The following is a 54910-nucleotide window of genomic DNA, read 5'->3' as shown; positions in this document are numbered from 1 at the left end:
TACCTGCTCGCCGGACGACCTTCGCGTTTTGCGGCCGCTGCCACACGCCGCCGATCTGCTCACCTCTTTTGGTCTTGATTGTGCCGACGAACACATCGGGCCTCGCCTCCAAACGCTGAAGGGTCGATTTGTTGAAGTTGCCGTACTGGTTGAGGAGTGCCCTGTCTTTCGGGTTGAGCCACGTCTTACCACGCCCGATGAGCTTGTGATTGCCGCCGAACTCGTACGGTTCAAGATACGCTGCAGCGATGTCCTTGATAAATACGCGGGCTTCTAGGTCACTCTTTCGCGCGCCCTTGACTGCAACAGAATTGACAGTGAATGGCGTCGGTCGATCGAAAACCTCAGGCATTGCTGCCTTCTCTTCGACTTGAGCGATCTTTGCGACCGCTGTCAATGTCTGAGCTATTGCGAACGGCAGTTGCTGCTTTTCGAGCTGTGACAGCGACTTCGTAAGCGCCTTCAGATCCTGCGATACGCTAATCGCGAAGTCCATGCTCGAACAAAATAAGAAAGCCTGGCACGCTGCCAGGCGAATCCATCGACAGACGGTCGCTGGAGGAGACAAGTTGATGGCTACTGCGATCGATCCGCACCACTCAATATGCGACCGGTTACTTCGCCCTCATCAAACCCGCCAACCCGTTCGTCGCTTGGGCGCGCTTAGCCAGCCTCGCCGGCAGTCTGCGGGTTTGATGAGAACGCACAAAAGAAAAAACCCGCAGGCTTTTACCTGGCGGGTTTTGTTGGACGCACTGTCCCGGAGCAAATGTCTCACATCCTGTCGCGCTTTTCAAAGACTGCGTGTCGCACTTTTATCTTCGCCACTTGTATAGAGCGCCAGCGCCGCGATCACAATGAGGCGCGCGAATCGATATAGACCCACATTCATGGAGAGCATGCAGCACCCTCAAAACGCCGCGATGCACGGCAGAGCGCTGCGATCCAGGCGCTCTACTTCGAACGTAATTAACCAGCTCATTCATTGGAAACCAACGGCCCGGGTGATGTGCCATGCACTCCATGACTTCGCGCGAGTATTTCAAGAGAATGCCCTCCTCACTTTTTTTCGCCCAATCTCCAGCACGCTCTCGTAGCCGGAAACAGACACTCCAATCTTTCGCGCGGCCCCGGCCACCCCCTTGTGGATCCGGTCATACCTCCACGGCGAGAGATATTCGGCCTGCATCACCTTGCGCTCGATATAGGGCATTGCGTCATATACACGCTGTACGACCTGAGCACGCTCTTCGAAAATCGGTTCGAGCCTATCTTCTTGCTCGCAAAACGCTTCCGCTCCCACATAGCGACACTCGATCGACTGACAGTGATCCGGAGGCATCGGGTGTGGGAGAGTACCCGCCTGGCACCACCGTACCCAGTTCCTGATCTCACTTTCTACCCATTTGGGAACGCTCATTCCTTGGATCTCCCATCGTTGTAGAACGCGCACCGGCGCATATACCTCGCCCCCGGCTTTGTTTGGTCTTTCGCGCAATACTCCAAGCCCCATAGTTTTAGCTTGTGAATGCACCCCTTGCACGTCCTGTTTTCCTCTTGTTCCAATACGATCGCCGGATCTTGGTACATCCTCGATGGAAGCGCCGCCATCACACCACCTCGATTGAAAGCTTTACTGCACGCACCGGCTGCCATTCTCGGTAGCCTGCGCGCCAGACACTGAATTTCTGTTCGCGGGGCGCAGATCCATGATCGAGCCACGCGTGGCACGCGAAACATCCCGGTACGGTAAATTCATCACGTGCCTTGATCCCCATGCCTTTCCCGTGTTGCTGCTCGTTCGAATGACACGGCACAACTGTCTCGGGCGTCAGCAGGCAGACGCCGGGCACTCGCAGGTAACAGCGCTCGCCGCGGCACGCGGTCAGCATCCGCTTGTCATGCCCTGCGCGCTTCTTCTGGGCTTTTCTCTTGAACGTCGTGCCGTGAAGCGCCGCCTTGCCGCTGAATGGGCTCAGCGCCGCCGGCGTGCTGCGCTTGAAGCCGGTGCGCTTCATGGGCTTGCTGCGCTTCATCGCTGGATCTCTAGGAAATCACCAGCAGCCATCCGGCGATGCATTTCGTTGATCGCCACCCGAACCTGCGCCTTGGGCGCCGTTTTCATCTGAGAGTCATGCACTGTGAGCGCCATCTGCAAATCGCGGATCCCGTCGCCGTCCAATCCCCAAGTGCCGAACCGCTCGCTGCGGGCTTTCGCTCTCATGAGCGCGTCCTGTGCTCGCTTGATGTCTTCAATGCGAGCCTCTTCCGTGCCTTGCTCGGCGAGGATCAGGGCGATATTCACCGAGCACGCGAGATTGCTCCATATCTCCTCAGTCGCGTATCCGCCCTTGATAGCGTCAAGCGACAGGTGATATGTGAGCCCAATGTCAGTCGTCTGGGACTGATCCAGCGGGAGCGCGGCGGACTTACGGTCCAAGCTTTCAGCCGCGCGTCTGATCAAGCGATTGGGGTCATACCGCCGACGAGGATGCTTAGTGCGGCTCATCGAAGCTCCTCACACAGCGCCTGGTGGGCCAGCACGTCGCGGTCATACGTCTGCATCGGCGTCCAGCGCGGCTGGTACGGGACGGTTGCCACTGAGGGAACGCTCGGATACGAACTCACTTTCAGCGCCGGCCGATTCATCAGAAGCCTCACGCGCGACTTCTTGCCGATAATCTCGATTTCCACGACCTTCTCGGCCGCAAGGGCACGACATGCTCGATTGATCGACGCGGTGTCAAACCCAGTGACCGACGCCAGCGTCTGGTAGCTGTACCAAAAGCCCTTGTCCATGCTTTCCAGAATTTCGCGCTTCATTTGACCTCCGTAATCGTCAAGCCTTTGGCGGCCATCAGGTGCCGCTTGAGCCGGTATTCCGCCGTCAGGTGCCCTTTCACGTCCTCGATGACCTCCTCACTGCTCCGCTGGTAGACAAAGTCGGCCACGTAGTAGCGTGCCGGCCGCTTCCGGCCTTGGATCACGACCGGCGGGGCGATCTCGAACCTCACCTGCCGCCGAACTGCTGCGAGGTAGGCGCGAGGCACACTGCCAAGCCCAGCCAGCGCCGCCCTTGCCGCTTCTTCGAAGTGCCGCCAGCATTCATTCGGGTCCATCACGGCGCGGCGCGCTTCTTCAGTTCCTCGAACTTGGTGGCCGACACCCCATGGAAGAACGCGAATGCGCGCTCGTACTCGTTCGGGTTCGCCTTCTGCGCCTTCGCCAGCTCCGACTCAATCCACGCACCGGGGCCTGCTGCGCGGAAGACATGCATCTTGTAGGTGAGTCCGTTCCATTCCGGTCGGCGCTCAACCTTCAGCTCTGCTCCCTTCGCTTCGATACCGGAGGCCGAATCCCACCAAATCGCGCCGGCACCGGCCGTTGTGCCGCCCTGCTCCGCTGGGCTCCCAGCGTCCTTGACCGGAAACAATCCAGTCCAGCCACGCAGAATGCTTTGGTTGATCACAGCGACTGGCTCATAGCCAGCAGCCCGCAATGTGCCGAGCGCCTCGATCGAGAGTGTCACGGCGTGATCCGTGAACGGTGCCTTGCCTTTGCGGCGGTAGGCCACCCAATTCGCCCAGGCTTCCTCAGGCAACCAGTCGGGAAGATTGATCGTCGATTCGACGCGCCGCGAAGCGCGCGCCCCCTTGACGGTTCCTTTACGGTTAACTGATGGTTCTTTACGGTTAGACGGCACATGGTGCGGGGGTGTGGCGCATTTGCTGCGGGGGTCCCCCGCATCTCCTGCGGGGGTGTGGTGCATTTGCTGCGCCGGTGCATTTCCTTCGCCGGTGCATTTGGTGCGGGGGTGAATTTCCTGCGGGGGTGAATATGCTGCGGGGGTTAGCGTGTAGCTGGTATGGCGGCCGTTCGAACGATTCGCTGAGACGATACCGGCCGACTCCAGCCACTTGATGGCGTTCTGTACAGCGCGCTCGGATGCGCAGACACGGGCGGCGATCGTCGGGATCGACGGCCAGCAGACGCCCTGGTCGTTGGCGTTGTCCGCCAGCGAGATCAGTACTGCCTTCTGCGCGATCGTCATACCGGCAAGCGGCCAACACTGGGACATGATGACCGTGCTCACTGCTCACCCCCGACATTCACGCGGAACTGCGTCACGCCGCGGCGGATCGGCATTGTCACGATGTGCCCCGCAGCTTCCAACGACTTGATCGAATCGCGCACGGCGGACTCGGACATGCCGCAATCACGCGCCAGGCGACTGATCTTGGGCGACGACTCACCGGTCGACATAACTGCGTGGTGGCTCAGTGCAAGTAGCACGATCTTCTCTGTGTGGCGCAGCTCGACGCCCCACGCTTGATTAACTCGATGGAAACTCATCGCTCGCTCCTCAGTAATCGCACTGATTGGGGGCATTTCGAAACGGATACACATCGCTCACCAACTGGCCGCGCCGAGCGTCGGCAAATCGGCCACGAATGCGGCGAAGAGCTGACTCGAGTTCCGTCGACCACAATTCATGCGGCGCAGACCCGTAGGGATAGGGATTTTGCGGATCCGGACCACGTCCGGATTGCTTTTGGCATGCGGCCGAAAACGCCTGCCGCGCGATCAGGTCGCGAGATACGAAGATGTCCATTCTGGCCCGTATTTCTTGCCCGGAACCCTCACGGCGCCGAAGCGTTTTTTGATGTACTGCGACTGCCAACTGTTGACTGCCGTTGAATCAGGCAGCCCGCGGCATAACTTTCATTCGCCGCTCAAATCCACACTCGCCGCCGCCCTCACGCGCGCAGCGACAGCCGACGCCGGTTTCGGCCATCGACGCCAGCCCTTCCAGATAGCGCGGCGTTACCATCACGAAGCCCGTCAGGCTGATCACCTGGTCGATCTTGTCGATGGGAATGCCGTTTTGCCCCGAAAGAAAGCGCGAAACCTGCGATGCGTCCCAGTTCAGAACCTCCATCGCAGCTTTCCGCTCATCACCCGCAAGAAGAAGACGCAAGGCCTTCTCGATATTCGGCCGTTCAGCCATGTTCAACCTCCCTCAATCTAAGTTGCGTGCTGTTGCACGCCGAATTCCCTACGATGCAAGGCATGTTCAACACGCCCTGCGAGATAAAGATGAGCACTCACCGTCATGCGAGAATGGTGTTTCCACACAACCAGTTCACTCAATCTAGGAGTGCTCATGACCATCAACTTCGACAACGAGACCATCGAGATTCCTTGCAGCGGATGCGGCAAGAAATTTCAGGAGACGATCAGACGGATCAAAGGCGATCCGCGCCTCACCTGCAGCGCCTGCGGGACTGTCAATGCTGTGGATGCGGACCAGTTCAGAAAAGTCGAGCAAGCCATCAAGAAATCCATGGACGACCTCGGGAAAGCTTTGGGAAAGCTCGACAAGTGATTGAAGTGCGCTATCGAGTCGCTCCGACTCGACTCGCAAGCGAATCGTGTATTCGCCGTTCATCCGACACCCCCGGTCATCAGCGCCGCCCCGCAACTACTTGCTTCCGCCCCGACGCCCTCTTCCGTGGCGTCGAGGCTTCGTCGGGAACGTCGGAGAGTGAATGTGTGCCTCAACACCGCCCAGTTGACGCGAGGTCGCAACTGTTCGCATGTCACTTGCCCTTTAGTCAGGCGCTCGATGTCAGGGCAATAGTCCGCAGGGCAGCCGTTCGGGCTCTTCAGCCATTTCGCAACATGCGGTTGCTGAATGGTCGGATGCCATTCGCGGAGTGCCAGAGCAAGTGCAGACTGCCCTCCGACGATTTCGACGGCTTTGGCGAGAGCGAGTTGTTCGGGCGTTTTGGTTTCCATAACCCGATTATATAACTCAAGTTATGATTGTCAATAACCAAAGTTCTTTGACTGGGTATAAACGCGGTTATACCCTTCGTGGCATGGAAACGATGGCTACACGTGTGCGCGCGCGGCGCAAATATCTGGGTATCTCGCAAGGCTCGCTTGCTGAGATGGTGGGATGCTCTCAGCCAATGATCGCGAAGATAGAAAAAGGCGCTGAGACGGCACTCATAATTGAGCTCGCGCGCGCCCTACAGACAAGTCCAGAATATTTGCGGGGAGAGACTGACGATGAAGGACTCAGCGTCCCCGGCGCGCAAGTCTCAAATCCACTTCTTCCGGCGGATAAAGGAAATGTTCTGGTCTGGGAGACTCGAGACGAACTTCCAGATGATCCCGATAGAGTCTGGATAGATCGCTACGACTACCGGTTCTCGGCCGGTGACGGCACGGTTCAGTGGGAGGTCCGTGAGAAGCGCGCGCTGCCGTTCGACAAGGGGTTTTTCGTCAAGATTGGTTCGCGACCACAAGACTGCAAGCTATGTATCGTTCGGGGCGACAGCATGGAGCCCTATCTCTTCAATCGCGACATGATGATGGTCGACAGCGCTAAGACAAACATCCGAGATGGGCGCGTCTACGCCGTGATTTTCGAGGACGAATCGCTTGTCAAACAGGTGTTTAAGCAGGTCGGCGGCAGCCTGGTGCTGCATTCATACAACTCGTCAAAGTATCCAGACAAGGAGATCCCAGCAGACAAGCTGGAGTATCTTAAGATAGCTGGCGAAGTCATTTATCGTTCAGGCTCGGGGCCTGCGGGCGGAAACTAGCGCACATGGAAGGTCGTCGTTTCTGTGACGTTGCGCCTCTGAAGTTGGAGACGGCCATTTTTCACGAGTGAAACCGATGATTGGACGGATATGGCCGCACGTACTGATAGTACGCGAGATGAGCCACCCAAATAAACAGGGAAAACACAATGTCGCAACGGTTCAGGAATCCAGCCAACGGCTATACCGAAGAAGTCGACTATAACGCGTGCTTCGAGGTGTTTTTTCTGGGCCCGCTGTATTTGGCCGCCAAGGGGCTGTGGGGGCACGTATTCATCTGGCTCGCAGTCGTTATGCCCCTTGGAATCGTCTCAGGAGGCTTTCTTTTTCTCGCTACCATTCCTGTTGCGTCCATCTGTTACGCCTTTTCCATCCAGGGTATCTTGCAAAAAAAATATCTCAGCAAAGGATGGGTTATTGAGGAAGATGAAAAGCGCCGGCGAGACCCATGGGCCTCAAAAAGCGCCGCAGAGCCAACCCTTTCAGCCCTGACAAAGCTGTGTCCGTTCTGCGCCGAGGAAATCAAGGTCGAAGCCATTCGCTGCAAGCATTGTCAGGCTGATCTGAGCGCAAAACCTACCGCATAAAGCAAAGCTGCGCCGCGCAATCAATTGCCACTGGTATATTGCACCGCCCGAACGCTAAAAAGGCGCACGCTGAACATGTAAGGGCCACCATCTAGCGAGGGGAAATCGATTGACTCCGAAGGAGCTTGTTGCGCACAAAGCCGCACCAAAGGTGTTGGACGAAATTCCCACGTTCAAGCCGATGAAGCGAGGTAAGTGGCCAAAGCCATTTCACAAAATGGGCTCAGCACGGACGCATGCCACCGATTTCGTTGCCGTGTCGGATACGCACGCCGTAGTCTTCCTTTGGAGAGACGGAGAGGCTCTTACCGATACCTCGTTTTATGGATATCTCATGTGCGCAATGGCAAACGGCGCGCACAGCCCGGTTTTTGAGTTTCATTGGCACCCTAGCCACAAGGGTTTCCATTGCAAAGTGCCCTGCGAAACGACGCTAGACTACCGAAACAGGCTCCTTGTGGGCGCTCCTGAGCTTGCTTTGAATACAAATCCGAAGCTTGACCCACGCAGTGACTCGGATAGACTAGTATTGATCGTGGAGTTTTGTGACGCCTGTGGCATTTCTCTCTCAAGCAAGAACAATCATCAGCAGCCTGACATATGGAACTCGTGACCGACCTGAAGCGGGCTATCTGCGCGCTTTTTGAGGTGCACGCCGACGAAAGCGGCATGCAGCGGGTCGTTACACCCCTAGAGTACTCTGGCTCCGGAGACCGTATTGTTGTCCGCGTACGACCACGCGATAACGGTTTCTTGATTGATGAGAACGGCGAGGCTGCATTTTTCGCGACGATGGCGGGCGGCGATACTGACTCTGGTGCTTTATCGCGATGGGCCGAAGATCTAGCTGCCTTTGGTCCAGCCAAGCTCGGCGACGACGAGGTGATTTCTGCTTTTGCGTCCGATGTCCGGCTGGTAGCCCCGTATGTCTTCCGTGTAGCTGAGGCGGCTCAGCAACTACACGCGATCGCGACCTCTCGCGCTGAGCGCCAAGTTAGTGATTTTAAGCAGCGCGTTGCCGATGTTGTAAATGGCGTCGCGCGCGGCCTCGGCCTTCGTTATCAATCTGACGTCGAGTTACCAATATCCGGTGGCCTGATAGCCGATCATCTTATTGAGCACGATGCACCGCTTATTGTCATCGCCGCAACCTCGGCCACGCGACTATTAGAGGCGGAAGTGATTCACATGCAGTACCGCATGGAGAAAAAGCCTGGATTTGTGCTTGCTGTTGTTGAAAACCAAATGATTGTCGGTAAGAAGCAATTCGAGCGTGCAAACTACTACACGGGCAAAACAGTGACATATAGCGCTCATGATCTAGGGTCTTTGATCTCTACACAACTGCAGTAGGTCCCGCCCCGCTGTAACGCTACCTGCAGAAACCCGCTTCGGCGGGTTTTGTCATTCTGGGACGCCTGTAATCCCCTGCGGCGTACTCCTCCCGCCACCTCCTCCTGACCGACCTCGTTTGGCTCAGAATGCCGCCCTGATTTTTGCTCATTCGCCGCTGCGGAGGCGTCTACTCAATGACAACATAGGCAATTTTTGCTATCGCCACCACAGCACAATAGACAAAATATAACCAAAATAATAACTTTGGTATTGACCTTAAAATAACCGTAGTTATAATTCATTCCAACGCAGCACACATCGCTGCCCGCCCGACCTCTCGGGTGCTCTCTAAAAACTCAGTTACCGATAGAACACGCCAATGGCGTTCGCATTCTCTGCGAGCGCGGCTAGGCGCAGGGCGGAACCCTCTACCCCTGACCAAAGACCTGAGGCTATCCAAGCGCCGCCTGGCTGCTCACGTGGCTATAGAACGTCGCTTGGATTGAAGAGATGCAGCGCCGCCGTGAGCCGGCTCAGCCGGGAGTAGCACGGGGCTCTGCATCCGCACGATGTATCTGAGGCGGCTTTCTTCCGAGAGCCGCGCCATATACACGAGGAGAGAAACCATGAATGACATGCAGCAGGCCGTGAACGCCGCTTTCGCAAACGTGATCGCCTCCGGCGCGATTGAAAAGGCAATTCAGGAACGCGTCACCAAGACGGTCAATGACTTGATCAACGACCAGATTTCGGCGCACTCGGACTTCGGGCGGCAACTTCGCGACCATGTGAAAGCTGCGCTTCAGGTCGATTTCAGTCACCTCGGCATCCCCGGCTACAACGATTTCTTGCTCAAGATCATTCGCGGCCAGGTTGAGGCCCAATTGAATTCGTCCGTTGGCAAGCACGTTGAGACGCAGATGACCCAGTTGCTCGCGCCGGCGCCTGCACAGATCAAGCTCTCGGAACTGGTCGCACAGTTCATCAAGGACAATGACGAGAGTCACTACGGATGCTCTTGCGACGGGCCGGAACAGATCACCTTGGTGGTCGAGGGAAGTGAAATCCCCCGCGGATACCACCGGGTCTACCTCGACAAGGAAGAGGGAAAGTCGAAGTATCAATGCAAAGTGCAACTTGCCCTCACCGACGAAGGCGAGGTGTACAGCATCACGATAGACGAGGAAGAGGTGAAGAAGTCACTTTTCGTCGGCCCTCTGTACGGATTCGATCTGCGGATTTTCCAGATGCATGCGGCCGGAACCAAGATCATTGTCGACGGCAACGAGCACACGATTGACACGCACTACCCCAACCGAGAGTACTGAACTCCCCGGCGAGGGAACGCCCCCGATGATGCAGGCGTGACGGCCGCCAGAGTGCGGCACTACGCTGCGTCGTCGGCGTATCCAGCGCCCGAGGAAATCTGAACTAATTCCGCCCCATACGTTTCCACAACAGCCCTAGCGTGCGCGATGAACGATTCGGCATCGGTGTTGGGCCTGAATCTCGACATGAGGCTGATTCTGATACGCCGCCCCTTCGCGCCTGGGTACACCGAGTAGATTTCACCCGACTCAATAAAGCCGAGATAGGCGTTTAGCTTTTCTTCCAGCAGTTTCAGGTGTGCTTGATCCCACGGCAGCGCATCTAGGATTGTGAGAATGACGGAGCCCGTGTCCTTGCATAGACCAATTGCATCGATCGTTGTGCTGTCCGCAACCGCCATAAGCGTGCCCCGTCGTCATTGTGATTTTTCGCGAGCATAGCACCTTCAAGTGAGCAGATCCGCGTCGGCGCGGCGACGTTAAATAGCCCGTATCCCATTTTTCCAGATCTGATCAGGATCTAGGGTCTGCTCTCTTGAGGGTGTAGCTCAGCGGTTAGAGCGTTCGAGCGAGGCACTGATTGCCTCGTAGCAGCTTGATGCGCGCCGGTTCGAATCCGGCCACCCTCTTCATCTCCCTCAGCTAGCGCGCACCTTTCGACTCGCGCGCCCTTCCATAGGATAGACACATGGCAGCGACCAAAAAGGCGCTGGAGATCCAGCTCGCCAAAACGAAAGTGATAGAGGAAATTCAAGGCGTCCGCGCGCAAATCTACTCAGCCTGTGGACGCGTTCCCGGATGGATTGCAACGGCCGATGCTACGAAGTCCGCCGAATGGCGAGACCGAGCCGAATCGGAGTTGGCGCGCGTTTCAAACTTCCCGGGCGTGAGTGGGGGGGGGCAACAGCTTGAACAAGCTGCACGACATCCTAGCTCGCGATCGTAACGCGCTCGGACTTCTGCTCTAACGATGCCAATTCTCCTGATTTTGCTGCCGCTCCTCTGGGCGCGAGCGGCGGCTTATCCGCGCCCAGGGCAAGCGCTGCCCCGGCGTATCCGACGAACCCGTAACCACGCCGTGCCGATTGACTACGGCTAGGTGATCGGGCGCCCAATTTGATCCTCGCAGTGCCGAGGCGTTAGAGCCGGACGAAACGCGGCACGGGACCAAAGTTGCCCGATGGTTGGAGGAGCGCCCGCCCTCCCAGTACCAGATGACGGCGCACACGACTGACTGCTAGTAGAGCGAGCCTGACCGCTCACAGGCCCATGGCGGACATGGTTAAAGCCGTAGCCCCGGTGTTCTGTCGGGGCTTTCCCACCTCTCTGGAGGATTCCCGTGAAGCACTTCATAGTGACGGTCTATACGGCCGGTGGCCGCTATCGCGGCAGTGGTATCGCGCGCTCATCCTTTGAACTCGAGCAGGCCGCCGCCGAACAGTTTGGGGCCGAGGCGCGGCGCATCGTTGTGAGGCCAGCGCATGCTTGATCGATTCCTTGTTTCGACCATCAACGGCGCCGACCGGTGGATTCGTCGGCACAAGGTGGCAGCTTGGGCTATCTGGGGCGTGCTGTTCCTCTCCTGCCTCTATGTGAGGTGGAAGTCCGGCGTATGAGCAATGCCCCAAACAGGGCAGCAGCGAAACGAGCGTGGGAGGCACTGCGGCCACTTGTGAATAGGCGGCGAACTCACAGTACGCGTCCCGCCCTGCCTGGCTCATCTCGGCACCACGAAGAGATTGAAGCAAAGCATGAGCTGCTCGAAGCGCTCGCCACGCACTCGCCTACCCTGCTCGCCGCTCTCGCCTTCTACATCAAGACCGATGCTCAGCGCCGAAGCGACGTTGAAGAGAACGCCGCTCGCTGGGAGCACATGGAAACCCACTACCCATACGGCGGGCACCCTTCTAAGGGATTCCGAGAACACATCCGTACCGCCGTCGACCGCGAACGAGGAAACAAATGACCGCTGCCCCATCCTTCAAGCAGAAGATCAACGAAAAGGAAATCCGGCGCGCGGATGCAATGAAGATCCGATACGAGGATATCCACGTCGAACTCGGCTTCAATCTTCGCGCGTCGCTCGACCTTCTCGAAGGCGAAGCGCTCGAAGCTGCAAACGAGGATGACGAAAGCCTGTTTCGCCACATCATGGCGGGCGGCCAGTATCCCGCGCTCGAAGTACGGCCGCGCGCCGACGGCGGCGTCTGGCTTGTTGATGGTCATCGCCGCTACGCCGCCATCGGCCGTGCCGACGCAGAGGGAGCGCCGCTGCGCGACAAATATGGCGAGTTGATGATCCGTATCGATGCCTTTGATGGCAATGACTCGGATCGCACCCTGCGGATTCTGTCGAGTAACAAGAATCGGCAGCTACACCCGCTCGAAAAGGCATTCGGCTACCAGCGCCTTGCTCGCTTTGGATGGGACAACCCACGAATCGCGGAAGCCGACCACGTCTCTCCGCAATGGGTCGGCAAGATGCTCATGCTCGCCGGAGCAAACTCGGACGTCCATCGCCTAGTGTTCGCCGGCAAGGCGTCGGCTTCGGTCGCGGCCGATGCGGTACGACAGCACGGCGAGCAGGCTGGCGCATTCCTTTCGGGTGAGCTTGAAAAAGCCTCTGCGGGCGGAAAGAAGAAAGTCACCGCCGGCTCGATCAAAGGCAAGTTCTACCCCCGCAAGGCTGTGACGACTTACGTCGAGCGCATTGGCACTTTCGTCTCCGCTCTGCCCGACGCTGATCGACAGGCAATCGCCAGCAGCGAAACTGACTTTCCCGTGACTGTCAGCGCAAGAGCACTGCGCGAGTTGCTGGCCGCCCATTCCGATATCAGCGCCGCCAGCGCACCAACCACGCCTACCGCCGGAGCCTGATATGCGAATCTGGATGCCCAGGATTGTCGCGCGGGCGATCATCGCCTACGCCCAGCGCACGCCCTACTTCGACCTTCACGGCTACATGCGTCGCTGGTGGGTCAAGAAGCCGCGTGGGCACGACGCCAGCGCCGCCGAAGACGGCCGACGCGACACGTCGTGGGGTGCGCGAGTACATAACACCCTTCGGAGCGATGCCGGTCGCGATCTGCACGATCACCCTTGGTGGAACGTCTCGATTGTCCTGCGCGGCGGCTACTGGGAAATCATGCCCACTGAGCAGGAGCAGCCCGCCAAGTGGGACTCTCGCCCTGAAACCATGCTCCTGCGGGGATATCGCCGCGTCTGGCGTGGGCCCGGTTCAATTGTCTTCCGGCGTGCGACCGACCGACACCGCCTCGAAATCCCCGACGGCGGCGAAGCCTGGTCCCTTTTCATCATGGGGCCGTGGCAGCGCAACTGGGGATTTCATACGCCTCGGCGGTGGGTTCCGTGGCGCGAGTATGTCAGGCAAGAGGCCTAAGAGGCGAACGTCCTCAACTCAGCGCCTTCAGTCCTTCGGCGGCGTGACTTTGATTTCGTCTTCTTGGCTGATACCCGCGAATTGCGAACGTTCAGCGAAATCGAACGCGGCTCGCTTAGACGGGAAACCCGCGCTCGGCCCAAAGATTCGAAAACGACGCTCAATTTCAGAATTGTTTAGAACCCTTTCCAGCATGAAGGCGGGGTAATACGCAGCCCCGAATTCGGCGACCTGGCGAAAGACTTCCCACTCCTGCTTGAGGTCGTTCTCGCCGAGAGTTTCTCCGCATGTAACCGCAATCTTCGACGGATCAACGCCGAAAAACTGCGCAAGCGAATGGGCCTCCGCCTCTCGGCGCGAGCCACAGTCAATTACTTGCTGCCACGGATCTTCCTGACTCCGACGGATGCTCCCGACAAACCCGCCATTTACGGGCCGCACGTGGACGTAACCATCAAATTTGCTTGCCATCGATCTAGTCTCCTTTGCATTTTAGGAATCCTACCATGTCGCCCTACGAACCCCGCCCCGAAGGGCTGAATACCGATCCTGCGCCGCCTTCTGTGGTGGAGACGCTTAAGCCACGCACCTACACCACGAAACCGGCTGAATCCGTAATGGGCATCGCGTTGCGACAGTGTGGGAACGAGGACGCGTGGCGCCAGATTCTGGCGTGGAATCCGCGCTTTGAATTTCTTGCCTCGTCCGATTACTTCCCCGTTGGAACAGTCCTTGTTATGCCGCCACACGTGCGTGCCGCAGAGCCGCCGAAGATGGGCGGGGATGAGCAGGAAGCGTATCGCGCTGACATGATTGCGGCTGGGGCGAAAGACCTAGGCAACGGTACGTGGGAGTTGGATGGCGGCGACTTCCTATTCCAACTCTGGAGGCACGCCCGCGCCGCGCTGTCGGCGGATGGCGGGGAGGCGGCGAAATGAGCACCCCGAAGATCACTCCCGAGAGTGCCCACGCGTATCTCGCAGACGCATCCAACTTCTGGCCGAACGACGAGTTGTGCTACGTGTGCGGCGACGAGTTCGACTCTCTGGCAGTAGAGGCCGATGGGAAGATTTTCTGTCGGAACAAATGTTGCCGGGGCTATCTGCGCATCGCCGCCATTGCCGCCAAGGCGAAGGGGGATGCGTCGTGAAAAAAGAAATGCGCACGCCCTGCTCGGCCTTCCAACTCGGCGAGGGGCTTTGCAAGTTCGGTTTCCCTCAAACGGGGAAAGGGTCATCAATCTGCCGAGGAGAGCCGCGTATGACTTGCGGCAAGTGGACAGACGAAGCTCCCATGTGTCAGCGCGACGACAATCTGCCACCCCATCTGTTCGACGAGAACGGCCTCGCGAAGCATACGGAGTATCAACTGGCTCAGATACGCGCCGCCTCGCAGGCAGCGGAGGAACGGAAATCGTGAGAATGGCTATTTGGACATCAAGCTGGGCTATGCCCTTGGACGCCAGCCGACGCGATGTTGAGGACATAGTCCAATGCTTCTTCCTCAGACATGCCGCCCTTAAGCAAGGCTTCGATGCTGACATGCTTAGGCGGATGTAGTCCGCCAGCCATACTTGGGGGCGGCTGGATAGCGATCGATGCCTCAGGCTTCCCTGTTACCAGCGTTACGGCAATCTGATGGCCATGCACAACACTTCGTCTGTTGGGGGCAGTCATGATCGTTTCCTTGGGAGATATCGAGGAATCCTAGCATGGCCCGCCAACGATGCCAGGGGCATGATGCTGCGGTGTTTTCAAAGCTCCAAGCGTCAATTTCGCGCGGCAGAGGCGGTGCTTGCCGCTGAAGGCATTTTTTGCCCCGGGATGCTCGTGGGAATCGACGAAGCAATCGCCTTAACTTGCGTGTTCGATAGCACAACGGGTTTGACCTCTCGTTTTAGCCCGTCGAGCCAACCGAGACTGAGTGCCGTGTTAAGTAGTACGCCGACGGCCGCCGCTATGCCTGCGACCATTGTCCAAAAAGCCGAACGTTTAGCTGCCTTCGCTGCATTGGCGGATTCCCTGGCCGAAGCTGCGGCCGCCTCCTCCGTTGCGCTTGCAATGCGCTCAAGCTGTGCGTCCCCTGGTGTCATACCGAAGTATTCAGGCATAGCCGTCTCCATAAACTCACAGAATCCTAGCATGAGCCATGCACGAGGATGGGCTATGAAGGGTGGGCGATAGATTCAAGCGCGCAGAGCGAGATTCGGCGGTAAGAAGCTATCTCATTCGCGTATCAGTCGCATCTCTGAACACGACTTCGATGTTACGCAGTGCTTGCTCTATTTTTGAAATAGCCATCGTTCTGACGACGTAGACATCGTGTTCGCCAAGCGTATCGACGTAGCTCTCAAGAAGCCGCCTAATTGACGGAAATAGACCTACAACGCCCGCAATGTATCCCCCTCTTCCGCCCGGCAAGCTTGCGAGTTTGATGAGCATTTCATGTGGGATCGTCAGCGCCAAATCTGAAGAAACACGCTTTGCAACTTGATAGGACTCACGGGAGCGCTTTGCGCGATCCGTATCACGTACGAAAGCCGAAAGTACTTCTCGGAGATCGTCGCCCTTTACGCGCAGCTCATCGCTGACAAGACCCCAGGCAATTATCGCCTCAGACTCTTTGGCCTCATGTCGCCACCGAGCGTCTCGCAACGCGATTCCGACTGCTGCCACCACCGCGCCAACAGTTCCGATTGCAGTTGCCATATCGACCCAGTCTTTTGTTTGACCAACGATCAATGTCTTCCACGGCCAGATGTAAGCGACAACTACCCCGAGCAGCATGCCCAACGCGACAAGCAACACCGCACGTCCATCGACGATGACCGATTTACTAACCTTGTTCATTTAGCGCCCCGGATTTTTTTGAGGAATCCTAGCATGACCGCAAAACAAATCCTCGACCCGTGCTGCGGCAGTCGCATGTTCTGGTTCGATCCACGCAACCAAGGCGTGCTATTCGGCGACATCCGCGACGAGGAACATATGCTGTGCGACGGGCGCGCGTTGAATATCAAGCCCGACGTGCAGATGGATTTCCGCGATATACCGTTTGACGACGGCAGCTTCCGGCTCGTCGTGTTCGATCCGCCACACCTACGCCGAGCGGGTCACGTGAGTTGGCTTCGCGCCAAGTACGGGATTCTGTCTGACGACTGGCAGGAAGACCTGCGGCGCGGTTTCGCCGAGTGCTTCCGTGTCCTCGACCACGAGGGAATCCTGATCTTCAAATGGAACGAAGTGCAGATCAAGGTCAGCGAGATTCTCGCGCTGACTCCGCACGAACCGCTCTTTGGCCATAAATCAGGAAAGCGCGCCGACACACACTGGATCTGCTTTATGAAGCGCGTCGACGGCGCTAAGGGGGCGTGACGTTTCAAAATTCGTCGCGCCGCATCAAGTGCCGAGGAAGTCGAAAGGTCGATGCGTGCATGAGTCCAGGCAAGACGCCGTAAAGCTCATTCGCGAGATCGTATAGCTCGGCAGAGTTTGCCACAGCATCAGGCATGTTCCGTCGCCCCGAACGGCGCACCAATGTCCCAGCGGGCCCATTGGCGTACAACCGGCCATGTAGGAACACGTTACGTCGCTCAAGCAAATCAACGACTGCATCTAACAATGCAGGAAGGTAATCCAATTCCGCGCTGAATGGCGTCGCATTGAGGAGTCGACGAAGTGTTCGGGCCTTCTCTCTGGCTGTGAGCCGCCGCAGACGTTCTTCCGCTCCCCCACGCTGAATGAATTGCTCCAGGCAGGCGTCAATAGCTTCTTCGACATATGCCGCCTGCAAAGCGACTTGGCCCAACCCTCGCACCACATCACCGTCATCCTCAAATGGCATATCTCCCCCGTATTTTCGAGGAATCCTAGCATGAGCCCACACGCAATTTCACTTATCTAGTACGGACTTATGTTTACTGAAAATCGAAGGTCATTGGCATCGACACCGCGAATCGCTGCACCGGAGACGCGTCGCCTTTGACCTCGCATCGAACGGTTTTAGCCGACGCAAGCGCCACAGCGTCCAGCCGAGAAAATCCTGAAGATTTCTCGACTTTCGCATCGACCACACCTTCCGAGGCGCTAACTACTAGGAGAATTTTGACCACCCCACGCTCCCCCGCGTCGGCCCACTCTCTCGGGTAAATCGGCTTTGGGGTTTGACAAAAGACAGTCGCCAACTTGTCGTCGTCCAGCTTCACCGTGTCCGCTCTCAGCCAACCTGTCCGACAGCCACCCAGAGACGTAACGACAACCGCCAGAACCCCGATTCTTCTTGACCACTTATCCACGTGATTTCTCCTTTTTGTTTAGGAGGGCAATCCTAGCATGAGCCCCTACGAACCCCGCCCCGAAGGGCTGAATACCCAGCCAGCGCCGCCGTCTGTGGTCGCGACGCTCAAGCCGGCCACGATGAAAATGGCCCGCGCAAGCGACGCGGATCTCGACGCCGCTCAGAAGGTCGCCAGCATCATCGAGGAGTTGCACAAGGGCTATATGCCGGCGACCGACGACGATGACGATGACGATTTCACCTGGTTCGATCGAGATGATCCTGAGCAATGCCAGAAGGTGTTGGGTGTGCTGCTCGACGCTACCGAGAAGACCAGTCTCTTTCGCGTGACTTTCGGCATGGCAGTCATTCTCGACCCGCGCAACAAGCTGCTCGATCCCAACGCCGACACCCTCGAAATGCACCCCGAACTGAGAGCTGCCCTCGCCAGTAAGGAGAACCAGAATGTCTGACCTCAAGACCGTGACGTTTGATGCGAGCCAGTGGCAACTGGTGCCGAAGGTGCCGACCGAGAACATGGTGACCGCCGGTTTCGAGTCGTCCCCCGACAAATTTTTCAGCGAGCCCCATGACTGGGAAGCGTTCGAGAACATGTCGGGCTGCCAGCAGGCCGCGCACAAGGCCAAGCTCTGCTACCGAGCAATGCTTGAACATGCCCCCACGCCAGCCGCACAGAGCGCAGCAACGCTAAGCGATTGGCAATGGATCGAACTGGCAAACCGTCATGTCGCGAGCGATTGGGGCTGTGATAAGCCTGACGGGTTTCTTAATGCCGTGAAGGCGCTGTGCGTTGACTTTGCCGCACAGAGCGCAGGGCAAGAGGCGGTGGCGCGAGTCATCGAGCGGCTAGTTCTTCCCGAAGGAAGTGAGACGACAGAGAGCCGTCAAACGGTGCAGTTTCTACGGGATGTCCCAACCGGAACGCAACTCTACGCCGCGCCCGTGAATGGCGGTGAGCGCGAAATCGAGGCAGCGCAAACCGAGGCATACCGTAAAGGCGTGGCAGACGGCCGCCTCGAAGCGGAACAACGGTTGCGCGCCGCAGATGCGCAGCAGGTGGGCGGGGAGATAGATCTTGATACGTTGAAGCGCGCGGCACTCGCCGCAACGCCGCAGGACATCGATACCGCGCAGATCGTCCGCGACAAGGACGGAAGCCGCTACATCGATTGCCCCATCTGCTGCGGCGAGGGGTCCGTCATGCTCGAAGGCGACTACTGCAACTACGATGGCAAGGCCATCGGCGTGCAGTTCTATGGCATCGGCAACGAATTCGGTGCAGCGGAGGCATATTTCCGCGTCGCTAACCCTGCCGCAATCCTGTCCCTTGTCGAAAGACTGGAGCGCGCGGAGGCCGCCCTCACGTCTCCCGCGAAGGTGGGCGGGGATGAGCGGCTTACCGATGCCGCCATCAAGGTAATCGCTGACCGCTACTCGTCGTTCGTCTCGGTAGGCGTCTATGACGAAACGCGATACGACTGCACCGAGGATTTCTACAACTTCTGCCGCGAACTGATCCGCGCCGCGCTGTCGGTGAATGGCGGGGAGCGCAGGGATGCGGAGCAGGTGGGCGGGGATGGGCGGGAGGCGTTTGAGGCGTGGTGCAAGCGCGAATTTCCGGGTCTAGAGGTTCGTGTCCAGAATCTTTTGGGCACGTACACAAAGGCAATTACCGAATGGTTGCATACCGGCTGGCAAGCCCACGCCGCGCTGTCGGCGGATGGCGGGAAGCGCAAGGATGCGGAGCGGTATCGGCTATTGCGCGACGGCTCTCAACACTGGTGCGAGAACAGCCGCGCTGATGCCATCGAGGGCGTATTCGGCGAAGAACTAGATCGCCTCGTCGATGCCATTGCCGCCAAGGCGAAGGGGGAGTGACATGGAACGCACCAAGCGAGAAATGGACTTGATGAGTCAGGTCGCCGACTTGAGGCAAAAATTACGGCGCGCGGAGATAGCTTTAGCTGACGAGCGGGTACGCGCGTGCGGCGTGAAAGTCGGTGATATCGTCACGCATAAAGGTGAGCCGTATCGCGTATGTTCAGTGAAACCGATGGGCTTTGCCGTGTGGGTAAAGGGCAATCCGAGGAAGAAAAATGGCGAGTTTGGCAATTCCGTTCGCGCTCTTTACGGCGATTGGATGTTGTTACTTGCCGCCTCTCAGGCAGCGAACAAGGGAGGTGAAGCGTGATCGCCCGCATCGCCAAAGCGCGTGGCGGCCAGCGATGCTGGTTTGATCGCGGCCGGATCGGCAAGAGTCGTCGCTATCACGTCTTTGGGCTGTCGCGCATTGTGTGGCGTGAGGGATCGTGTTGGCGTCTCGTCATCGGCCCATTGTGCATCGCCTTCGGGTATCGGGACTGCAAAGGGACTGCCTCGCAGGCAGCGGAGGAGCGGAAATCGTGAGTATGCCAACTCGCCCCATCATGCGATACCACGGCGGAAAATGGCGCTTGGCCGACTGGATCATCGCTCAGTTTCCTCAGCACAAAGTCTACGTAGAGCCGTTCGGCGGTGCCGCGTCCGTCCTCATGCAGAAGCCGCGCAGCCACGGCGAGGTCTACAACGACCTCGACGGCGACATGGTCAACGTCATGCAGGTCATTCAAAACTCGTGGTCGCGTGATGCCCTAGCAGAAGCGCTCACGTTCACACCATACGCGCGCGCCGAGTTCGAAAAGGCGTGGGAGTTTACCGACGAGCCGATCGAGCGCGCGCGACGCACGTTCATCCGCGCAGAGATGGGCTTCGGCTCAGCCGGTGCCACGAAGGGCACTACGGGCTTTCGCATCGATACCAAGCGCAACTACGGGACAGCGATGCAGGTATGGTCTCGCGTTCCCGAGGGTCTTCGCGCGTTTGGACTTCGGCTGCAGGGCGTGCTCATCGAAAACCGACCAGCCCTGCAGGTGATGCGCGATCACGATACGCCGCACACTCTCTTTTATGTCGACCCTCCCTATGTACACGACACCCGCAAGATGGGCTCAGCGTGCTACCGACACGAGATGAACGACGAGCAGCACATCGAAATGCTCGACACGTTGCTCGAGCTGGACGGGATGGTAATTCTGAGCGGCTATCCGCATCCGGCCTATGACCGGCGTCTTACGGGCTGGCGCCGCGTTGAGACGAAGGCGCGCATGGCCGCCGGGCGTGGCACCGGAACCCGCACCGAAGTGCTATGGATCTCGCCCAAAGTGCCGCAATCGGGACTGTTGCTGGAGGAAGCATGAGACAGAACGAGATCATTCTGGGCGACTGCGGACCGCTGAGGTATCTGTCCGTGTGCTCGGGCATCGAAGCTGCGACGTGCGCATGGCATCCGCTCGGCTGGCAGCCGTGGGCGTTCTCGGAGATCGAGCGCTTCCCCGCCGCCGTGCTCGCGCACCACTATCCCCACGTGCCCAACCTGGGCGACATGACCAAATTCAAGGACTGGCCCGATGCAACTATCGATCTTCTCGTCGGCGGAACCCCTTGCCAGTCCTTCAGCGTCGCAGGACTCAGAAAGGGGCTGGCAGATCCGCGTGGCAACCTCATGCTCACCTATCTTGCCATTGCTCGCCGCTACGCTCCCCGCTGGCTGGTCTGGGAAAACGTCCCCGGCGTACTGTCATCGAACAAAGGCCGGGATTTTGGCACCTTCCTCGGGGGCCTGGCAGAACTCGGGTATGGGTTCGCCTACCGCGTTCTTGACGCTCAGTACGTCAGAGTGGAATCACACTCTCGCGCCGTCCCTCAGCGACGACGGCGTGTGTTCGTTGTCGGATATCTTGGAGACTGGCGACGTGCCGCAGCGGTACTTTTTGAGCGCGAAAGCATGCTCGGGTATCTTGCGCCGCGCCGCGAAGCGGGGCAAAGAACTGCCCCTACCCTTAGCGCGCGCACTCGCGGCGGTGGCGGCCTCGGAACCGATTTCGACTGCGACGGCGGACTAATTCCCGAAGTCGGCCGCGCACTCACCACGAGTAATCAGAGAATCGATGCGGAGACGGAGACGTTGCTCGTTGCTCATGCCATTCAAGCAGGCGCGCTGCGCGTGAACCCGTCTAGTGGCCCCGATGGCGTTGGCGTTCAAGCGAATGTGGCGTACACGCTGGAGGCGCGAGCCGAGGTCCAAGCGATCGCATTTGACACCACTCAGATTACGAGCCCGGAGAATGGCAGCAATCCTCAACCGGGTGGCCCATGTCACCCGCTGTCCGCGTCCGCTCATCCTCCGGCCATCGCCTTCGACTGCAAGGCGAGCGGCCGGAACGGGTTCGCCGTAGGCGACATCGCCGCGACTCAGCGGTCGATGGGCCATGCCAACAGCCACACAAACGGCGGCGGCCATCAGGCAGTCATGGTCGGCTCGGCAGTTCGCCGACTCACGCCGCGCGAGTGCGAGCGCCTTCAGGGTTATGAGGACGATTACACGCTCCTGCCAGGAAAAGCCCCGGATGGCCCGCGTTACAAAGCCCTCGGCAACAGCATGGCCGTGAACGTGATGCGATGGATCGGCGAGCGAATCCAGAGCGTCGAGAACATGGAAATCGGGAAGGCAGCATGACCATCCACCCGGCCACGGCCGAAGCACTGGAAGAGATTCTGCGGGTGACCGCGAAAGATTGGGGAGTAGAAAATGGACAGCCGATTGATCAGTGACGACGATCTGGTCCAGATCACAGGCAAGAAGCGATGCTCGACTCAGGCTGCATGGTTCAAGCGCGAGTTCGGCGTCGATGTAGTGAAACGCGCGAACGGGCATATCATCATGACATGGGCGACTTTTGAGGCACTCAGCGCCAAAAAGGCAGGCGTGCTTCCGTCATCAGCGCCGCCGGCGCGGCCGGCGCTCCACTCGGTGAGGCGAGCAGCATGAACGCACGACGCAGACAGACGCCTGACGGGCTGCCGAGCCGAGTCTATGTAAAGCACGGCAGCTACTACTGGTTCAAGCCAGGCACAAACCGCTGGGTGAAACTATGCCGCGTCAGCGACGGCGAGACGGCGATGTTAGAGCGCCTGACCGCCGAGAAGCGAAAAGCAGAGTCGGCGACGGGGTCGGGCAACATCCCCGCCCTCGTCGATGACTATGTCGACTTGCACAAGCGGAAGCACAAGGAAAAGGCGTGGCCGCACTACGCAGAGTACGTCAAATCCTCGTTCCGCGACGTCGACGTTGATCAAGTCGATCCGGCCTATGTGGTCGAATTCCTGACGACCAACTGGGACGGAAAGCTTCACATGCAGCGCGTGATGCGCGCCTTCCTGTCTGGCTTCTTCGCCTGGTGCATCATCAAGCGGCACATGTCGGTCAATCCATGCCGAGAAGTGAAGCTGAAGAAACCGAAAGCGCGGGACGTGTACATTCCTGACGGGCACTTCATCGCGATCCGAAACGCCCTGGCGAAGGAGAAAAGCGGCAGGGACGTGCGGAGCGGGGAGATGATGCAGTGCTTCGTGGATCTCTGTTATCTCACGATGCAGCGGTCGACCGACGTGCGCAATCTGCAGTGGATGCACGTGGATCGTGAGGCGAAGGTAATTCACTTCCAGCCGTCAAAAACGGAAGACTCGACCGGTGAAGCGGTGGACTGGCCAATCACCCCGGAAATTGATGCCGTTTTGGAGCGAGCGCGGACCTTCGGGAAGGTGAAGGGTAAGCATGTCATCCACTCGCTCAGCGGGAAGCCGTATGGCGCCACAGCAGTACGGAGTGCTTGGGACAGGGCTTGCGAGAGAGCGGGGCTTGGTGAGTCGGTCTACACGGTCAAGGACATCCGCGCGAAGGCGCTGACCGATGCCGAGCGCGCCGGGTACACGATGGAGCAGCTTCGGGTGGCGGCAGCACACTCAGACGTCAAGACGACCGAGATCTACCTGAAGTCTCGGCTGACACCGACGAGCGTCGTACGAATGAATATGCCGAAAGCTGGATAAAAACCCAGCACTGTATGACTACTGGATATTAGACGCAGTTAGACGGAATATTAGACAAACGAAAAACGCCCCGATGGGGCGCTCCGTAACTGCTTGTACTGCAAGGATTTTCTGGTCGGAGCGATAGGATTCGAACCTACGACCCTCTGATCCCAAATCAGATGCGCTACCAGGCTGCGCTACGCTCCGACGAAGAGCACGCATTCTAGTGGGTTCGGCGCGCCGCGTCAAATCGGCGCGCGTTTCGCCGGCATTTCTCCTTCGACGGCTGGCACAATAGTCGTCTCGCAGCGGCCCGCCGACGGTCATGCCGTCGCCACGAAACCCCGTCATAGTGGGAGGTTCACCATGTCCGAACCTGTGTCGATGAACCTGATTCTCTGGCGTCACGCCGACGCCGAAAACCTGCCGGCTTCCCTCGCCCTCAACGCGCAAGCCGATCTGGCGCGCGAACTCACCGACCGCGGACACAAACAGGCCGAGAAGGCCGCCCAATGGCTTCGCCCCCGCCTGCCGGACCACACGCTCATCCTGTCAAGCCCCGCGGTGCGGGCGGTCCAGACCGCCCAGGCGCTCACCCCCACGCCGCGTATCGTGCGCGATCTGGCACCCGGCGCGAACGCCATGACGCTGCTCGGGGCCATCGACTGGCCCGGCAATGTCCAGACAGTCGTGCTCGTCGGTCACCAACCCGCCCTCGGCCAACTCGCCGCCCTGCTGCTGACCGGCCAGGAAGCGTACTGGACCATCAAGAAGGCCGGCATCTGGTGGCTCGCGTCACGCCGCCGCGAAAACGAGAGCCAAGTGGTCGTGCGCGCCGTCATCAATCCCGACCTGCTTTGACTCGCACGCTTCGACGACGTGCGCGGCAACGCAATCCGCCCCGCCGTTACCGGTGAATTGACCAGCGAAAGGCTCGCAAATTGATCTCTGACATCATGACACCGGAGGTTTTGTCATAGAATTGTCATCCACCGTTCACGGATTCGACATTGATGCTTTTTAAAGTACGTCGCAACGCGACCGTCAAAAAAAGGGCCTTTATGCGCGACCTGCCGAACCCCACCATGCCGCTCTCTTCGTTGACCCCTACGTCGCGGAGGCATCTTCCTCGCCCTGAAACGCCTGTCAAACCGAATCTGGGTGTGGCGTGGGCACGCGACGAAAGCGAGCTTCGCGAAGCCCAGCGTCTGAGATACCACGTCTTTGCCGAAGAAATGGGTGCGTCGGTCAAAGGCCCCGCAGGCCTGGATGTCGACGAGTACGACCAATACTGCGACCACTTGATCGTGCGCGATCAGGACACGCTCAAGGTTGTTGGCACCTATCGCGTACTTCCCCCGGATCAGGCCAAGCGCCTCGGCCGTCTGTACTCCGAAGGGGAATTCGATCTCTCGCGACTCGACCACCTGCGCCCCAAGATGCTCGAGACCGGCCGCTCATGCGTACATTCGGACTACCGTAACGGCGCCGTCATCATGGCGCTCTGGAGCGGCCTGGCCGAGTACATGCTGCGCAACGGCCTGGAGACGATGCTCGGTTGTGCCAGCGTGCCCATGGCCGACGGTGGCCACTACGCCGCCAGCCTCTATCGCAAGCTGCAAGGCACTGCCATGGCCCCGGCCGAGTATCACGCCGTGCCGCGCATCGCGTTGCCGGTGGGCGAGCTGCAATCGACGCTGGAGGTCGAACCGCCCGCCCTCGTCAAGGGATACCTGCGCCTTGGCGCCCGCATTTGCGGCGCCCCGGCCTGGGACCCCGACTTCAATACCGCCGACTTTCTCACCCTGTTCCGTCTGGCCGACATCAACCCGCGCTACGCGCGCCATTTCCTCGGCCCGGAACTCGTGAACAAGCTCAAACAGGCCTGACAGGCGCCTTTCCCCGCGCGCCGCCCACTCCCGCTACAGCACAAAAAAGCCCGGCAGATGCCGGGCTTCGTCATTTTCCGCGTCCGCGTGCCACGAACCGGTGTGCATCAGGCGTCAGGTCAGGCGTACACGACCTTGTAGCGCATGCCGATCTTCTCCCACTCCTGCGCCTCGCGCTGCAGGCTGTAGTCGGTCAACGGATTGACGTCGATCCATGCACGCGGCACCGACACCACGAAGCCGTCGCCAAGACGCTGGACGTCGATGCTGTCCGGCAACGCATCGGTGCGACGGCGACAGAACAACACCGCCAGACGCAGGCAGAACAGCAATTGCCAATCGACCTGCTGCACCTGCGACGCCAGCTTGCCCAGCTTGCCGACGTGCCCGAGCAACAACTCGGCCAGGCGCGCCTGATCGGGCCGCGAAAACCCCGGCATATCCGCATTGCTGCCGATATACGCCGAATGCTTGTGGTACGCGCTGTGCGAGATCGACAACCCCATCTCGTGGAGCGATGACGCCCAGTTCAGCAACGCCTCGCCCTCCTCGCGCCCCTCGTCCAGGACCTGCGCCGCGACGTCGTCCTCGGCGGCCTCGACCGGCAACTGACGATACAGCCGGATCGCCAGACGCCCCACACGCTCTGCCTGGGCTCGGTCCACGCCGTAACGGCGCACGAACTGCTCGACGGTGACCGCCCGCATATCCTGATGCTGCGTGCGCCCCAGCAAGTCGTACATCACCCCGAGCCGCAGCGCCGCGTCGGTCGTCTCCATGTGATCGACTTCAAGCTCATTGAAGACCGACAACATGATGGACAGTCCCCCCGGCAGCACCGGAATTCGATCCTGCTTGAGCCCGGCAAGCTTGAGACGGTTGGCATTCTCGGCCTTGATGAGCGCCCGCTTGAGACGCTCGAGACCACCGCGCGTGAGACCATGCACACCGCCGTCGTTGAAGCCGTTGGCCTCGAGCAATTCGGCCAGCGCACGTGCCGTCCCCGACGAGCCGATCGCCTGCGACCAGGCGGCATCACGATAGGTCGCCGAAATGATCTGAATCTCGCGGCGGGCGGCCAATTCGGCCTGCTTCATCGCGTATTCATCGACGTTGCCGCTGGGAAAGAACTGCCGGCTATGACTCACGCAGCCGATATACAGACTCTCCATGATGAGCGGCTCGTAATCCTGCCCGATGATGAATTCAGTGGAGCCGCCGCCAATATCCACGACAAGCCGGTTACCCTGACACGTTGGCACCGAATGCGCGGCGCCCGCATAAATCAGACGCGCCTCTTCCCGCCCGGCAATCACTTCGATGGGAAACCCGAGCGCATGCTGCGCCTCGCCAAGAAAGTCCTCAGCGTTCTTGGCCACACGCAGCGTGTTCGTGGCCACCGCACGGACCTTGTCAGGATGAAATCCGCGCAATCGCTCGCCGAAGCGCTTGAGCACGTCCCAACCGCGTTGCTGCGACGGATGATCGAGGTACTTCTCGGCGTTCAGACCCGCCGCCAGGCGAACCGGCTCGCGCAGTGCGTCGACCTGATAGATCTGCGTCCCGGCGGACGTTTCCTCCACGCGGCCGATGATCAGGCGAAAACTGTTCGAGCCGAGATCGACGGCCGCTAGCAAGGGCGAGGGAGTACTCATGTCGGAATGCGCCTGAGCGAAAAGTGCCGGAGTGGACGACGAATCACACGAAAAGCATGACGCGCACTCGACAAATAAATGACGAATACGCTACAAATCCAATATGACACGTCGTTGACAAATGTGAACGTCATATAACTGTAACAATACGGATGAAGAATTCACGCCAATCCCATGTCTTTCGCACGTTCACTATGAATTATCCGCTGCTCAACCGCGAGCTGGGCATCCTGGCGTTCAACGAACGCGTGCTTGCCCAGGCGGCGGATCCGGCAACGCCGCTGCTCGAACGCCTTCGCTTCGTCTGTATCGTGAGTAGCAATCTGGATGAATTCTTCGAAATCCGCGTCGCCGGACTGAAGGAGCAAATGCGCGAAAATCCGGGCATGCTCACGCCCGACGGCATGACGTTCCAGCAAGTTTACACGCAAGTCTGTGCCCGGGCACAGGCGCTGGTGGAAAAGCAGTACGCGATGTTCGACAGCCTGCTGCCGCGCCTCGAAGCCGAAGGCATCGCATTTCACCCGTCAGGCCAGTGGAACGACGCCCAGGTCGAATGGGCCCGCGACTACTTCCTGCGCGAACTCGTGCCGGTGCTCACCCCGATCGGGCTCGATCCCGCACACCCGTTCCCGCGCGTGCTAAACAAAAGCCTGAACTTCGCCGTCGAACTCGAAGGCAAGGACGCCTTCGGCCGCGACGCCGAACTCGCCATCGTCCAGGCCCCGCGCGCCCTGCCCCGGCTGGTTCCGATGCCACCGGCGCTCGCCCCGTTGCCCAACAGCTTTGTGCTGCTCAGCTCGCTCATGCTGCGCTTTGCCAGCGAACTGTTTCCCGGACTCACGGCCAAGGGCTGTCACCAGTTTCGCGTCACGCGCAACAGCGATCTGTTCGTCGACGAGGATGAAATTACCAACCTGCGCACCGCGCTGCAGGGCGAACTCCCGGCCCGCCATCTCGGCGACGCTGTACGCCTCGAAGTCGATGCGGGTACGCCAGCGCGCCTCGTGCGGCGCCTGCAGACGGAGTGCGGCCTGAGCGACTCGGACTGCTACCGTGTCAAAGGCCCCGTCAACCTCGTGCGTCTGATGCCCCTGCCCGAGATGGTCGACCGCCCGGATCTCAAGTTCGCGCCGTTCGTGCCGGCGCTGCCCAAGCGCATGAGCGCGTCGCCCGCGATGTTCGACCTCATCGACCAGGGCGACCTGCTGCTGCATCACCCGTATGACAGCTTCCAGCCCGTGCTGGAGCTGCTGCTGCAAGCCGCACGCGACCCCGACGTGGTCGCCATCAAGCAGACAATCTATCGTACCGGCAACGAATCCTCGCTGATGGACGCGCTGATGGAAGCCGCCCGCAACGGCAAGGAAGTCACGGTCGTGGTGGAGTTGCTCGCACGCTTCGACGAAGAGACCAACATCAACTGGGCAGCACAGCTCGAAGCGGTCGGCGCCCACGTGGTCTACGGTGTGGTCGGCCACAAGTGTCATGCGAAGATGTTGCTCGTGGTGCGTCGTGCGCACCAGGGCAAGAAGTCGTTCCTCAAGCGCTACGTCCACCTCGGCACCGGCAACTATCACCCGCGCACGGCCCGTCTTTACACGGACTTCGGTCTGATGAGCGCCGACGAGGCGCTGTGCGCCGATGTCCACGTCGTCTTCCAGCAACTGACCGGCATTGGTCGTCAAACCCCGTTGCAGCGGCTGTGGCAGTCGCCGTTCACGATGCACACGCATCTGCTCGAGGCGATCCGCCGTGAAACGGAAGCGGCCGCTGCCGGCAAGAAAGCCCGCATCATCGCGAAAATGAACGCGCTGCTCGAACCGACGATCATCGCCGAGCTGTACAAGGCGTCGCGCGCCGGCGTGAAAATCGATCTGATCGTACGCGGCGTGTGCTCGCTGCGCGCCGGGGTGCCGGGCCTGTCAGAGAACATCACCGTGCGCTCGATTGTCGGGCGTTTTCTTGAACACCATCGCATCTACTACTTCTATGCGAATGGCGACGAGAAGGTCATGCTCTCGAGCGCCGACTGGATGGAGCGCAACTTCTTCCGCCGCGTGGAAGTGGCGTTCCCCGTACAGGACAGGCGCCTGAAAGCCCGCGTGATTCGCGAAGGGCTCATGATCCACCTGCGTGACAACACTGCCGCTTGGCTGATGCGTCCGGACGGCAGCTATGTGCGTCGCAAGCCGGGCAAAACGCCGTTCAACAGCCAGATGGCGCTGATGCAGGAGATCGCACAGCACGTGCAGACCGGTACGCGCGACTGACCGACAGGCGCTCGCCCGCGCGCACCGCCTGCGCTTGGGCCAGATGATCTTCGGCTGGCCGCCAGCGCTTGGCGATCGGCGCCCAACCGCCGGCGCCAAGCCATCTGCACTCAGCCGTCGACCGTTGCGCCAGGCGGGGTCGCGTCGACCGGCGCGCGGTGCGCCACACGCGTGGGCGGAAACTGAATGGCAAACGTGCTGCCCCGCCCCACCTCGCTCGTCACCTTCAGATCGGCCTGATGGCGCGTCAGCACATGCTTGACAATCGCCAGGCCAAGGCCCGTGCCGCCCGTATCACGTGACCGGCTGCGGTCGATGCGATAGAAGCGCTCCGTGAGCCGCGGGATATGTTCCGCCGGAATCCCCAGCCCGGAGTCGGTCACGGCGAAGCGGGCTCCGCCATCGCCCATCGGTCCCCATTCGATCCGAATCTTGCCGCCCGGCGGGGTATAGCGCACTGCATTGCTCACCAGATTGCTGAATGCGCTGTGGAGTTCGCCCTCCGCGCCTCGCAGATCGAGCCCCTCGGCCCCCGAGACGTCGATCACGTGTTGCCCCTGCGAGAGCCCTTCGGCATCGTTGCGCAGCGAGCGCAGTTGCATGTCCATGTCGACCCGCTCATCCGGTGGCGGCTTGCCGCTGCCTTCGAGCTTCGCGAGCGTGAGCAGGTCGTTCACGATGTTCTGCATGCGCGAGGCCTGCTGGCGCATGATTTCGACGTAGCGCTGGATCTCGTCGGGTGAGAGCGGCAGCTCGCCGACCGTCTCCAGGAATCCGGAGAGCACGGTGAGCGGCGTCTTGAGTTCGTGCGAGACGTTGGCCACGAAGTCGCGACGCATCGAGTCCGTGCGCTCGAGATCGGTCACATCGAGCGAGATGATGAGCTTGCGATGGTCGCCGTACGGGAAGACCTGCATGGAAAGCACGTTGTTGCGCTTCTCGCCCATGTGATGCATGAGCAGCGCCTCGTCGTAGCGCTCCGAGGACAGATAATGCACAAAGGCCGGCGTGCGCAGAAGATGCGTGATCTGCTGACGCAGATCTCGCTTGGCGTCGATGCCGAAGTGCACCTCGGCAATTGCATTGCACCATTCGATCTGATTATGCTCGTCGAGCATGATCACGCCGTTGGGCGACGCCTGAATCGCCTGAATGAAGCGCGCGTGCTGCTGCTCCACCTGCTTGACCTGGTTATGCCAGCGCTTGGCCAGCTTGTGCAGCCGATAATAGATTTCGCCCCACAGGCCGAGCGCGCTCGGTACTTCGCCATAAACGGGCGCGTCGAGCAGACGCCAAAGGCGCTGGGCGTGGTGGACATTGAAGAGGAGCTGCGTGACCAGCAGGACGATGGCCGTGATGTAGCCGACGTTCGCCCCGAAGAGCCAGCCGACGGCCGTCGAAATGGCCGCTTGCAGGATCAGGAACGTCAGCGCACGAGCCCAGATGATATTCATAGACGATGCACAGAAGTTTTGCCGCCCGCGACCCTTCGGACAAGGACGGCATTGGCACGGCGGGCCCCGCCCGAAGACGAGGCGAGATGCCTCAGGCCGACTTCGTCAGACGATAGCCGCTGCCGCGTACGGTCTCGATCATAGCATCGTGGCCGGCCGGCTTGAGCGCGGCACGCAGACGCTTGATATGCACGTCCACCGTGCGCTCCTCGACGAACACGTGATCCCCCCACACCTGATCGAGCAACTGCGAGCGGCTGTGCACGCGCTCAGGATGCGTCATGAAGAAGTGCAGCAGACGGAATTCCGTCGGCCCCAGATCCAGCTTGATGTCGCCGCTCGACTGGTGGCTCGTGACGCGATGCGTGGCCGGATCGAGCTTCAGGCCATTCACGCTTACCGCGTCCTCGGTCAGCTGCGGCGCGCGGCGGCGCAGCACGGCCTTGATCCGCGCCATCAGTTCCTTCGGCGAGAACGGCTTGGTCACGTAATCGTCCGCACCGATTTCCAGGCCCATCACCTTGTCCTGCTCTTCGCTGCGTGCGGTGAGCATGATGATCGGTACGTGCTTGGTCCGCTCGTTCGCACGAAGCTCACGGGCGAACGTCACGCCCGACTTGCCGGGCAGCATCCAGTCAAGCAGCACCAGGTCCGGCAACACGTCGCTGATCAGCGTGAGTGCCTGCTCGGCGTTATACGCCCGAATCGGATAGTGACCCGCGTGTTGCAGATTAACGGAGATCAGCTCGGAAATCGCCGGCTCATCTTCCACGATCAGAATGCTGCTGGGCATCGGTTTCCTCTCAAACCTTCAGTAAATTCGCGCCGCTCACTCGCCTTGCACTTGACGCTGCAGATCTTCGCGCGAAATGTGCCGGACGTCAGTGCCCTTGACGATGTAAATGATGAATTCCGCGATGTTCTTCGCATGATCGCCGATGCGCTCGATCGCCTTGGCGATGAACAGGAATTCCAGGCCAGCCGAAATGGTGCGCGGATCCTCCATCATGTACGTCACCAGCTTGCGCACGAAGCCACGGAATTCATTGTCGATGGCCTTGTCGTCGCGCACGATCTCGGCGGCGGCCACGATGTCCAGACGCGCAAACGCGTCCAGCGTACGGCGCAGCAACTGGGCGGCCATCTCGCCCGAGAGTTTGATTTCGGCGAAGTTCACGGTTTGCGCCGCGCCGTCTTCCAGCAGGTGGCGGGTGCGCTTGGCGATCTTCTCGGCCTCGTCGCCTGCGCGCTCGAGGTTGGTGATCGACTTCGAGATCGAGAGCAGCAGGCGAAGATCGCGCGCGGTCGGCTGACGGCGGGCAATGATCTTGCTGCATTCTTCGTCGATCTCGACTTCCATGGCATTCAGACGCTGCTCGGTGGCGATCACTTCGTCGACCAGTGCGCGGTCGAACGTGTTGAGTCCGCGCATGGCCGTCACGAGTTGCGATTCGACCAGGCCGCCCATTTCAAGAACGCGCGAGCAAACCTGATTGAGGTCCGAGTCAAACTGGCTGGAAAGGTGTTTGTCGTTCATGTCGCAATTCCTCGTGGGCATCAACCGAAACGGCCGGTGATGTAGTCTTCGGTCTCTTTACGGTCCGGCTTGATGAAGATTTTCTCGGTTTCGCCGAATTCGATCAGCTCGCCCAGATACATATAGGCGGTGAAGTCCGAGCAACGTGCCGCCTGCTGCATGTTGTGCGTGACGATCACCACGGTGTAGTCGTCCTTGAGTTCGGCGATCAACTCTTCGATGCGGCCCGTGGAGATTGGGTCGAGCGCCGAGCACGGCTCGTCGAGCAGCAGCACTTCGGGGCGAATCGCGATGCCGCGCGCAATGCACAGACGCTGTTGCTGACCGCCCGACAGGCCGTAGCCCGATTGCTGCAGCTTGTCCTTGACTTCGCTCCACAGCGCCGCCTTGGTCAGCGCCCACTCCACGCGGTCGTCCATTTCCGAGCGCGAGAGCTTTTCGAACAGACGCACGCCAAAGGCGATGTTGTCGTAGATCGACATCGGGAACGGCGTCGGCTTCTGGAACACCATACCGACCTTCGCGCGCAGCAGCGCGATGTCCTGCTTAGAGGTCAGCAGGTTCTCACCGTCCATGTTGATCTCGCCCTCGGCGCGTTGCTCCGGATACAGGGCGTACATCTTGTTGAACGTGCGCAGCAGTGTCGATTTGCCGCAGCCCGACGGGCCGATGAAGGCCGTGACCTTGCGATCGGGAATGCGCAGGTTGATGTTCTTGAGCGCGTGGTACTTGTCGTAGAAGAAGTTCAGGTTATTGACTTCGATCTTCGAGGGCAATTTGATGAGTTGCGTAGCATTCGTCATGGTCGTCTCAACCGTCAGGGTTGCGTTGTGTCGTCTCGCGGTGCCGGTTACTTCTTGGCAAACAGCGTGCGCGCCAGGATGTTCAGGAACAGCACCCCGACAGTGATGATGAACACGCCCGCCCAGGCGAGCGACTGCCACTCCGCAAACGGGCTCATGGCAAATTTGAAGATGGTGACCGGCAGGTTGGCCATCGGCTGATTCAGGTTCATCGACCAGAACTGGTTCGACAGCGCCGTGAACAGCAACGGTGCCGTCTCGCCCGCGATGCGCGCCACCGCCAGCAGCACGCCCGTCACGATACCGGCGATCGACGCCTTGAGCGTGATCTTGACGATGATGCGCCACTTCGGTGTGCCCAGGGCAAACGCGGCCTCGCGCAGGTTGTTCGGCACCAGCTTGAGCATGTTCTCCGTCGTGCGGATCACGATCGGAATCTGCAGCAGCGCGAGCGACACGATGCCCGCCCAGGCCGAGAAGTGCCCCATCTGGGCCACGACCAGCGCGTAGACGAACAGGCCGATCACGATCGACGGCGCCGAGAGCAGAATGTCGTTGATGAAGCGGGTGAGGCTGGCGAGCCACGACTTCTGCCCGTATTCGGCCAGATAGACGCCCGCCAGAATGCCCAGCGGCGTGCCGAGGAACGTGGCCACACCGACCATCACGACACTGCCCGCGATGGCATTGGCGAGCCCGCCGCCTGCCGTATTCGGTGGCGGCGTCATCTCGGTGAACAGCGACAGCGACAGACCGCCGATGCCCAGCGAGAGCGTGGTGTAGAGAATCCACAACAGCCAGACCAGACCGAAGGCCATCGCCGCGAGCGACATCGCGATCGCGAAAACGTTCTTGCGGCGGCGGTACGCTTGCAAACGCACGCGGGTCACGGCGTCGGTCGGCTTCACGGCTGGGGTTTCCAGTTCGAGCACTTGTTGAGTCATTATTTACCTTCGCTTTTCTCAAGGCGCAGCAGCATAAGCTTGGACAGCGCCAGCACCACAAAGGTGATGAAGAACAGGATGAGGCCGAGTTCCATCAGCGCGGCGGTGTGCAGCCCCGGGCCGGCCTCGGCGAACTCGTTGGCGAGTGCCGAGGTAATGCTGTTGCCCGGCGAAAAGAGCGAAACGTTGTCGAGCAGATTCGTATTGCCGATCACGAAGGTGACGGCCATGGTCTCGCCAAGCGCGCGGCCCAGACCCAGCATGATGCCGCCGATCACCCCGGTCTTCGTGAAGGGCAGCACGACGCGCCACATCACTTCCCAGGTGGTGCAGCCGATGCCATAGGCCGACTCCTTGAGCAGCACGGGCGTGACTTCGAACACGTCGCGCATGACCGAGGCGATGTACGGAATGATCATGATCGCGAGGATCACACCGGCGGGCAGGATGCCGATGCCGAGCGGCGGGCCCTGGAACAGCGCACCGATGACGGGCACGTTGCCGAGCAAGGTCTGGAGCGGCTTCTGGAAGTACTGGCTAAAGATCGGGGCGAAGATCAGCAGGCCCCACATCCCGTAGACGATACTCGGGATGGCGGCGAGCAGTTCGATGGCCGTGCCGAGCGGGCGACGCAGCCAAACGGGCGAGAGTTCAGTCAAGAACAGCGCAATGCCGAAACTGACCGGCACCGCGATGATGAGCGCGATGAACGACGTGACGAGCGTGCCATAGATCGGCACGAGCGCGCCGAAATGATCGGCGGGCGGATCCCATTCCTTGGTCCACAGGAAAGCGAAGCCAAACTTCTGAATCGACGGCAGGGCGCTGTAAATCAGCGACACGATGATGCCACCGAGCAAGAGCAGCGTAATGAGCGCGGCCGCGCGGGTGAGCAGCGCGAAAAGAAAGTCGCCAACGGAAGACGGTGCGCGCGGTGCGCCTGCGGTTGCGAGGGGGCGGGTGGCTTCGGCCATGATGTCGTCTCAGCGTGAGCGCGCCGCCTGCCGTTGCCAGATCAGAGTTCGGGCTTCGGAACAGGCGGCGCGGATAATGCCGGTTTTGAGGCCCCGGGCAATGCAACCGTGCATTGCCCGGGCCAGCAAGGCGCCTTTAGATGCCGGCCTTGTGGGCCGAATCGGCAACCTTTGCCTTCCAACCTGCACGGATTTGCTTGAGCACCGCTTCCGGCAGCGGGATGTAGTCCAGTTCCTTGGCGGTCTTCTCGCCATTCTTGAACGACCAGTCGAAGAACTTCAGCACGTCGGCGCCCTGCGCTTCCTTGCCGGCGTCAGCCTTCTGGTGCACCAGCACGAAGGTGGCAGCCACGATCGGCCACGACTTGTCGCCCTTCTCGTTGGTCAGGATCTGGTAGAACGTCTTCGACCATTCGGCCTTGGCAGCTGCCGCAGCGAACGTTTCCGTGGTCGGCTCAACGGTCTTGCCGTCGGCGTTCGTCAGTGCCGTGTACGTCAGCTTGTTCTGCGTGGCGTAGGCCGACTCGACATAACCGATCGCGCCCGGCAGGCGTTGCACGAAAGCGGCGACGCCGTCGTTACCCTTGCCGCCCGTACCCGTCGGCCAGTTCACCGTCGTGCCTTCGCCAACCTTGCTCTTCCACTCGGCGTTGACCTTCGACAGATAGTTCGTGAACACGAAGCTCGTGCCCGAACCGTCGGCGCGGCGAACCACGGCAATATCGGTATCCGGCAGCTTGATCTTCGGGTTCAGCTTGGCGATGGCCGGATCGTTCCACTTCTTGATCTTGCCCAGATAGATGTCGCCCAGCACCGGGCCCGACAGGACCAGCTCGCCAGCCTTCACACCCGGCACGTTGACCACCGGCACGATGCCGCCGACCACCGTCGGGAACTGGAACAGGCCTTGCTTGGCCAGTTCTTCGTCCGTCAGCGGCGCGTCCGAACCTGCGAAATCGACGGTCTTGGCCTGGATTTGCTTGATGCCGCCCGACGAACCGATGCCTTGGTAGTTGACCTTGTTCGAGGTCGACTTCTGGTAAGCGTCGGCCCACTTCGTGTAGATCGGTGCGGCGAACGTGCTGCCGGCACCCGTAATCTCGCCCGCAATCGCGCCAGCGGCGAACAGAACGCCAGCCATGCCGGCAATCGCAGTCTTCATCAGCTTCATGGATTTCTCCGAGTTGGTGTGGTACAGCGTGTGGTTGGCTCGAAGAATAGAGTCTGAATGTGACAGTAATGTGTCATCGGCGAAAGCTCACAATCTCGGTGTCACGAAGTCGCCCCGGGATCGTCACATTGCCGCCCGTGCGCGGCGCTGCTCACCGGCGACACGCAAGCGTTAGCCGGCGCGGGTTTCGGCGCATTCACACACGATGGCGGCGAGTCAGCTCGCCGGATCCGCGCGTCTGTCGGCCCGGGCGACTGTGACGGAAAAATGTCCGTGGCGGTCTTCCCATCGTAGGCCAACGTGTCACAAATGTGAATGTTGGGTCACGCCGATTGCCATCATTGGAAGGATTTGACGAACGGGGAGCGGCGACGCGTCGGCGTGTGTTTCGGTTACCCGGTAACTGCCCGGCCTGCCAGCGGTGGCAGGCTGGGCATGCCGCGATCGACGAGACGATCGCGCGACGACCGCTCAGGCGGCCGACTTGACGACGTTGGCCAGATGCTGGGCGAACGACGTCGCTTGCGACGCTTCGCGCGCTTCCACCATCACGCGCAGCACAGGCTCGGTGCCCGACGCGCGAATGAGCACACGGCCCGTATCCCCCAGTTGAGACTCGACGGCGTTGCGCTCGTCGGCCAGGCGCGTGTCGCTCTGCCAGTCATAGCCGGCCGGCGTACGGACATTGATCATTTGCTGCGGGAACAGGCGCACGCCGTCGAGCAGTTTCGCCAGCGGCTGGTTGCCTGCGCGACGGATTGCCGCGAGCACCTGCAACGCCGAGATGATGCCGTCGCCGGTGGTGTGCTTGTCCAGGCAAAGAATGTGGCCGGACCCCTCTGCGCCGATCTGCCAACCGTGCTTGCGCAGTTGCTCTAGCACATAACGGTCACCGACCTTGGCACGCACGAACGGCACGCCCATCCCCTTGAGGGCAACTTCGACGGCCATATTGGTCATCAACGTGCCCACGGCGCCCGGCACGCCGCCATTGTCCAGGCGGTCCTTCACCAGCAGGTACAGCAGTTCGTCGCCGTTATAGAGACGTCCCGCACCGTCGACGATCTGCAGACGGTCGGCATCGCCGTCGAGTGCCACCCCGAGGTCCGCGTGATTCGCGCGTACGGCGCGCATGAGCGCGTCCGGTGCCGTTGCCCCGCAGTCCTCGTTGATGTTGAAGCCGTTCGGCTGGTTGCCGATCGCGATGACCTCGGCGCCCAACTCGTGGAAGACGTGCGGCGCGATGTGATAAGCGGCGCCGTTGGCGCAGTCGACCACGATCTTCATGCCGCGCAAGTCGAAATCGTTCGGGAACGTGCTCTTGCAGAACTCGATGTAGCGGCCCGCGGCATCGTCCAGGCGACGCGCCTTGCCGAGCTGCTCCGAGCGCACGCAGGTCATCGGATTGTCGAGTTCGGCCTCGATGGCCAGTTCGGTCTGGTCCGGCAGCTTGTTACCGTCTGCCGAGAAGAATTTGATGCCGTTGTCGTGATATGGGTTGTGCGATGCGCTGATCACCACCCCGGCCGCCAGGCGCAGCGCCCGCGTAAGGTAGGCGACGGCAGGCGTGGGCATCGGGCCAGCCATCATGGTGTCGACGCCCGCGGCTGCGAAACCGGCTTCCAACGCGGCTTCGAGCATGTAGCCGGAAACGCGCGTGTCCTTACCGATCAACACCGTCGGGCGGCCGAGCGACTGATTGCCGGCCAGCACGCGGCCGGCGGCATAACCGAGCCGCAATACGAACTCAGGCGTGATCGGGCTTTCGCCCACCGTACCGCGAATCCCATCGGTTCCAAAATAGCGTCGTTTCATCGTTGCTTCGTTCCCAGTTGATACGTCGCCCCGGTTCAGGGACCTGGCGCGCGCGTCGTTCATGCTTTGTGCTTGTCGTCATTGACGACGGTGGGGCACCGCGCCCCCATTTTCCACGGCGTGCGTCCCCGCTCGGTCCCCATGTGCCCGTGGCAGTGCCGTCTTTCGACACTGCCGCGCCTTGCCGCCGCCGCTTCCGGCGCATTGGCCAGGTATTTGCCGATAGCGCTCGGTTCCGCTCGGTTCCGCTCGGCTCCGCTCGATTCCGCCCGGCATCGCCCGGGATTGACCGGATCAGCGTTAATCTGCGTCGCGTACGGCCTGCCAGACCTTGAGCGCGTCGACCGTCTCGGCGACATCGTGCACGCGCACGATGGCCGCGCCCTGCTGTGCGGCACACATCGCCGCGGCGACACTCGCCACCCGTCGCTCCAGCGGCGTCTGACGTCCGGTAATTTCACCGAGCATCCGCTTACGCGACATGCCGACGAGCAACGGCAACCCATCGCGCGAGAGCACCGTCAAATGTTTGAGCAAGGCAAGATTATGGGCGAGATTCTTGCCGAAACCGAAGCCCGGGTCCAGGTACAGACGCGACGGCGCAACACCTGCCGAGAGCAGCGCATCCACCCGGCCGTCGAGGAAGGCGGCGACCTCGGTGACGACGTCGGTGTAGATCGGCGCGTCCTGCATGGTCTTCGGGTCGTGCAACATGTGCATGATGCACAGCGCGGCCTCGCTGTCGCGCACCGCGTCGACGGCGCCAGGCTGCTGGAACCCCCAGATGTCGTTGATCATGTCCGCGCCCGCGGCGAGCACCGCCCGCATCACGCCTGGCTTGTAGGTGTCGACCGAGAGCGGCACACCACAATCACGCAGCGCTTCGACAATCGGTACGACGCGCTCGAGTTCGGCGGCTTCCGGCAGTGCTTCAGCGCCCGGACGAGTCGATTCTCCCCCGATGTCGAGAATGTCGACGCCGTCGGCAATCAACTGTTCGGCATGGCGCAACGCGGCGTCGCGAGCGACGAACTTGCCGCCGTCGGAAAACGAGTCGGGCGTCACATTCAGGATGCCCATCACGTGCACCCGATGGGCGTCGAGCTGGAAACGCGGGCCGAAGGCCAGCGTGGCGGGCTTGACCGGGGTGTCGGGGGCGGCGCCGGACGCGACGATATCGGTGACGTCAGGGGACGCGGAAGGCAGGGATTGCGACGGCTCGGAGGACATTCGGACACTCAGCTCAGTAAGACTCATATAGCGGTCCGTTCGCCGGGACCGGACCTGCGCGCCCGCAGATACCGGACGCTGCACATGGCCGTAATGTTACCGGATTCGCCCGTCACATCGACCGTCGAAACACTCGGTAACACCGATTTTCCTCCTGGCCAGCGGACGGTTGGGGCGATCGATACCGGGCAGCGCCGTCACGCCGAAACGAAAAAAAGGCCGGCGAAATGCCGGCCTTTTCGGGATGGCAGCCTTTTGGGGCTGCCAAGGCGTGCGTGCTTAGACGGTCGCCGGGGTGTTGCTGGGCTTGAGCGGCGGATTGCCACCCGATGCGCCACCGTTCGTCGGACCGCTCTTCGGTGGTCGCGGCGGACGACCCTCCATGATGTCGCCGATCTGCTCGCCGTCGATCGTTTCCCACTCCATCAGCGCCTGGGTCATCGATTCGACCTTGTCGCGGTTGTCTTCCAGCAGTTGCTTCGCCAGGGCGTATTGCTCGTCCAGAATACGGCGAACTTCCCCGTCGACCTTTTGCTGCGTGGCTTCCGACACCGACTTGGCGGACATCCGGCCGAACACCGAATCCTGCTCCGTGTCGACGTAGACCATCGGTCCCAGCGCGTCCGACATCCCGTAGCGGGTCACCATGTCGCGAGCGAGCTTGGTGGCGCGCTCGAAGTCGTTCGACGCGCCCGTCGACATCTTGTTGATGAACACTTCTTCCGCCGCACGGCCACCGAACAGGATGGCAATCTGCGTGAGCATCGTGTCGCGATATTCGGAATACTTGTCGTGCTCCGGCAACTGCATCGTCAGGCCCAGAGCCCAGCCACGCGGAATGATCGTGACCTTGTGCACCGGATCGGCGCCCGGCAGCAGCATCGCCACCACGGCGTGGCCCGACTCGTGATAGGCCGTTGCGCGGCGCTCTTCGTCGCGCATCACTGCCGACTTGCGCTCCGGACCCATGAAGATCTTGTCCTTCGCGTCTTCAAAGTCGAGCATTTCGACGATGCGCTTGTTACGGCGCGCCGCGAACAGAGCCGCTTCGTTCACGAGGTTCGCCAGATCGGCGCCCGACATGCCCGGCGTACCGCGTGCGATGACCGAGGCATCGACGTCGTTCGCGATCGGCACCTTGCGCAGGTGCACCTTCAGGATCTGCTCACGGCCACGGATGTCCGGCAGACCGACGTAGACCTGACGGTCGAAACGGCCCGGGCGAAGCAGCGCTTTGTCGAGCACGTCCGAACGGTTTGTCGCGGCGATCACGATCACGCCCGAATTGGCTTCGAAGCCGTCCATCTCGACAAGCATCTGATTCAGCGTTTGCTCGCGCTCGTCGTTACCGCCGCCCATGCCGGCGCCACGATGACGGCCGACTGCGTCGATTTCGTCGATGAACACGATACACGGCGATTGCTTCTTCGCGTTTTCAAACATGTCGCGCACGCGGGCGGCACCGACGCCGACAAACATTTCCACGAAGTCGGAACCCGAAATGCTGAAGAACGGCACCTTGGCTTCGCCGGCGATGGCGCGGGCGAGCAGCGTCTTACCGGTTCCCGGCGGGCCGACGAGCAGCACACCGCGCGGAATGCGGCCGCCGAGCTTCTGGAACTTTTGAGGGTCTTTCAGGAAGTCGACCAGTTCGCCAACCTCATATTTCGCTTCGTCGCAACCGGCCACGTCGGCGAAAGTGACGGGATTGGCATTCTCGTCGATCAGACGCGCGCGGGATTTACCGAAGGAAAAGGCACCGCCCTTACCCCCGCCCTGCATCTGCCGCATCATGTAGAACCAGAAACCGATGATCAGCAGCGTCGGTCCGAGGTAGTAGAGCGCGGACATGAGCACGTTCGGTTCGTCGTCGGCCTTACCCGAGACCTGAACGCCGTACTTCATGAGATCGCCCACCATCCAGATGTCGCCGGGCGACACGATAGTGTATTTCTGACCATCGCTGGGCGTCACCTGAAGGCTGCGCCCCTGCACTATCACGTTCTTGATCTTGCCATTCTTGGCATCGTCCATGAACTGGGAGTACGTCACGCCTTCCTGGACGTGCGGCTTGTCAAACTGTTTAAACACAGTAAACAAGACCAGCGCGATGACCAACCACACCGCCGCTTTGGAAAACATATTATTGTTCAAAGCGTTACTCCTTCATGAAATCGCTTCGCGCCAGGAATTCATTCTAATCCACTCGCAGGCGCACCGCCATAGTGATTCTTTACCGCCACCATAGCGCCAGAGCGCCGGTTTGACGGGCATCAAGCCGGATTTTTCAACCCTCGTCCCAAAATGAACGTTTCGGAAGATTTGTCTCGGGACGCCTTCGGCTTGCGCGGCGCCACGGTTTTGAACTGGTGTTTGAATTTTTCGACAATCTGGCTGTAGCCGCTGCCGTGAAAACATTTGACCAGTAACGCACCGTCCGGTTTCAGGTGTCGCTGCGCGAAATCCAGCGCCAGATCACATAAATGTTCGATCCGCGCCGCATCGGCCGACGCCACACCCGACAAGTTGGGGGCCATATCGGAAACTACAAGGTCAACTTTGCGTCCGGCCACAATCTCTTCCAACTGATCGAGCACACTGTCTTCGCGGAAGTCGCCTTGCAGGAAGGTGACATCGGCAATCGGCTCCATCGGCAGGATGTCCAGCGCGATGATCGTGCCGTCGATGCCGCCGTCGGTGCGCTTGCCGGCCGCGAGTTTGTTGCGCGCGTACTGGCTCCAGCTTCCAGGGGTCGCGCCCAGGTCGACAATGACCTGGCCGGGCTTGATGAGCCGATCCTGCTCGTCGATTTCCTTGAGTTTGTAGGCGGCGCGGGCGCGATAGCCCTCTCGCTGCGCCATTTTGACGTAGGGATCGTTGATGTGATCGTGCAGCCAGGCATGGCTGAAACGGTTTTTTGCCATAATTCTTCAAAAACGCTGCGAATTTGCAGGATAATACGCCCTTGCGCGCCCAAAATGCGCGAGCCGGCCCGTGGTAATTGCAGGTGCGCCGGCCGCCGCGTGCGGGTGCATCCTAACTCGTTTGTCTCGTCTGTCCTCTATGCCCGCTTTGACCCTGACCCCGGCGCAACGCGCCGACTTGCGCTCCGCCGCCCATGCGCTGAATCCCGTCGTTCTGATCGGCGCCGACGGCTTGACGCCGGCGGTGCTCAAGGAAATCGACGGTGCCCTGAAGGCCCACGAACTGATCAAGGTGCGCGTGTTCGGCGACGAACGCGATACGCGCGTGGCCATCTACGAAGCCATCTGCGATCAACTCGGTGCCGCGCCGGTGCAACACATCGGCAAGTTGCTTGTGCTGTACCGCCCGACGCCCGATGAAACGGAAGCGCCGGTTCGCGCCCGAGCCGGTGGCACCGGCGCGACGGTCAAGGGCCGTGCCCCGCGCACCGTCACGGTCGTCAAGACCAGCACCAACGCGGGACGCCGCCCTACCGTCAAGAAAGTGACCGTTCGCGGCAATGAACGCATGACCGCCGGCGGCATCGTCAAGAAGGCCAAGAAGCGCCAGACCAGCGTCAAGCGCCAGCGTAACGACTGATTGCGCGGCACACCGCCACCAGTGCTCAAGAAAACGCGCCCGGACAAAAGGCGCGTTTTTTTATGGGTGCCGTGAACTACCCCTCAAGATCGCCGGCACCGCCGCGCGCTTTGCGACGTTCAGCCACGCACCGGCTGACGCCAGATCAGCGCCACGCCCAACAGACTTTGCAACAGGTAGATGCCGCTCGAAATGCCGTGCAGCATGCCGAAGCGCGCGGCGAAAACCGACTGGCCGATCTCCACGCCCGCCGCTTCCGCCTGCGCGCGCAGATCCGCCATGAAGGGCTGCAGGCCGAACGTGCCAATCAGCACACAGACCATCATCGCCACCGCCAACCACCGCAGGCCGCGATAGCTGCGCGCAATCTGTGCGTCGCCCGTGCGCGCGATCAGCGCCGTCGCCAGCCAGACCAGCAACACGCCGCAGACAAGGCTCAGCCATGCCTGCGTGTGAAACAGCCGGCCGGCCACCGTTCCGGCAACGGTGCGCGATTCGAGCACCGCAAAGAGCGTTGGCGCCACGAGATAGCCGATCGCCCACTGACTGCCGCACCCGACGGTCGCAATCACGCGGAACAACCGTTCCAGGCGCGGCGTGCCGCCGGCAGACGTCATGTCAGACGTAGCGGACATCGATGATCTCGTACTCACGCACGCCGCTCGGGGCCTGCACTTCGGCCACGTCGCCCGCGTACTTGCCGATGAGTGCACGTGCGATCGGCGAACTCACCGAGATCTTGCCGTGCTCCAGGTCGGCTTCGTCGTCGCCGACGATCTGATACTGCACCGTGCCGCCGTTCTCGAGGTCTTCGAGTTCGACGGTCGCGGCAAACACCACACGGCCCTCGGCGTCGAGTGACGACGGGTCGATGATCTGTGCGGCGGAGAGCTTCGATTCGAGATCGGCGATACGCCCCTCGATGAAGCCCTGCTTTTCCTTGGCGGCGTCGTATTCCGCGTTTTCCGACAGATCGCCCTGCGCACGGGCTTCGGCAATCGCAGTGATCACGGACGGACGTTCGACGGTCTTCAGGCGGTGCAGCTCATCCTTGAGCAGCTCGGCGCCCCGCTTGGTCAGAGGAATGGTACTCATGCGCGTTGTTCCGAAAGACAAAAAAATTGCCGCAGCAAAGCCGCATTCGCACTGGTTTGCGAACGCCGCTTGACCGCGGCTGTGACACCTATGTGGCGTTAGTGTAGCAGAGTTGCCCACGCTGCCAACCGTGAGGCCGGCCGCGCGACACGACGCCACCTACAAAGCGTTTGGCGCGCCAAACGGAGATCGGTTCCCCGTTGGGCGCGCCATGGATGACAACATTACCGTGTCAGATCCTGCGCACTCAGGCCGGCAGCATGGCGTGCAGGCCCTGCAGATCGTAGACCTCGAGATTCTGCAGATACTTCAGGCCTTCCACGGCGGCACGGGCGCCCGAGATCGTCGTGTAGTACGTGACCTTGTGCGCTTGCGCCGACATGCGGATCGAGCGGGAATCGGCAATTGCCGTGCGCGTTTCGTCCACCGTAGTGAACACCAGCGCGATTTCGCCGTTCTTGATCATGTCGACGATGTGCGGGCGGCCGTCCTTCACCTTGTTGACCACGCGCACCGGGATGCCGGCAGCGTCGATGGCCGCAGCCGTGCCGCGCGTGGCCACGATCGGGTAACCGAGCGCGTGCAGCATGCGGGCCACTTCGACCGCGCGCGGCTTGTCGGCGTCCTTCACCGTGAGCAGCACCGTGCCCGAGGCCGGCAGGCGCGAGCCCGCCGCCAGTTGCGACTTGAAGAGGGCCTCGCCGAACGTGCGTCCCACGCCCATCACTTCGCCCGTCGAGCGCATTTCCGGTCCGAGCACTGGGTCGACGCCCGGGAACTTCACGAACGGGAACACGGCTTCCTTGACGCTGAAGTACGGCGGCACGACTTCGCTCGTCACATTTTGCGACTTGAGCGACTGACCGACCATCGCCCGTGCGGCAATCTTGGCCAGTTGGCGGCCGGTCGCCTTCGAGACGTACGGCACCGTACGCGAGGCGCGCGGGTTCACTTCGAGCACGTAGATCGTATCGACCCCGTTGCCCTGCTGAATCGCGAACTGCACGTTCATCAGGCCGACCACATTGAGCGCGCGAGCCATGGCGGCCGTTTGACGCTTGAGTTCGGCCACGGTCGGCGCCGAGAGCGAGTAAGGCGGCAGCGAGCACGCCGAATCGCCCGAGTGGACACCCGCCTGTTCGATGTGCTCCATCACGCCGCCGATGTAGACATCGGTGCCGTCGGAGATACAGTCGACGTCGCACTCGATGGCGTCGTCGAGGAAGCGATCGAGCAGCACCGGGCTGTCGTGGCTGACCTTGACGGCTTCGCGCATGTAGCGCTCGAGGTCACGCGGCTCGTGGACGATTTCCATCGCGCGCCCACCCAGCACGTACGACGGACGTACCACCAGCGGGTAGCCGATCTCGGCGGCAAGCTTCAGCGCTTCATCCTCGGCGCGAGCCGTGCGGTTCGGCGGCTGACGCAGGCCCAGGTCGTGCAGCAGCTTCTGGAAGCGCTCGCGGTCTTCGGCGGCGTCGATCATGTCGGGGCTGGTACCGACGATGGGCACACCGTTCGCTTCGAGATCGAGGGCGAGCTTGAGCGGGGTCTGACCGCCGTACTGCACGATCACGCCGACCGGCTTTTCGAGGTCGACGATTTCCAGCACGTCTTCCAGCGTCACCGGTTCGAAGTACAGACGATCCGACGTGTCATAGTCCGTCGATACCGTTTCCGGATTGCAGTTGACCATGATGGTCTCGTACCCATCTTCGCGCAGCGCGAGCGCCGCGTGCACGCAGCAGTAATCGAACTCGATGCCCTGACCGATACGGTTCGGGCCACCGCCCAGCACCATGACCTTCTTCTTGTTGGTCGGCTGGGCTTCGCACTCTTGCTCGTAGGTCGAGTACATGTACGCCGTGTTGGTCGAGAACTCAGCGGCGCAGGTGTCCACGCGCTTGTAGACCGGGCGCACCTTCTGCGCGATACGGGCTTGGCGCACGGCCGTCTGGTCGGTGCCAAGCAGCTTGGCGAGGCGGCGATCCGAGAAGCCGCTTTGCTTGAGGAAGCGCAGCTCGTCGGTCGTCAGGCTCTCCAGCGTGCGGCCAGCCAACGCCTGTTCCTTCTTGACGATGGCTTCGAGCTGGGCGAGGAACCACGGGTCGATGGCCGTCTCGGCGTACACCTCTTCCAGGCTCATGCCCAGACGGAAGGCGTCGCCCACGTACCAAATGCGATCCGGGCCCGGCTCGCCGATTTCGGCCACGATCTCGTCGCGGTCGGTCGACTTTTCGTCCAGACCGTCCACACCGACTTCCAGACCGCGCATGGCCTTCTGGAACGACTCCTGGAACGTGCGGCCCATGGCCATCACTTCGCCGACCGACTTCATCTGCGTGGTCAGGCGAGCGTCGGCTTCGCGGAACTTCTCAAAGGCGAAGCGCGGCACCTTGGTCACGACATAGTCGATGGTCGGCTCGAACGAGGCCGGCGTGGCGCCGCCGGTGATCTCGTTGCGCAGTTCGTCGAGCGTATAGCCGATGGCCAGCTTGGCGGCGATCTTGGCGATCGGGAAGCCGGTCGCCTTCGAGGCGAGTGCCGACGAGCGCGACACGCGCGGGTTCATTTCGATGACGACCATGCGGCCGTCCTTCGGATTGATCGAGAACTGGACGTTCGAGCCGCCCGTCTCCACGCCGATCTCGCGCAGCACAGCCAGCGACGCGTTACGCAGCAGTTGATATTCCTTGTCGGTCAGCGTCTGAGCCGGAGCGACGGTGATCGAGTCGCCGGTGTGCACGCCCATCGGGTCGAGGTTCTCGATCGAGCAGACGATGATGCAGTTGTCGGCGCGATCGCGCACGACTTCCATCTCGTATTCCTTCCAGCCCAGCAGCGACTCTTCGATGAGCAGTTCTCGCGTGGGCGAGAGGTCGAGACCGCGCTTGCAGATCTCTTCGAACTCTTCGCGGTTGTAGGCGATGCCGCCGCCCGAGCCGCCGAGCGTGAACGACGGACGGATCACCATCGGATAACCGCTGCCGCCGATTTCCGACATGATCTGCGCCTGCACGGCGAGCGCGTCTTCCATCGAATGGGCGATACCCGACTTGGCCGAACCGAGACCGATCTTGGTCATCGCGTCCTTGAACTTCAGACGGTCTTCGGCCTTGTCGATGGCTTCCGGCGACGCGCCGATCAGCTCGACCTTGTACTTCTCGAGCACGCCATGCTTGTGCAGGTCGAGCGCGCAGTTCAGCGCCGTCTGGCCGCCCATCGTCGGCAGGATCGCATCCGGGCGTTCCTTGGCGATGATGCGCTCGACGACTTCCCAGGTAATCGGTTCGATGTAGGTCACATCGGCCGTATCCGGGTCGGTCATGATCGTGGCGGGGTTGCTGTTGATCAGGATGACCTTGTAGCCTTCCTCGCGCAGTGCCTTGCAGGCCTGTGCGCCCGAATAGTCGAACTCGCATGCCTGACCAATGATGATCGGGCCGGCGCCGATGATGAGGATGCTCTTGATGTCTGTGCGCTTTGGCATAACTTTCTCAACAAAAATTTAACTCAGCGTCGCGGTCGCGAGCTTCACACCGAAGCCGACGAACAGCGCGCCCACGCCGCCGGTTGCCCCGGCGCGCAACCGGCGACGTTGCCGGAAGTGCTCGGCCAGGCGGTAACCGGCCAGGATCAGCGTGCTCAGATACAGGAAACTGCAGGTCTGCACGATCGCGCCCAGCACCGCAAACGACACGGCGGGGTAGGCGTAGCCCGGATCGACGAACTGGATAAAAAACGACACGCAGAACAGAATCGCCTTCGGGTTCAGCAGGCTGATGAACAGCGCGCGCTTGAACGGGTGATCCGCGTCGACCGGCTTGGGCGCGGCGACGGCCGATCCCGCACGGGTTCGTGCCATGCGCGCATTCGCGATAGCGCCGCGCAGCATGTTCAGGCCCATCCAGCACAGATAGGCCGCGCCGAGATACTTCACCACGAAGAAGAGCGCCGGCTGGGCGTGCAGCAGCGACGCTACGCCCGCGGCCGACAGGGTCATGAGGATCGTGTCGCCGAGGAACACGCCGCACGCCCCGGCGTAGCCCTGGCGAACCCCGCGCTGCGCTGCCACCGACAGCACATAGAGCGAGTTGGGTCCCGGCAGCAGAATGATCACCACCACCCCGGCCAGATAGGTCCAGAGATTGACGATGCCGATCGAGTTTCCGAGCATGATGCGCGTTTCCTTATCCGTATCTCGTCTTGCCAGGCCTTACGCCGGCTGCTTCGCGTCGACCATCGACTGCACGAAGCGGTCGAACAGGTAGCCGATATCGTGCGGGCCGGGCGAGGCTTCCGGGTGTCCCTGGAAGCAGAATGCCGGGCGATCCGTCAGCTCGAAGCCTTGCAGCGTGCCGTCGAACAGCGACACGTGCGAGACACGCGCGTTGGCCGGCAGGCTGTTGGCGTCCACGGCAAAGCCATGGTTTTGCGACGTGATCACCACACGACCGGTCGCGAGGTCCTTGACCGGGTGGTTGGCGCCGTGGTGACCGGTCTTCATCTTCAGCGTTTTCGCGCCGACGGCCAGGCCCATGATCTGGTGGCCGAGGCAGATGCCGAAGGTCGGGATGCGACGCTCGAGGAACGTCTTCGTGGCGGCGATGGCGTAATCGCACGGCTCCGGGTCGCCGGGGCCGTTCGAGAGGAACACGCCGTCCGGGTTCAGGGCGAACACGTCGTCGGCCGAGCTTTGCGCCGGCAGCACCGTGACCTTGCAGCCGCGCTCGGCGAGCATGCGCAGGATGTTGCGCTTGACGCCGTAGTCCAGGGCGACCACATGGAATTTCGGATCCTTCTGCTCACCGTAGCCCTCGCCCAGGCGCCATTCCGTTTCCGTCCAGGCGTACGGCTCCGTCGTCGAGACGACCTTGGCGAGATCCATTCCGGCGAGACCCGGGAACGATTGGGCGAGTGCGATGGCCTTGGCCTCGTCGGCCTCTTCGCCGGCGAGGATGCAGCCGTTTTGGGCACCCTTTTCGCGCAGGATACGGGTCAGGCGGCGCGTGTCGATACCGGCGATGGCGACGACGCCCTCGTCCTTCAGGTATTGCGACAGCGTCTTGTCGGCGCGGAAATTCGAGCTGAGGATCGGCAGATCCTTGATGATCAGGCCTGCGGCATGGACTTTCGTGGCTTCGACGTCTTCACCGTTGACGCCCGTGTTGCCGATGTGCGGATACGTCAACGTGACGATCTGACGCGCATAGCTCGGGTCGGTGAGGATTTCCTGATAGCCGGTGATGGCGGTATTGAAAACCACTTCACCGATGGTGTGACCGGCAGCGCCGATGGCGTACCCACGAAAGACCGTGCCGTCAGCGAGCGCGAGAATGGCGGGTGGGAATGACGGCAGCACGGGAAACTCCTGGAGGTTTCACCCCGGCTGCCAGCCCCATCGTCCGCTCGCGATGACATTAGCGCGGGCACCGGAATTGCGCGGAATATGCGCACAGCGGAGGCTCGGGCTGCGGACGAGATGTCAGGCGGGTAGGCGCTAGGGTGAGGGTTAAATGACTAAAACCTTCAAAGTATAGCGCAAATCCCAATCATCTCAAAGCTGAACATGCGGGACACCAGTACGCTCTGCGTTCTCCCTGGGGGGAAGGCCGCTCGGGGACGGATACGCAGAGGGGATAGGGAAATGGATACCCGCCCGCTGGGCCGCCAGCACGATGTGGCGCTCCATTGCGGCCCCGGCGGCGGCGCCGTCGCGGCGGCGCAGGGCGTCGAGGATCTCCAGATGTTCATGATAGGTCGAGAGCACCAGTTCACGCTGATAGAAAGGCAGGCGTTGGCTTTCCATGACGATTTCGGTGCTGCCGCGCAGGATATCGGCGATGGCGCCGTTCCCGGCGAGGCCTACGATGCGCAGATGGAAGGCGAAGTCGAGTTGCGCGGCGGTATCGACGTCGCCGTCGATCAGGGCGGCCTTCATGGCCTCCACGTTATCCGTGAGCCACTCGATCTCGCCGTTGCTGGCCGCGTGGGCGGCGAGGCGGGCGGAAAAGCCTTCGAGCGCATAGCGCAGTTGGTAGGTGTCGGCGAGCGATATCTGGTCGGCGAAGCGCCAGGCGACGCCCAGGCGTGCCGAAGCATCGTTCACATACACGCCTTTACCGGGGCGAATCGCGACCATGCCGAGCGCCTCGAGCGTCGAGAGCGCCTCACGCAGCGAGGCGCGGCTGATCGTCAGCTCCTCGGCGAGTTGGCGTTGCGACGGGAGCATCGCGCCGGCCGGATAGACCTGACGTTCGATGCGCTCGCGGATGATGGCGACGGCGGCGTCGGTTACGGCATGCGCCGAATGCTTCATGAGGCCTCACAAGGAATGCGGGTATACGTATCTCGCATTGTACGACGCCAAATACCTTCCCAGGCGTTCCGCCGGCGTCGCCGCGGGGGAACCCCACCGGGGTATCGAAGCACGCCGCCCTCCCGGCGCAACGGCGCAACGGCGCAACGGCACACGGGCACACGGGCACACGGGCACACGGGCACACGGGCACACGGGCACACGGGCACACGGGCTCATGGGCTCATAGGCTCATAGGCTCATGGGCTCATGGGCTCATGGGCTCATGGGCTCACGGGCTCACGGGCCCACGGAACCACGGGCTCATGGGGTCATGGGCACACGGACTCACGCTCACAAGTGCTCAAGGACTTACGGACTTATGGTCGCGCGGGCGCATTGAACCTATCGGCGCGCGCGCCCGGACGCGCGGCCTTGCGCCATCACTTGGTTGGCATGGTGTTCCGGATGATCGCAGAGGAGACGTCGGACCACCCCGTTGGTCCAGCCGAAGCCGTCCTGAAGCGGGTACTCCCCGCCTCCCCCGCCGCTTGCGCACATTGCATCGCTCGTATGCAGCGAATACTTTTCGACCAGTTTGTTTTCGCGGGCGTAGAGCGCGCTGACCGTCGAAAGCCAGCGGTGGGCGATATCGTTCGCGATCCTGTGCTCCCCGTACTGGCGAAGCCCGTGAATGGCGATCCATTGCAGCGGCGCCCAGCCGTTCGGCGGGTCCCATTGCTGCAGGCTGGACGCCTGCGTCGTGCGCAATCCGCCGGGGGCGACGAGTCGATCCGCGATCGTCTGCGCCGAGCGGCGTGCCTGCTCGTGCGAGGCCAGTCCGACAAAGAGCGGCGTGGCGAGCGCGGCCGACAACCGCGGGCGCGACTCGCCGCGCTGCCAGTCGTAATCCAGAAACGCGCCTTCCTCGTCGCACCAGAGATAGCGCGTCATTGCCTCGCGCCGGGCTTGCGCGCGCGCGGCAAACACCTGGGCCGCGTCCGCGTCGCCACTGGCCTCGCTCAGCGTGGCGATCTGCATTTCAGAAGCGAACAGGAAGCTGTTCAGGTCCACCGGCACGAAGGCGGTCGTGCGAATCGAAGCGAGGTCGTTCACATCGTCAAGCCAGCGCGAGCTGAAGTCCCAGCCCGAGGCGGCGCCGGCACGAAGATCGCGATACACCTCGCCCGCGGGACGATTCGGCGCGTGACGGGCTGTGTTCACATCCTCCAGATAGCCCTCCTCGCGAGGCGTGTCGCGTTCGTCCCAATAGCGATTGAGCCGCGAGCCGTCGGGCATGCACACGACATGGCGACACACGTCGCCGGGGGCAAGCGACGCCTCCCCGTCCATCCAGAAATCGTACTCACGGCGCAGGTGGGGGAGATACCGGAGCGCGCGCGCCACGCCGTGCGACTCGAACAGCGCCACCATCAGGCCGTACATCGGTGGCTGTGAGCGGCTCAGGTAATAAGTGCGATTGCCGTTCGGGATGTGGCCATAGGTGTCAATAAGGAACGAAAAATTATCGGCCATGCTCCGCAGCAGATCTTGGCGGCCGCTGCAGGCCAGGCCGAGCATCGTGAAATACGAGTCCCAATAGTAAAGCTCGTGGAAGCGCCCGCCCGGCACCACGTACGGTCGGGGAAGCGGCAACAACGAGCTATAAGCCGGATGGGCCTCAGGCAGGCGCGTGAGAACATCCCAGAGCCCGTCGATATGATCCACGAGGCCCTGCCCCGGATCGGAGACATAGTGACTGGCGGGCGGACGTTCGAGCGTGAAATTCGAAGCCACGAAGCGCGCCAGGTCGAAGCCGGGTGTCGCAACGTCGTCCCGATAGCGGCGAAGGATCTCCTCCGGCGCGCGTTGGGGCACACAGTCCACGAAGGTCTTGCTGTCGGAAAAAATGCGCTGCGTTTGCACATCGACAAACAACTGCTGATATCGGTCTGCGGGGGTGAGTACGTCCGATGGCGCGCAATGGGCGACGTCCGGCGTCTTGCCGCCGGCGGCGAGCGAGCGTTGAGCGGTAGCCGTCATCGTCATTGCTCCGCGTAATGCCAGAGCAGGCCACCGTCGACGAACAGCGTCGTGCCGGTGACATAACTAGCGTCCGGCGAGGCGAGGAACAACACGGCATTGGCGACTTCGCTGGGGTCGGCGAGACGCCCGAGGGGGATGTTGGCGATCAGTGCGTCGCGCTCCGCCTTGTTGGCCAGGAGCTGATGATTGATTGCGGTGCCGACCGCGCCGGGCGCGACGTTGTTGACCGCAATACCGAGCGGGGCAAGTTCGATGGCGAGGTTGCGCATCATCATCTTCAGGCCACCCTTGCTGGCGCAATAGCTGGTGAAATGCGGAAACGGCATCTCCTCGTGAACCGAGCTGACATTGACGATGCGTCCACCGCGTTTCGTATCGCGCAGATGATGCACAAACGCTTGTGTGAGAAAGAACGCCCCTTTCAGGTTCACATTCATGACCAGGTCATAGTCCGCTTCCGTCACGTCGAGAAACGGTGCTCGCCGCTCCACCCCCGCGTTATTGACCAGCACGTCCAGTCGTCCCATCGCCTCGACCGCTTGTACGATCACCGCGCGGTCGTCTGCGACGGCACCGACGTCTCCCGCGATCACACAGCCATCGCTGCCGGCAGCACGCACGGCGTCGAGTGTCTGCTGGGCCAACGCGTTGTGCTGCCGGTCTTCCACCACAATCCGCGCGCCTTCCTGCGCCAGGCGGATCGCAATGGCGCGTCCGATGCCCTGAGCACTGCCGGTAACCAATACCACCGTGTCCTTCATTCGCATGGCGCCTCCCTTGCCTGCACGAGTTGCGGTATCTGCGCACACTGCCTCTCGGTTTGCACCGGATGCCGAGGCAGCGCACCTCACACAAGTGCGACCCTGCGTCCAAACGCGAAGTTCAGACAAATTTCAGCGGATTCACCCACCAAAACCGGCCATTCCGAGCGAATCCCCATCCTGCACCGGACAGACATGGGGCATCGCCCTGCCCTAGGGAATCCCCTCAGAAAACACGCCTTGACCCCACCATATTGGCTTTCTAATATTCTCCATAACACCACTGGTCAGACCGGTATGACTTGTTTGATGGCACAGATAGGTGTTGATTCGCGTTGTGGTTGCCGTAGAGACCATCAAGCCCCCAAAGAGAGCAGTCCGTCAGACGTAGAAATCGCGAAATCCGAGAGAGTGATTTACGCAGGCAGAGGAGACAAACCATGCCCAAGCTGTTTCGTTCGTTGTTTGGCCGAGTCGTCATTGCGTTGATAGTAGGTGTGGCGCTTGGCATTTGGTTTCCGCAGTTGGGAGAGTCATTGAGCCCGTTGGGCGATGGCTTTCTGAAGCTCATCAAGATGGTCATTGGACCGATCGTCTTCTGTGTCGTCGTGAGTGGCATGGCGAGTGCGGGAGATCTGCGCAAAGTGGGCCGGGTAGGCGTCAAGGCCGTTTTGTACTTCGAGATCATCACCACCTTCGCGCTTGTCATTGGCGCCCTGCTGGCCTGGGCGATCCATCCGGGCGTGGGCATGAACATCGACGTTCACAGCCTCAATCCGAGCGCGATGGCGGCGTACACCGAAAATGCCAAGGGATTAAAAGACACGGCGGGCTTTCTGTTGAAAATCATCCCCAACACCGTGACCGACGCCTTTGCCAAGGGTGACATCCTGCAGATTCTCGTCTTCTCCGTCATGTTCGGCTGTGCGTTGGCGGGTCTTGGTGAGCGTGGGCGTCCCGTTGCGCGATTCATCGAAGACCTGAGCCATGTCTTCTTCCGCGTGATGGCGTTCATCATCCGGCTGGCGCCGTTGGGCGTATTGGGAGCGGTAGCGTTCACCACTGGCAAATACGGCGCGGCGTCGCTCAAGCAGCTTGGCATGCTCGTGCTCGTCTTTTACGTGAGCTGCTTCGTCTTCGTCACCGTGGTGCTGGGTACCGTATTGCGTCTGGCGGGCTTCAACATCTTCAAGTTCATCAAATACTTCCGTGAAGAGTTGTCCATCGTGTTGGGCACCGCGTCGTCCGATGCCGTGTTGCCGGCCATCATGCGCAAGCTCGAGTGGATGGGCATCAAAAAATCCACCGTTGGTCTGGTCATTCCCACGGGATACTCCTTCAACCTCGATGGCTTCTCCATCTACCTGACGCTCGCGGTCATCTTCATTGCGCAGGCGACCAACACCCCGCTGTCCCTCCATGACCTGATCCTTGTCATCCTCGTCTCGCTGTTGACGTCCAAGGGTGCCCATGGCATTCCGGGATCGGCCATCGTGATTCTGGCGGCGACGCTCACGGCCATTCCTGCCATCCCCGTCATCGGCCTCGTGCTGATCCTGCCGGTCGACTGGTTCGTGGGCATTGCGCGGGCCGTCACCAACCTGCTGGGCAACTGCGTCGCGACCCTTGTCGTGGCCGCGTGGGAAAAAGACGTCGACTTTGCGAGAGCGCACAAAGTGCTTGATGGCGCGCTGCCTTACGAGCCCATTGCGGCGACGGTCGAAGAAGCGTCTGAGGCCGGTACGCCTGCCAACGTGGCACTGACACGTTGAACGACGGCGACAATTTAAACGAACCAACGAGAACCCATTGCCGACGCGAGGCGTCGGCACTTACCCCTGGAGTCAAACGCAACATGGCCCTCGCCCCGCAAGATCCGAACGCACCGGAATTCGTGCGCCGTTACGTCAATCTGGCCGATCCGCGTCTGG

At 61.0% G+C, this 54910-nt stretch carries 61 protein-coding genes and 2 tRNA genes (1 of these 63 cut by a window edge); 24 read left to right on the top strand and 39 right to left on the bottom strand.

All coding sequences use genetic code 11. From position 1 onward, the window contains the following. From PEP31012_RS17995 to PEP31012_RS17955, 10 genes are all read right to left on the bottom strand, one after another. Positions 1–496, bottom strand: the 5' portion of a protein-coding gene (locus tag PEP31012_RS17995; RefSeq protein ID WP_150590672.1) for a hypothetical protein. It extends 191 nt beyond the left edge of the window; the window shows 496 of its 687 coding nt (coding positions 1–496); the start codon lies at positions 494–496; its stop codon lies beyond the left edge, outside the window. A 546-nt stretch (positions 497–1042) separates the two neighbouring features. Beyond that, positions 1043–1420: a hypothetical protein gene (locus tag PEP31012_RS17990; protein ID WP_150590671.1), complete on the bottom strand. Its 378-nt coding sequence runs from the start codon at positions 1418–1420 to the stop codon at positions 1043–1045. A gap of 190 nt (positions 1421–1610) precedes the next feature. Next, positions 1611–2018, bottom strand: coding sequence for a nuclease domain-containing protein (locus PEP31012_RS17985; protein ID WP_425494974.1), 408 nt, complete (start codon positions 2016–2018; stop codon positions 1611–1613). Positions 2019–2032: 14 nt separating this feature from the next. After that, entirely contained in the window at positions 2033–2509 is a 477-nt protein-coding gene (locus PEP31012_RS17980; RefSeq protein ID WP_150590669.1) for a hypothetical protein, read from the bottom strand. Then, entirely contained in the window at positions 2506–2823 is a 318-nt protein-coding gene (locus PEP31012_RS17975) for a hypothetical protein (protein ID WP_150590668.1), read from the bottom strand. The genes PEP31012_RS17980 and PEP31012_RS17975 overlap by 4 nt, the downstream gene beginning before the upstream one ends. Then, positions 2820–3119, bottom strand: a complete 300-nt coding sequence (locus PEP31012_RS17970; RefSeq protein WP_150590667.1) for a DUF1064 domain-containing protein — start codon at positions 3117–3119, stop codon at positions 2820–2822. Before PEP31012_RS17970 ends, PEP31012_RS17975 begins: the two co-directional genes overlap by 4 nt. Next, a complete protein-coding gene (locus tag PEP31012_RS17965) occupies positions 3119–4051 on the bottom strand; it encodes a helix-turn-helix domain-containing protein (RefSeq protein WP_246171365.1) in 933 nt (310 codons plus the stop codon). The genes PEP31012_RS17970 and PEP31012_RS17965 overlap by 1 nt, the downstream gene beginning before the upstream one ends. 38 nt (positions 4052–4089) lie before the next feature. After that, positions 4090–4353, bottom strand: coding sequence for a helix-turn-helix domain-containing protein (locus PEP31012_RS17960; RefSeq protein WP_174978291.1), 264 nt, complete (start codon positions 4351–4353; stop codon positions 4090–4092). Between the two features lie 10 nt (positions 4354–4363). Beyond that, positions 4364–4612: a hypothetical protein gene (locus PEP31012_RS23715; protein ID WP_174978290.1), complete on the bottom strand. Its 249-nt coding sequence runs from the start codon at positions 4610–4612 to the stop codon at positions 4364–4366. Positions 4613–4699: 87 nt separating this feature from the next. After that, entirely contained in the window at positions 4700–5008 is a 309-nt protein-coding gene (locus tag PEP31012_RS17955; RefSeq protein ID WP_150590664.1) for a DNA-binding protein, read from the bottom strand. 156 nt (positions 5009–5164) lie between these two features. On the opposite strand from PEP31012_RS17955, the gene PEP31012_RS17950 reads away from it, so the two are divergent. Beyond that, positions 5165–5386 (top strand): zinc ribbon domain-containing protein, encoded by a 222-nt coding sequence (locus PEP31012_RS17950; protein WP_150590663.1) that lies wholly within the window; start codon positions 5165–5167, stop codon positions 5384–5386. Positions 5387–5445: 59 nt separating this feature from the next. On the opposite strand, the gene PEP31012_RS24275 is transcribed toward PEP31012_RS17950, so the two are convergent. Beyond that, positions 5446–5799 (bottom strand): helix-turn-helix domain-containing protein, encoded by a 354-nt coding sequence (locus PEP31012_RS24275; RefSeq protein ID WP_150590662.1) that lies wholly within the window; start codon positions 5797–5799, stop codon positions 5446–5448. A gap of 92 nt (positions 5800–5891) precedes the next feature. Between PEP31012_RS24275 and PEP31012_RS17940 the strand changes: the two genes are divergently transcribed. From PEP31012_RS17940 to PEP31012_RS17920, 4 genes are all read left to right on the top strand, one after another. Then, entirely contained in the window at positions 5892–6614 is a 723-nt protein-coding gene (locus tag PEP31012_RS17940; RefSeq protein WP_246171364.1) for an XRE family transcriptional regulator, read from the top strand. A gap of 149 nt (positions 6615–6763) precedes the next feature. Continuing rightward, a complete protein-coding gene (locus tag PEP31012_RS17935; protein ID WP_150590661.1) occupies positions 6764–7201 on the top strand; it encodes a DUF2628 domain-containing protein in 438 nt (145 codons plus the stop codon). Positions 7202–7801: 600 nt separating this feature from the next. Continuing rightward, entirely contained in the window at positions 7802–8554 is a 753-nt protein-coding gene (locus PEP31012_RS17925) for a hypothetical protein (RefSeq protein WP_150590659.1), read from the top strand. Positions 8555–9162: 608 nt separating this feature from the next. After that, positions 9163–9864, top strand: a complete 702-nt coding sequence (locus PEP31012_RS17920) for a hypothetical protein (RefSeq protein WP_150590658.1) — start codon at positions 9163–9165, stop codon at positions 9862–9864. A gap of 59 nt (positions 9865–9923) precedes the next feature. Here PEP31012_RS17920 and PEP31012_RS17915 read toward each other — a convergent pair whose 3' ends face one another. Continuing rightward, positions 9924–10265, bottom strand: coding sequence for a DUF6572 domain-containing protein (locus PEP31012_RS17915; protein WP_174978289.1), 342 nt, complete (start codon positions 10263–10265; stop codon positions 9924–9926). Between the two features lie 136 nt (positions 10266–10401). Between PEP31012_RS17915 and PEP31012_RS17910 the strand changes: the two genes are divergently transcribed. The 4 genes from PEP31012_RS17910 (at position 10402) to PEP31012_RS17900 (ending at position 13264) form a co-directional block, all read left to right on the top strand. Next, a tRNA-Thr gene (locus PEP31012_RS17910) sits at positions 10402–10493 on the top strand. A gap of 710 nt (positions 10494–11203) precedes the next feature. Then, positions 11204–11353, top strand: a complete 150-nt coding sequence (locus tag PEP31012_RS23710) for a hypothetical protein (RefSeq protein WP_023595569.1) — start codon at positions 11204–11206, stop codon at positions 11351–11353. Positions 11354–11826: 473 nt separating this feature from the next. Beyond that, positions 11827–12741, top strand: coding sequence for a ParB/RepB/Spo0J family partition protein (locus PEP31012_RS17905; protein WP_150590657.1), 915 nt, complete (start codon positions 11827–11829; stop codon positions 12739–12741). Between the two features lies 1 nt (position 12742). After that, positions 12743–13264, top strand: coding sequence for a hypothetical protein (locus PEP31012_RS17900; protein ID WP_150590656.1), 522 nt, complete (start codon positions 12743–12745; stop codon positions 13262–13264). A 27-nt stretch (positions 13265–13291) separates the two neighbouring features. Here the strand turns inward: PEP31012_RS17900 and PEP31012_RS17895 are convergent, their stop codons facing one another. Further along, positions 13292–13735: a hypothetical protein gene (locus PEP31012_RS17895; RefSeq protein ID WP_150590655.1), complete on the bottom strand. Its 444-nt coding sequence runs from the start codon at positions 13733–13735 to the stop codon at positions 13292–13294. A 35-nt stretch (positions 13736–13770) separates the two neighbouring features. On the opposite strand from PEP31012_RS17895, the gene PEP31012_RS17890 reads away from it, so the two are divergent. Beyond that, positions 13771–14202 carry a LysM peptidoglycan-binding domain-containing protein gene (locus tag PEP31012_RS17890; protein WP_150590654.1) on the top strand — a complete coding sequence of 144 codons (432 nt, stop codon included), beginning with the start codon at positions 13771–13773 and terminating at the stop codon, positions 14200–14202. After that, positions 14199–14414 (top strand): hypothetical protein, encoded by a 216-nt coding sequence (locus PEP31012_RS17885; RefSeq protein WP_150590653.1) that lies wholly within the window; start codon positions 14199–14201, stop codon positions 14412–14414. Before PEP31012_RS17890 ends, PEP31012_RS17885 begins: the two co-directional genes overlap by 4 nt. A gap of 286 nt (positions 14415–14700) precedes the next feature. Here PEP31012_RS17885 and PEP31012_RS17880 read toward each other — a convergent pair whose 3' ends face one another. The 3 genes from PEP31012_RS17880 to PEP31012_RS17870 form a co-directional block, all read right to left on the bottom strand. Then, positions 14701–14940 (bottom strand): hypothetical protein, encoded by a 240-nt coding sequence (locus PEP31012_RS17880; RefSeq protein ID WP_150590652.1) that lies wholly within the window; start codon positions 14938–14940, stop codon positions 14701–14703. A gap of 92 nt (positions 14941–15032) precedes the next feature. Continuing rightward, positions 15033–15374 carry a hypothetical protein gene (locus PEP31012_RS17875; RefSeq protein WP_150590651.1) on the bottom strand — a complete coding sequence of 114 codons (342 nt, stop codon included), beginning with the start codon at positions 15372–15374 and terminating at the stop codon, positions 15033–15035. Positions 15375–15483: 109 nt separating this feature from the next. Then, positions 15484–16113, bottom strand: a complete 630-nt coding sequence (locus tag PEP31012_RS17870) for a hypothetical protein (RefSeq protein ID WP_150590650.1) — start codon at positions 16111–16113, stop codon at positions 15484–15486. A gap of 33 nt (positions 16114–16146) precedes the next feature. On the opposite strand from PEP31012_RS17870, the gene PEP31012_RS17865 reads away from it, so the two are divergent. Further along, complete coding sequence (locus tag PEP31012_RS17865) at positions 16147–16638, top strand: class I SAM-dependent methyltransferase (RefSeq protein ID WP_150590649.1); 492 nt, start codon at positions 16147–16149, stop codon at positions 16636–16638. A gap of 4 nt (positions 16639–16642) precedes the next feature. On the opposite strand, the gene PEP31012_RS23845 is transcribed toward PEP31012_RS17865, so the two are convergent. Together PEP31012_RS23845 and PEP31012_RS17860 are read right to left on the bottom strand one after the other, a co-directional pair. Then, positions 16643–17107, bottom strand: coding sequence for a hypothetical protein (locus tag PEP31012_RS23845; protein WP_217427147.1), 465 nt, complete (start codon positions 17105–17107; stop codon positions 16643–16645). Positions 17108–17180: 73 nt separating this feature from the next. Then, positions 17181–17468 carry a TonB family protein gene (locus PEP31012_RS17860; protein ID WP_174978288.1) on the bottom strand — a complete coding sequence of 96 codons (288 nt, stop codon included), beginning with the start codon at positions 17466–17468 and terminating at the stop codon, positions 17181–17183. Between the two features lie 127 nt (positions 17469–17595). Between PEP31012_RS17860 and PEP31012_RS17855 the strand changes: the two genes are divergently transcribed. The 7 genes from PEP31012_RS17855 (at position 17596) to PEP31012_RS17825 (ending at position 23488) form a co-directional block, all read left to right on the top strand. Beyond that, positions 17596–18012 carry a hypothetical protein gene (locus tag PEP31012_RS17855; protein ID WP_150590647.1) on the top strand — a complete coding sequence of 139 codons (417 nt, stop codon included), beginning with the start codon at positions 17596–17598 and terminating at the stop codon, positions 18010–18012. Further along, positions 18005–19438: a hypothetical protein gene (locus tag PEP31012_RS17850; protein WP_150590646.1), complete on the top strand. Its 1434-nt coding sequence runs from the start codon at positions 18005–18007 to the stop codon at positions 19436–19438. Before PEP31012_RS17855 ends, PEP31012_RS17850 begins: the two co-directional genes overlap by 8 nt. 1 nt (position 19439) lies before the next feature. Then, the gene (locus tag PEP31012_RS17845) at positions 19440–19751 is read left to right on the top strand and encodes a hypothetical protein (RefSeq protein WP_150590645.1); all 312 of its coding nucleotides are present in this window, start codon (positions 19440–19442) and stop codon (positions 19749–19751) included. 217 nt (positions 19752–19968) lie between these two features. Continuing rightward, positions 19969–20796 (top strand): DNA adenine methylase, encoded by an 828-nt coding sequence (locus PEP31012_RS17840; RefSeq protein WP_150590804.1) that lies wholly within the window; start codon positions 19969–19971, stop codon positions 20794–20796. Beyond that, positions 20793–22115, top strand: a complete 1323-nt coding sequence (gene dcm / locus PEP31012_RS17835; protein ID WP_246171362.1) for a DNA (cytosine-5-)-methyltransferase — start codon at positions 20793–20795, stop codon at positions 22113–22115. Before PEP31012_RS17840 ends, dcm begins: the two co-directional genes overlap by 4 nt. A gap of 72 nt (positions 22116–22187) precedes the next feature. Then, entirely contained in the window at positions 22188–22427 is a 240-nt protein-coding gene (locus PEP31012_RS17830) for a DUF4224 domain-containing protein (RefSeq protein ID WP_150590644.1), read from the top strand. After that, entirely contained in the window at positions 22424–23488 is a 1065-nt protein-coding gene (locus tag PEP31012_RS17825) for a tyrosine-type recombinase/integrase (RefSeq protein WP_150590643.1), read from the top strand. The genes PEP31012_RS17830 and PEP31012_RS17825 overlap by 4 nt, the downstream gene beginning before the upstream one ends. Before the next feature lie 112 nt (positions 23489–23600). Here the strand turns inward: PEP31012_RS17825 and PEP31012_RS17820 are convergent. After that, positions 23601–23677: transfer RNA gene (locus PEP31012_RS17820), tRNA-Pro, on the bottom strand. Between the two features lie 177 nt (positions 23678–23854). Between PEP31012_RS17820 and PEP31012_RS17815 the strand changes: the two genes are divergently transcribed. Both PEP31012_RS17815 and PEP31012_RS17810 read left to right on the top strand, forming a co-directional pair. Next, positions 23855–24331, top strand: a complete 477-nt coding sequence (locus tag PEP31012_RS17815; protein ID WP_150590802.1) for a SixA phosphatase family protein — start codon at positions 23855–23857, stop codon at positions 24329–24331. Positions 24332–24531: 200 nt separating this feature from the next. Next, a complete protein-coding gene (locus tag PEP31012_RS17810) occupies positions 24532–25359 on the top strand; it encodes a GNAT family N-acetyltransferase (protein ID WP_150590642.1) in 828 nt (275 codons plus the stop codon). 119 nt (positions 25360–25478) lie between these two features. On the opposite strand, the gene ppx is transcribed toward PEP31012_RS17810, so the two are convergent. Next, on the bottom strand, positions 25479–27014 hold the full coding sequence (gene ppx / locus PEP31012_RS17805; RefSeq protein WP_150590641.1) for an exopolyphosphatase: 1536 nt from the start codon (positions 27012–27014) through the stop codon (positions 25479–25481). A gap of 152 nt (positions 27015–27166) precedes the next feature. Here ppx and ppk1 point away from each other — a divergent pair, with 152 nt between their 5' ends. Then, on the top strand, positions 27167–29287 hold the full coding sequence (gene ppk1, locus PEP31012_RS17800; RefSeq protein WP_150590640.1) for a polyphosphate kinase 1: 2121 nt from the start codon (positions 27167–27169) through the stop codon (positions 29285–29287). 110 nt (positions 29288–29397) lie between these two features. Here the strand turns inward: ppk1 and phoR are convergent, their stop codons facing one another. The 11 genes from phoR to PEP31012_RS17745 all read right to left on the bottom strand — a co-directional run bounded on the left by phoR (position 29398) and on the right by PEP31012_RS17745 (position 42139). Beyond that, complete coding sequence (gene phoR / locus PEP31012_RS17795) at positions 29398–30741, bottom strand: phosphate regulon sensor histidine kinase PhoR (protein ID WP_150590639.1); 1344 nt, start codon at positions 30739–30741, stop codon at positions 29398–29400. Positions 30742–30832: 91 nt separating this feature from the next. Then, entirely contained in the window at positions 30833–31534 is a 702-nt protein-coding gene (phoB, locus tag PEP31012_RS17790) for a phosphate regulon transcriptional regulator PhoB (protein WP_130026476.1), read from the bottom strand. A gap of 36 nt (positions 31535–31570) precedes the next feature. Next, positions 31571–32278, bottom strand: coding sequence for a phosphate signaling complex protein PhoU (gene phoU, locus PEP31012_RS17785; protein WP_150590638.1), 708 nt, complete (start codon positions 32276–32278; stop codon positions 31571–31573). A gap of 20 nt (positions 32279–32298) precedes the next feature. Continuing rightward, positions 32299–33081 carry a phosphate ABC transporter ATP-binding protein PstB gene (gene pstB, locus PEP31012_RS17780; protein WP_150590637.1) on the bottom strand — a complete coding sequence of 261 codons (783 nt, stop codon included), beginning with the start codon at positions 33079–33081 and terminating at the stop codon, positions 32299–32301. Positions 33082–33128: 47 nt separating this feature from the next. Further along, positions 33129–34025, bottom strand: coding sequence for a phosphate ABC transporter permease PstA (gene pstA, locus PEP31012_RS17775; protein WP_150590636.1), 897 nt, complete (start codon positions 34023–34025; stop codon positions 33129–33131). Continuing rightward, positions 34025–34999 carry a phosphate ABC transporter permease PstC gene (pstC, locus tag PEP31012_RS17770; protein ID WP_150590635.1) on the bottom strand — a complete coding sequence of 325 codons (975 nt, stop codon included), beginning with the start codon at positions 34997–34999 and terminating at the stop codon, positions 34025–34027. Before pstC ends, pstA begins: the two co-directional genes overlap by 1 nt. 136 nt (positions 35000–35135) lie before the next feature. Next, complete coding sequence (pstS, locus tag PEP31012_RS17765; RefSeq protein ID WP_150590634.1) at positions 35136–36170, bottom strand: phosphate ABC transporter substrate-binding protein PstS; 1035 nt, start codon at positions 36168–36170, stop codon at positions 35136–35138. Positions 36171–36641: 471 nt separating this feature from the next. Further along, a complete protein-coding gene (glmM, locus tag PEP31012_RS17760) occupies positions 36642–37985 on the bottom strand; it encodes a phosphoglucosamine mutase (RefSeq protein ID WP_150590633.1) in 1344 nt (447 codons plus the stop codon). A 300-nt stretch (positions 37986–38285) separates the two neighbouring features. Then, entirely contained in the window at positions 38286–39065 is a 780-nt protein-coding gene (folP, locus tag PEP31012_RS17755; protein ID WP_246171378.1) for a dihydropteroate synthase, read from the bottom strand. A gap of 429 nt (positions 39066–39494) precedes the next feature. Then, complete coding sequence (gene ftsH / locus PEP31012_RS17750) at positions 39495–41369, bottom strand: ATP-dependent zinc metalloprotease FtsH (RefSeq protein ID WP_150590632.1); 1875 nt, start codon at positions 41367–41369, stop codon at positions 39495–39497. 119 nt (positions 41370–41488) lie between these two features. Beyond that, positions 41489–42139, bottom strand: a complete 651-nt coding sequence (locus tag PEP31012_RS17745) for an RlmE family RNA methyltransferase (protein WP_150590631.1) — start codon at positions 42137–42139, stop codon at positions 41489–41491. Between the two features lie 139 nt (positions 42140–42278). On the opposite strand from PEP31012_RS17745, the gene yhbY reads away from it, so the two are divergent. Continuing rightward, positions 42279–42779, top strand: a complete 501-nt coding sequence (gene yhbY / locus PEP31012_RS17740) for a ribosome assembly RNA-binding protein YhbY (RefSeq protein ID WP_150590630.1) — start codon at positions 42279–42281, stop codon at positions 42777–42779. 119 nt (positions 42780–42898) lie between these two features. On the opposite strand, the gene PEP31012_RS17735 is transcribed toward yhbY, so the two are convergent. The 8 genes from PEP31012_RS17735 to PEP31012_RS17700 all read right to left on the bottom strand — a co-directional run bounded on the left by PEP31012_RS17735 (position 42899) and on the right by PEP31012_RS17700 (position 52985). Further along, positions 42899–43414, bottom strand: a complete 516-nt coding sequence (locus PEP31012_RS17735) for a DUF4149 domain-containing protein (RefSeq protein WP_150590629.1) — start codon at positions 43412–43414, stop codon at positions 42899–42901. Continuing rightward, complete coding sequence (greA, locus tag PEP31012_RS17730) at positions 43398–43874, bottom strand: transcription elongation factor GreA (protein WP_150590628.1); 477 nt, start codon at positions 43872–43874, stop codon at positions 43398–43400. Before greA ends, PEP31012_RS17735 begins: the two co-directional genes overlap by 17 nt. Before the next feature lie 247 nt (positions 43875–44121). After that, complete coding sequence (gene carB / locus PEP31012_RS17725; protein WP_150590627.1) at positions 44122–47364, bottom strand: carbamoyl-phosphate synthase large subunit; 3243 nt, start codon at positions 47362–47364, stop codon at positions 44122–44124. 18 nt (positions 47365–47382) lie between these two features. Then, complete coding sequence (leuE, locus tag PEP31012_RS17720; RefSeq protein ID WP_150590626.1) at positions 47383–48051, bottom strand: leucine efflux protein LeuE; 669 nt, start codon at positions 48049–48051, stop codon at positions 47383–47385. Positions 48052–48090: 39 nt separating this feature from the next. Then, positions 48091–49236, bottom strand: coding sequence for a glutamine-hydrolyzing carbamoyl-phosphate synthase small subunit (gene carA / locus PEP31012_RS17715; RefSeq protein ID WP_150590625.1), 1146 nt, complete (start codon positions 49234–49236; stop codon positions 48091–48093). Positions 49237–49431: 195 nt separating this feature from the next. Then, positions 49432–50193, bottom strand: a complete 762-nt coding sequence (locus PEP31012_RS17710) for a FadR/GntR family transcriptional regulator (RefSeq protein ID WP_150590624.1) — start codon at positions 50191–50193, stop codon at positions 49432–49434. A gap of 384 nt (positions 50194–50577) precedes the next feature. Continuing rightward, entirely contained in the window at positions 50578–52215 is a 1638-nt protein-coding gene (treF, locus tag PEP31012_RS17705; protein ID WP_246171361.1) for an alpha,alpha-trehalase TreF, read from the bottom strand. Positions 52216–52217: 2 nt separating this feature from the next. Then, positions 52218–52985 carry an SDR family NAD(P)-dependent oxidoreductase gene (locus PEP31012_RS17700; RefSeq protein ID WP_150590622.1) on the bottom strand — a complete coding sequence of 256 codons (768 nt, stop codon included), beginning with the start codon at positions 52983–52985 and terminating at the stop codon, positions 52218–52220. 434 nt (positions 52986–53419) lie between these two features. Between PEP31012_RS17700 and PEP31012_RS17695 the strand changes: the two genes are divergently transcribed. Then, a complete protein-coding gene (locus PEP31012_RS17695) occupies positions 53420–54751 on the top strand; it encodes a C4-dicarboxylate transporter DctA (RefSeq protein ID WP_150590621.1) in 1332 nt (443 codons plus the stop codon). The last annotated feature ends 159 nt before the right edge of the window (positions 54752–54910 follow it).

Source organism: Pandoraea eparura (genome assembly GCF_902459725.1).
Lineage (GTDB): Bacteria > Pseudomonadota > Gammaproteobacteria > Burkholderiales > Burkholderiaceae > Pandoraea > Pandoraea eparura.
This window is presented reverse-complemented; position numbering and strand designations above follow the sequence as displayed.

Coding starts and splice junctions, on each gene's coding strand:
- PEP31012_RS17865 (WP_150590649.1), top strand. CDS start 16,147: ATGACCGCAAAACAAATCCTCGACCCGTGCTGCGGCAGTCGCATGTTC.
- PEP31012_RS17815 (WP_150590802.1), top strand. CDS start 23,855: ATGAACCTGATTCTCTGGCGTCACGCCGACGCCGAAAACCTGCCGGCT.
- PEP31012_RS17875 (WP_150590651.1), bottom strand. CDS start 15,374: ATGCCTGAATACTTCGGTATGACACCAGGGGACGCACAGCTTGAGCGC.
- PEP31012_RS17895 (WP_150590655.1), bottom strand. CDS start 13,735: ATGGCAAGCAAATTTGATGGTTACGTCCACGTGCGGCCCGTAAATGGC.
- PEP31012_RS17935 (WP_150590661.1), top strand. CDS start 6,764: ATGTCGCAACGGTTCAGGAATCCAGCCAACGGCTATACCGAAGAAGTC.
- pstA (WP_150590636.1), bottom strand. CDS start 34,025: ATGACTCAACAAGTGCTCGAACTGGAAACCCCAGCCGTGAAGCCGACC.
- PEP31012_RS17850 (WP_150590646.1), top strand. CDS start 18,005: ATGTCTGACCTCAAGACCGTGACGTTTGATGCGAGCCAGTGGCAACTG.
- PEP31012_RS17980 (WP_150590669.1), bottom strand. CDS start 2,509: ATGAGCCGCACTAAGCATCCTCGTCGGCGGTATGACCCCAATCGCTTG.
- treF (WP_246171361.1), bottom strand. CDS start 52,215: ATGACGGCTACCGCTCAACGCTCGCTCGCCGCCGGCGGCAAGACGCCG.
- PEP31012_RS17890 (WP_150590654.1), top strand. CDS start 13,771: ATGTCGCCCTACGAACCCCGCCCCGAAGGGCTGAATACCGATCCTGCG.
- PEP31012_RS23715 (WP_174978290.1), bottom strand. CDS start 4,612: ATGGACATCTTCGTATCTCGCGACCTGATCGCGCGGCAGGCGTTTTCG.
- PEP31012_RS17915 (WP_174978289.1), bottom strand. CDS start 10,265: ATGGCGGTTGCGGACAGCACAACGATCGATGCAATTGGTCTATGCAAG.
- PEP31012_RS17975 (WP_150590668.1), bottom strand. CDS start 2,823: ATGAAGCGCGAAATTCTGGAAAGCATGGACAAGGGCTTTTGGTACAGC.
- PEP31012_RS17955 (WP_150590664.1), bottom strand. CDS start 5,008: ATGGCTGAACGGCCGAATATCGAGAAGGCCTTGCGTCTTCTTCTTGCG.
- leuE (WP_150590626.1), bottom strand. CDS start 48,051: ATGCTCGGAAACTCGATCGGCATCGTCAATCTCTGGACCTATCTGGCC.
- PEP31012_RS17810 (WP_150590642.1), top strand. CDS start 24,532: ATGCGCGACCTGCCGAACCCCACCATGCCGCTCTCTTCGTTGACCCCT.
- PEP31012_RS17970 (WP_150590667.1), bottom strand. CDS start 3,119: ATGGACCCGAATGAATGCTGGCGGCACTTCGAAGAAGCGGCAAGGGCG.
- phoR (WP_150590639.1), bottom strand. CDS start 30,741: ATGAATATCATCTGGGCTCGTGCGCTGACGTTCCTGATCCTGCAAGCG.
- PEP31012_RS17965 (WP_246171365.1), bottom strand. CDS start 4,051: ATGACGATCGCGCAGAAGGCAGTACTGATCTCGCTGGCGGACAACGCC.
- PEP31012_RS17735 (WP_150590629.1), bottom strand. CDS start 43,414: ATGTCCGCTACGTCTGACATGACGTCTGCCGGCGGCACGCCGCGCCTG.
- phoB (WP_130026476.1), bottom strand. CDS start 31,534: ATGCCCAGCAGCATTCTGATCGTGGAAGATGAGCCGGCGATTTCCGAG.
- PEP31012_RS17905 (WP_150590657.1), top strand. CDS start 11,827: ATGACCGCTGCCCCATCCTTCAAGCAGAAGATCAACGAAAAGGAAATC.
- PEP31012_RS17985 (WP_425494974.1), bottom strand. CDS start 2,018: ATGAAGCGCACCGGCTTCAAGCGCAGCACGCCGGCGGCGCTGAGCCCA.
- PEP31012_RS17745 (WP_150590631.1), bottom strand. CDS start 42,139: ATGGCAAAAAACCGTTTCAGCCATGCCTGGCTGCACGATCACATCAAC.
- PEP31012_RS17950 (WP_150590663.1), top strand. CDS start 5,165: ATGACCATCAACTTCGACAACGAGACCATCGAGATTCCTTGCAGCGGA.
- PEP31012_RS17900 (WP_150590656.1), top strand. CDS start 12,743: ATGCGAATCTGGATGCCCAGGATTGTCGCGCGGGCGATCATCGCCTAC.
- PEP31012_RS17960 (WP_174978291.1), bottom strand. CDS start 4,353: ATGAGTTTCCATCGAGTTAATCAAGCGTGGGGCGTCGAGCTGCGCCAC.
- PEP31012_RS17825 (WP_150590643.1), top strand. CDS start 22,424: ATGAACGCACGACGCAGACAGACGCCTGACGGGCTGCCGAGCCGAGTC.
- ppk1 (WP_150590640.1), top strand. CDS start 27,167: ATGAAGAATTCACGCCAATCCCATGTCTTTCGCACGTTCACTATGAAT.
- PEP31012_RS17940 (WP_246171364.1), top strand. CDS start 5,892: ATGGCTACACGTGTGCGCGCGCGGCGCAAATATCTGGGTATCTCGCAA.
- PEP31012_RS17920 (WP_150590658.1), top strand. CDS start 9,163: ATGAATGACATGCAGCAGGCCGTGAACGCCGCTTTCGCAAACGTGATC.
- PEP31012_RS17845 (WP_150590645.1), top strand. CDS start 19,440: ATGGAACGCACCAAGCGAGAAATGGACTTGATGAGTCAGGTCGCCGAC.
- pstB (WP_150590637.1), bottom strand. CDS start 33,081: ATGACGAATGCTACGCAACTCATCAAATTGCCCTCGAAGATCGAAGTC.
- PEP31012_RS17695 (WP_150590621.1), top strand. CDS start 53,420: ATGCCCAAGCTGTTTCGTTCGTTGTTTGGCCGAGTCGTCATTGCGTTG.
- PEP31012_RS17990 (WP_150590671.1), bottom strand. CDS start 1,420: ATGAGCGTTCCCAAATGGGTAGAAAGTGAGATCAGGAACTGGGTACGG.
- glmM (WP_150590633.1), bottom strand. CDS start 37,985: ATGAAACGACGCTATTTTGGAACCGATGGGATTCGCGGTACGGTGGGC.
- PEP31012_RS17710 (WP_150590624.1), bottom strand. CDS start 50,193: ATGAAGCATTCGGCGCATGCCGTAACCGACGCCGCCGTCGCCATCATC.
- phoU (WP_150590638.1), bottom strand. CDS start 32,278: ATGAACGACAAACACCTTTCCAGCCAGTTTGACTCGGACCTCAATCAG.
- PEP31012_RS17880 (WP_150590652.1), bottom strand. CDS start 14,940: ATGACTGCCCCCAACAGACGAAGTGTTGTGCATGGCCATCAGATTGCC.
- pstC (WP_150590635.1), bottom strand. CDS start 34,999: ATGGCCGAAGCCACCCGCCCCCTCGCAACCGCAGGCGCACCGCGCGCA.
- PEP31012_RS17870 (WP_150590650.1), bottom strand. CDS start 16,113: ATGAACAAGGTTAGTAAATCGGTCATCGTCGATGGACGTGCGGTGTTG.
- dcm (WP_246171362.1), top strand. CDS start 20,793: ATGAGACAGAACGAGATCATTCTGGGCGACTGCGGACCGCTGAGGTAT.
- ppx (WP_150590641.1), bottom strand. CDS start 27,014: ATGAGTACTCCCTCGCCCTTGCTAGCGGCCGTCGATCTCGGCTCGAAC.
- greA (WP_150590628.1), bottom strand. CDS start 43,874: ATGAGTACCATTCCTCTGACCAAGCGGGGCGCCGAGCTGCTCAAGGAT.
- pstS (WP_150590634.1), bottom strand. CDS start 36,170: ATGAAGCTGATGAAGACTGCGATTGCCGGCATGGCTGGCGTTCTGTTC.
- PEP31012_RS17700 (WP_150590622.1), bottom strand. CDS start 52,985: ATGCGAATGAAGGACACGGTGGTATTGGTTACCGGCAGTGCTCAGGGC.
- PEP31012_RS17885 (WP_150590653.1), top strand. CDS start 14,199: ATGAGCACCCCGAAGATCACTCCCGAGAGTGCCCACGCGTATCTCGCA.
- carB (WP_150590627.1), bottom strand. CDS start 47,364: ATGCCAAAGCGCACAGACATCAAGAGCATCCTCATCATCGGCGCCGGC.
- PEP31012_RS17925 (WP_150590659.1), top strand. CDS start 7,802: ATGGAACTCGTGACCGACCTGAAGCGGGCTATCTGCGCGCTTTTTGAG.
- PEP31012_RS17830 (WP_150590644.1), top strand. CDS start 22,188: ATGGACAGCCGATTGATCAGTGACGACGATCTGGTCCAGATCACAGGC.
- PEP31012_RS23845 (WP_217427147.1), bottom strand. CDS start 17,107: ATGCCATTTGAGGATGACGGTGATGTGGTGCGAGGGTTGGGCCAAGTC.
- folP (WP_246171378.1), bottom strand. CDS start 39,065: ATGGGCATCCTGAATGTGACGCCCGACTCGTTTTCCGACGGCGGCAAG.
- yhbY (WP_150590630.1), top strand. CDS start 42,279: ATGCCCGCTTTGACCCTGACCCCGGCGCAACGCGCCGACTTGCGCTCC.
- PEP31012_RS24275 (WP_150590662.1), bottom strand. CDS start 5,799: ATGGAAACCAAAACGCCCGAACAACTCGCTCTCGCCAAAGCCGTCGAA.
- PEP31012_RS17840 (WP_150590804.1), top strand. CDS start 19,969: ATGCCAACTCGCCCCATCATGCGATACCACGGCGGAAAATGGCGCTTG.
- PEP31012_RS17855 (WP_150590647.1), top strand. CDS start 17,596: ATGAGCCCCTACGAACCCCGCCCCGAAGGGCTGAATACCCAGCCAGCG.